Here is a 53,028-nt window from a genome sequence, read left to right as displayed (position 1 = left end):
GACCGCCCGGACGCGGTCAGGCGCATCGCCAGGTCGTTCGCGATGGGTGAGGACAGGCCGTTGGCGAGCACGAGCAGACGGCGAGCGGATGCCGCCAGACGCACGGCCTCGGCCACCGCATCCCCATCCAGCAGGCTGGCGAGTGCGGGCAGCGAGGCGGCCAGACGGTCGATCTCCCCCCGCATGCGTCCGAGCACGCCCGGACCGTGATCGACCGCCGCCTCCCCCGGCGCCCCGCCCAGCTCGGCCGCGAGCGCGACCCGCAGCTGCGGATACCCGCGGTAGCCGATGCCCTGACAGGTGCGCACGACCGTGGCACGACCGACCCCGGCACGGTCGGCGAGCTCCTGTGCCGTCCACTCCACGACCTCGTCGGCCGATTCGACGATCAGCTCGGCCACGCGGCGCTCGGCGGGCTGCAGTGTGTTGAGCACCGCCGCGATGCGCGCGGTGGGCGGGGCGCTAGACGAGAACACGGGCACGGGCTCCCTCCATGATCCGGCGGCGGATGGCGCCGGAGGCCGCATCGATCAGCATCGTCACCACGACGACCACGATGAGCAGGACACCCACCGTCGACCACTCACGGTACTGCGTGTAGGACGTGAGCATGTCGCCGATTCCCCCGACCCCGATGAGTCCGAGCACGGCCGAGGAGCGCACGTTGATCTCGAAGCGGTAGAGCCAGAACGACCAGAACGCCGGTTCAGCCTGTGGCCACACACCCCAGCGCAGCACCTGGAGGGTGCCGCCGCCCGCCGCACGCGCCGCCTCGATCGGACCGCGGGGCACGGCCTCGACGGCCTCGTACCCCCACTTGCCGAGGGTGCCGATGCCGTTGACGGCGAGGGCGAGCGCACCCGTGAACGGGGTGAGGCCGGTGACCGAGAGGATCACGATCGCGATGATGATCTCGGGCACCGCACGGATGAGCGAGAAGAGTCCGCGCAGGAGGGCACGCAGCCAGGCGGGGCCGAATCCCCGGGCGGCGAGCAGGCTCAGCGGAGTCGCGAGCACGATGCCGAGGATCGTGCCGACCCAGGCCATCTCGATGCTCCGCCACGTCTGCCACAGGGCTTCCGGCAGCTTCTCCCAGTTCGGGTGGGCGAACATCAGGAAGGTGTATCGGATGATCTCGGACGGCAGGTCGGCGAGACGGGACCAGTCGATGTCGATCGACCAGAACGCGAGCACGACGATGCCCGTGACGAGAGCCCAGCCTGCGATCAGCCAGGGCCGCCGGGGCTTGGCGGGGATGACGGTGAGCGCCGCGCTCATACGAGCCTCCGTCGGATGGCGTCCGAGACGAGGTCGATCACGACGACGACGATGAGGATCTCCAGGATGATGAGCGAGAGCTGGTCGTAGCGGTAGAAGGTGCGCACCGCATCGATGAGCAAGCCCATGCCGCCCGCGCCCACGAGCCCGAGCACCGTCGACGCCCGCACGTTCAGTTCGAACACGTAGAGGGTCTGGTTGGCGAAGGCGGGCCAGGCGTCGGGCAGGGCGAGCGTGCGATTGATCTTGGTCTGGGTGGCCCCCACCGCGCGTCCGGCCTCGAGGGGGCCGCGGTCGTTGGTGTCGATCGCCTCCGAGACGAGTTTGACGATGATGCCGACGTTGAACAGCAGCAGCGCGAGGATGCCGGGGAGTGCGCCGACCCCGACCATCGCGACGAGGATCGCCGCGTACAGCAGATCGGGCACGCTGCGGATGACGTTGAGGATGCCGCGCACGACGATGCGTACCGGAGTGTTCGGGTTGGTCGCCCTGGCGGCCCAGAAGCTGAGCGGCAGTGAGACGGCTGCGCCGATGGCGGTCGCGATCACAGCCATCTGCAACGTCTCGACGAGAGGTGCGACGGTGCGGGGGAAGAAGCTCCAATCGGGCACGAGCAGCCTGACGATCTTGTCGGCGCCGTTCTGCCAGTTGCGCGCGATGGCGGAGAAGTCGACCCCGATGCCGATCACCGGCAGGCACATCACGACGGTGACGACCACGACGGCGGCCACCACCGCCGGCCCCTTCCAGGCCCCGCGTGGCCGGGTGGGGATGTCGAGGACGGGAGGGGCGGAGGCGCTCATGCGTCCAACCGGTCGTCGGGGGTGAGGGAGCGCCCGTAGATGCTCTCGAAATCGGCATCCGTCGCACTGGTCGCCGGACCGTCGTAGACGATCTCGCCGGCGCGCATGCCGATCATCCGCGCCCCGTACTCGCGAGCGAGGTCGAGCAGGTGCAGGTTGACGAGCACCGTGATGCCCAGGTCGCGGTTGATGCGCCGCAGATCGTTCATCACCCCATGCGCGGTGGGCGGGTCGAGACTCGCGACCGGCTCGTCGGCGAGGACGATGCGGGGTTCCTGTGCCAGTGCGCGCGCGATCGCGACGCGTTGCTGCTGGCCACCGGAGAGCTCGGAGGCGCGGGAGTGGAGCTTGGGCAGGATGCCGACGCGATCGAGCGCGTGATACGCGAGCTGCTTGTCGGCTTCCGGGTAGACGCCCAGGAGTGTGCGCCAGAGCGGTGTGTGCGCGAGGCGCCCGACGAGCACGTTCTGCAGTACGCTCGCGCGGCCTGCGAGGTTGAACCCCTGGAAGACCATCCCGATGTCGCCGCGGAGGCGCCGGAGCGTGCGCGGCGAGGCCCCGCTCACGCGATGCTCGCCGACGTCGAGCATCCCGCTCGTGACGGGCACGAGCCCGTTGATCGCGCGGATGAGCGTGGATTTGCCCGACCCAGAGAGCCCGACGACCACGACCATCTCCCCTGCGTCGACTTCGAGGGACACCCGATTCAGGCCGAGCGTCCCGTTCGGGTAGCGCACCGTGACCTCGTCGAGACGGATGGACCACGGCGTGGACGCCGCAGCCGGAGCTGCGGCGTCCACGTGTTGGATCTGATCGGACAATTTACTGGAGCCCCAGAGCCTGCGCGGCGCGGGCCACGACGTCGAGCGAGTCGGGGTCGGCCGGCGCGAGCTTGGTGATCGAGTAGATGCTGGTGAGGATCTCAGAGCCCTCCGGGGTGTTCGAGAAGTCCTCGAGCGCCTTCGTGATGCGGTCCTGCAGCTCGGGCGAGAGGTCGGACGAGAGCGCGACGCCGTCGTTCGGGATCTCCTCGGTCATCGCGAACACGACGACCTTCTGTCCGACGTCGGGGGTGTCCTTCGCGACGATCGTGCGCGCGTCCCAGAAGCTGAAGCCGACCTCGGCGTCCCCGTTGTAGACGGCGAGCACGGAGGCGTCGTTCGCGGTGACGGGGATCTGCTGGATGTCGGTGTCGGTGTCCAGGCCCGCCTCCTGCAGCGCGACGATCGGGTAGATGTAGCCGGCGGGCGAACCGGGGCCGAGCACGGCGACCTTCGCACCCTTCACCTTGTCGATGCTGTCGAGGCCCGCAGGGCCCTTCATGGCGTCGGCACCGTTGCAGAACAGCATCCCGTCGCGCTCGACCGGCTCGTCGTCGCAGTACTTGTCGGGGTTGTTCGTCATGAACTGCGCGGGGTAGGTGATGTTGCCGTTGCGCTCGGTCTGCAGCACGACCTTCGCGTCGTACATGTCGTTCGCCTGCCACAGCTGCAGCGACGGCAGGAAGCCGATCTGCGCCTGGCCGGCACCCATCGCCTCGACGGCGGCCTGGTAGTCCTTCGACACGACGCCGGTGACGTCGATGCCGAGCTCCTTCGTGAGGTAGTCGGTGAGGGGCGCTGCGGTGTCGACGAGTCCGTCCTGATCCTGCGAGGGGACGAGGGCGAGCACGATCGAGTCGGGGTCGGCGGCGGGAGCGGCGGACGCGTCAGGGGCGCCGGTGCTGCTGGAGCAGCCGGCGAGCGCGACGGTCAGCAGCGCGCCGACGGCGATGACGCCCGCTGCGGAGGAGCGGAGGAGAGAGGTACGCATGGTCATCCTTCGGTGGGTGTGGGTGTGTGAGGGAGGGTGTGGCTTCAGCCGCGGAGCCAGGCCTCGAGCTGGGGTACCAGCGTCGAGAACTCGGCGGCACGGAAGGTCGGGGTGGCGTTCGGGTCGGAGAATCCGCCGATCAGCGCGGTTGCGTGGCCGCGGGCATGCGCGGGGGCGAGGTCGTTGTGCCAGATGTCGCCGATGCTCAGGACGCGGGCGTCGGCGGGGAGCGCGGCGAGCACGGCCTCGAGTCCCTTCGGCTTGCCGGCGCCGGTGACGATCCGGTCGAACAGCCCGTGGAGACCGAGCGCCTCGAGCGCTTCGACGATGCGGATCGCCGGCGCGTTCGTGACGAGGATCCGTTCGGCATCGACCGATTCGAGGAAATCGGCGAGGCCTTCGGGCGCGTCGATCGGCGCCTCCGCCGTGCCGAGCTGCGCGCGGCTGGCGAGGTATGCGGTGCTGAGGAGGGTCGCATCCGCGCCCCGGGTCTCGGCGACGCGGCGCACGGCGTCGTAGCCGTCGAGTGCATCGTCATCGGCGGAGGTGAGGACCGCGCGGATGACGTCGACGAAGGTGTCGTCACCACCGAGGGCGGCAGCGACCTGCTGCGCGTAGGCGAGGACCGGGCCATCACCGAGCGCGATGGTGCCGTCGAAATCGAAGAGGAGGATGGAGTTCACGGAGTTCTTTCTGTGGGGACGCTCCGTCCAGCATGGGGAACGATTGTGGACAGAAGGTCCCGAGCGTGTGAACGCCGTGTGAACAATCCGTCCACGCGAATCGCGTAAGTTGAGCGCCGTGTCCGAACTCGCCCAGCTCACGCGATCCGCGACCCTCGCCGCCGATGGAACCGCCGCGGGGGCGCACGCCGCCGTCGACGCCCTCCCCTGGCTCGCCTCCGCGATTCGCGTCGACCGCGGCGCCGACCGCTTCGCGATGTGGGGCCGATCGACGACCATCGACGAGAACACCGGCACGGCCGTCATCCCGCAGGCCCTGTTCGAGGAACTGCATCGGCGGGCCGGCATCACGGCGGACTGGCCGGTCGGCAATGCGGGCCTGCTGCACTGCTACGGCTACCTGCTCTCGCAGGAGGTCACGCCCTACGGGCTCAAGCGCGACCGCTGGACACAGCACGCGCTCGCGCGGGCGTGCGGCCTTCCGGACGATGCATTCCATCCCTGGCACGCGGGGCCCACCCTGCTCGAGCGGGCGACGTCCGCGGCATCCGCCCTTCTCTCCGCTCCGGCTGCAGGGGCCGAACAGAGCCTCGAAGGACGGATGGTTCGCGTGGCCCTCGGCGCCGCACGGGGACCCGCCGCGCTGGCCTACGCCGTCGCGCCGACTCCAGGGGCGGCACCCCTGCTGGTCACCTTGTTCCCCGTCGCCGACGCGACGACCCCGCTCGCCGCGTTCACCGCCGATCCGCGCCTGCGCTGGAACGCGGACTAGGAGGACTACTCCCTCCCGGCCAGGCCTCGGGATCGGCCATGATGAACCCATGACGACATCTCCCGTGCTCCCTCCCCTCCCGACGACCGTCTCGATCACCGAGGTCGCCGTCGCCGATGACGTGGCGCTGCGCGTGCTTCGGACGGGTACCGGCACGCCGATCGTGATGCTCCCCGGCTGGACCTGCTCGGCGGACTTCTTCGTGCATCAGCTGACCGGACTCGCCGACCGCTTCGACGTGATCGCCGTCGACCCTCGCGGGCAGGGCGGGTCGAGCCGGCCGCTCACGGGCAACACGTTCACGCAGCGCGGACACGACCTCGCCGCACTCGTCGATGCCCTCGACCTCGACCGCTTCGTGCTGCTGGGGTGGTCCTTCGGTGTGCTCGATGCCTTGAGCTACATCCGCTCCCACGGTACGGATCGGATCGAGCGCCTCGTGCTCGTCGACGAGACGCCGAAGGTGCCCGCCGACCCCGATGACGCGTCGGAATGGGGCGAGGCGCCGCTCACCCACGACGGGATCGTCGGACTGCAGCGGGCCGTGCTCGACGACCGTCTCGGCTTCTGGACCGCGTATGCCGGATACATGATCGGCGATGAGGACGCCTCCTCGCCGGACGTCGCCCGGGTGGTCGAGCTGGGGATGCAGACCCCGGAGCACGTGGCCGTCGCGACCGTGATGGACGGCGCGACCAGCGACTACTCGTCCGAGGCGACGGCCGCGAGCGCCGCGGTGCCGACACTCTTCCTCGCGCGAGAGGACTGGGCGTCAGATGCCGGCGCCTGGGTCGCAGCGAAGATGCCGGATGCCGAGTTCGACACGATCCCGCTGCACATGGGCTTCGCGACGCATCCGGATGCCTTCAACGCTCGCGTCGCCCGCTTCCTGGCGTGAGCCCGAACCGCCCCGGCGGAGCGCGGAGGAGCCTCGCCGCTCACGGGGCTTCTGCGGGGTACAGGTAGCGGCGCACGAACTCGTCGAAGAGGGGGACCATGTCGACCGACTCGTCCAGCAGCCACTGCAGCTGGATGCCGTCCATCACGGCGCTGATCAGACGTGCGGCGAGCACGGGGTCGATGTCGGCTCTGACCTCGCCCGCCTCCTGCCCCCGGCGGAGGATCTCCTCCGCCGCGTCGGCCCGCGTCCGGTAGCGCGCCGCGAAGTCGGCGTGCGAGGGATGCTCGGGGTCGGTCGCCTCAGCCGACACGATGGCGTACAGCGAAGTGAGGCCGCGCGAGGTCTGGTTGTGGGCGACGACTCTCTTCGCCTGCTCGAGGAGGGTGTGCTCGGCGGGGTCCCCCGCCGCCGCACGCACCTTCTCGTCGCGCTGGTGCAGCACCTCGGCGAACAGCTCCTCCTTGTCGGCGAAGTGGTGCAGGAGACCGGCCGGGGTCACACCGACGCGCTTGGCGATCTCGCGCAGGGACCCGCCGTGGAAACCGGTCCGGGAGAAGACCACGAGCGCCTCGTCGACGATCGCCTGCCGTCGCGCCTGCCCCGTGGCGTACGGGCCACGGGAACCACGCCCTGCCGCCGACTGACCGTCCGCTCCCACCGCCCACTCCCATCCCTCGGGGTGGGGAAGAAGCGGTTCAGCTCTTGTAGCCGTCGCCTCCTGCTCCCCACGACGAGCCGAATTCCTGCTGTCGCATCGCGGGACGCAGAAGCTTCTCCATCTGGCGATCCACGAAGTAGTCCTTGAGCTTATCCTTCGTGAGCTCGTTGCCGATCGCCGCCATGATCATCGACTGGTCGAGCGACAGGTAGCGCTCGGCGATCGTGCCGCTCTTCACCGCGACCGCGTCGTAGAACCCGCCGGGACCGTAGGCGCCGAGGTCGTTCTCGATTCCTTCGAGGTTGCTCAGCACGCCCTTGCGGTCGTAGGGCAGCGCGAGGAATGCCGCATGCGGCGTCACCACGCCGTCACCGAACTCGGGGGCGGGATTCTTGCCCACCGTGCATCCCGGTCGGTCGACGTCGACGTCGGTCTTCTCGGCGTCGGACGTGTAGCCGTCAGAGCGCATCCCCGCGATGTCGACGCCGTACTCCGCGTATCCGCCGAAGGGATTGCTCGCGGGCGAGAAGCCCCAGTATCCGTAGCCGGCCTCGTCGAGCCCATGCTGCTTCTGCACGGCGACTGTGATCGGATGATTGAGCTTCCACGATTTCGGCCCCCACTTCGTCTCAGGGACGAGCAGGTCGGGCATCAGCGACTCGAACATGCTGCCGCCCCAGCTCGGAACGAACGACATCCCGTCGGAGCTGTACGCCCCCTCCCAGACCTCGACGCCGCTGTAGGTGCGGTACTCGCCCTCGGGGAGCTGCTCCTGCCAGGCCCAGTCACAGCCCGGCGGCATCGTGCGGTGCGTGCCGTACAAGGCGGTCGCCGGGATCTGACCGTTGGCGATGCCGAGGTAGGTCGCGATGCGGCTCTCGCTCACGGTCGTGTCGTAGTGGTGGCACGTGTAGTACGCGGTCTCGCCCGATCCGTTGTACATCGGCGCAGCGACGCTGCACTCCGGCGGCACCTCGTCCCAGAAGCCGCCGCGGTTGGTGCCGGCGGGGAGGCCGGCGGCGCCGGCGGGGTCGAAGAACGAGGCGAAGTCCATCGAGTCATAGAGGGCGTCGGCCTGCACCGCGAGCGTGGGGTCGGCCTCGCGCACGATGCGCAGAGCCGCGGCGAGCCATCCGTTGTCCACCGTGCTGAGGAACGGATACACCGGATCACCGGAGTCGGGCCAGGTCGTCAGTTTCTCCCCCGTCGTCGGCGAGTACCAGTTGTAGAACATCCCGCTTGCGTCGTTGCGCTCGAGCCCCTCGAGGGTGTCGAGCGTGGCGGACATGCGGATGCGCGCCTCGTCGGCGCCGATGATGCCGAGGTCTCTCGCCGTGACGGTCGACCACAGGTATCCGCCGATGTTCGTCGGCGAGGTGTAGGCACTGGGGGTCTGCAGATCGCCGGTGACGTTGTCGGCGGGCAGGCCCGTCTCCTCGTCGGTCATGGCCACCAGGGAACCCCAGGTGTCCTGCGCCCAGCGCTTCAGTTCCGCGTTGCCCTGACGACCGTCTCCCGCCGCAGCCGGCCCGGCGAGGGCCAATCCCGAGACGACCAGCCCGACCGTCGCCAGTGTGCTCATCCACCGCTTCATCGTGTCTCCTCATCGAGAACGGGCGCCGCTGACCGGAGCCACTCAACACGCGAAAACCTAACACGTGTTCAGTGTTCGCTCAACCCCTGCTCCCGGTGCGACCGCGGCGGAGGGGTGGAAGAGGCAGAGGGGCCGCGGTCACCGCGGGGCGTGCGCCTCGAGGAACTCGTACACGTCGGTGGTGTCGACGCCGGGGAAAGCGCCGGTCGGGAGGGTCGCCAGCAACGTGCGCGGGGTCTTCACATTGGGCCAGGAGTTCTCGCGCCAGCGGTCCTCCAGATCGGCGGGCGCCCGGCGACAGCACACCTCGACCGAGTGCTTCGAGACGCCGCGGTGCGCCGTGTCGCGGCCCACGAACCATTTCGTGTCGTCGAAGCGCACTCCCACACTCACCGAGTGCAGCCCCTCGCTCGACGACTCGACCCGCGCCGTGCACCAGTAGGTGCCGTTGCCGGTGTCGGTGTACTGGTAGTACGGGTTGAAGCGGTCGTCCTCGTCGAACACCACGCGCGAGGTCCACCGGCGGCAGCACATCTGCCCCTCGATGGCCCCGAGGCGGTCGGTCGGGAAGTTCACGTCGTCGTTCTCGTACGCCTTCGTGATCGTGCCCGACTCGTGCACCTTCAGGAAGTGCACCGGGATGTCGAGATGCCTGGTCGCGAGGTTCGTGAAGCGGTGCGCCGCCGTCTCATACGACACCGAATAGGCGTCGCGCAGGTCTTCGATCGAGATCGCCCGCCGCTGCTTGGCGTCTTTCAACGAGGGGACGACGTGCGCCTCCGGGATGAGGAGCGCCCCGGTGAGGTAGTTGGTCTCCACGCGCTGCCGCAGGAACTCGGCGTAGCTGCGGGGTTCGGCGTGGCCGAGGATGCGGCTCGACAGCGCCTGCAGCACCGCGGTGCGGGCATCGCCCTTCGCGGGCACGCTGCTCGACAGGTAGAGCCGGCCGTTCGCGAGGTCGGCGACACTGCGGGTGGTCTGCGGCAGATCCGGCGCGTAGTGCAGGGTGAACCCCAGGTAGGCGGCGATCTCGGATGCCGTGCGCTGCGTGAGCGGACCTCCCGGATGACCGACGGCGGCGAGGATCTCGGCGGCCTTTCCCTCGAGATCGGCGAAGTGGTTGTCCTGTCGTCGCATGAGGTGCCGCAGCTCGACGTTCGCCCGCCGGGCCTCCTCCGGCGTCGCCGCCCGCTCGTCCTTGAGCCGGTCGATCTCGCCGTGCAGCGCGAGCAGGGCCTTGAGCGCATCCGTGGGCAGGCTCTTCGCGATGCGGAACGGCTCGATGCCCAGCGCCTGGAACGTCTGCCCCTTCATCGCCCGCTCGAGTGCGATCTCGACGGCGCTGCGCTCGTCGAGCGGCTCGCCCTCCAGCAGCGCATCGATCGTGACCCCGAGTGCCCGGGCGATCGTCTGCAGCTGCGTGAGCTTGGGTTCGCGCTTGCCGGTCTCGATCATCGACATCTGGCTCGGCGCCCGATCGACGGCGGAGGCGAGGTCGTCGAGGGTCATGCCCTTCGCCGTGCGGAGCTGGCGGATGCGGCGACCGATTGTGAGGGCGTCGGTCTCTTCTGCAGCGTCGATGGTGCTCATGCGGCCGATTCTGTCACAGAAACAGAATTTCGGCGGATCTTCTCCCCGGATTCGGTCGGTCATACCCCTGAACTTCACGCACAGTGGAACCACGCCACACCGGCACAGCCGCCGGATCCACCGAGGAGACACCATGACGAACACCGCCCACACCCCGACGCCCCGCCCCGCCGGTCTGCGAGCCGGCGACCAGGTTCAGACGGCCGCCGAGCTCCAGGAGATCTGGGACACCGATCCCCGCTGGGACGGCGTCGAGCGCACCTACTCGGCAGAAGACGTCATCCGCATCCGCGGCTCCGTTCGCGAAGAGGCGACTCTCGCCCACCGCGGCGCCGACAACCTCTGGAACCTCCTGCACACCGAGGACTACGTCCGGGCGCTCGGTGCCTACACCGGCGGCCAGGCCGTGCAGCAGGTGCGCGCAGGACTCAAGGCCATCTACCTCTCCGGGTGGCAGGTCGCCGCCGACGGCAACCTCGCCGGGCAGACCTACCCCGATCAGTCGCTGTACCCCGCGAACTCGGTGCCGGCGGTCGTGCGCCGCATCAACAATGCGCTCATCCGCCAGGACCAGCTCGAGCACGCTGAGGGACAGACCACGCAGGACTGGCTCGCGCCGATCGTGGCCGACGCCGAGGCCGGCTTCGGCGGACCGCTGAACGCGTACGAGCTCGCGCAGTCGCTCATCCAGTCCGGTGCCGCCGGCATCCACTGGGAGGACCAGCTGGCCAGTGAGAAGAAGTGCGGCCACCTCGGAGGCAAGGTGCTCGTGCCCACCCAGCAGCACATCCGCACCCTGAACGCGGCCCGCCTCGCGGCCGATGTCGCCGGAGTGCCGACCGTGATCATCGCCCGCACGGACGCCCTCGCCGCCGACCTGCTCACCAGCGACGTCGACGAACGGGACCAGGAGTTCACCACCGGCGAGCGCACCACCGAAGGGTTCTACCGGATCCGCCCCGGCCTGGAGTCGGTCATCAGCCGCGGACTCGCCTTCGCCCCCTACGCCGACCTGCTGTGGGTCGAGACGGGCGAGCCCGACATCGAGCTCGCGCGCAATTTCGCCGCAGCCATCCACGCGCAGTTCCCGGGTAAGCTCCTGGCCTACAACTGCTCTCCGAGTTTCAACTGGAAGAAGCACCTGTCCGACGCCGAGATCGCGACGTTCCAGCAGGAGCTGGCTGACCTGGGCTACAAGTTCCAGTTCATCACGCTGGCCGGCTTCCACGCCCTGAACTACTCGATGTTCGACCTCGCCCGCGGCTACGCCGATCGCGCCATGAGCGCGTACGTCGAGTTGCAGGAAGCCGAGTTCGCCGCCGAGGCCGACGGCTACACCGCCACCAAGCACCAGCGCGAGGCGGGCACCGGCTACTTCGACGTCATCTCCACCGCCCTCAACCCCGACAGCGCGACACTCGCCCTCGCCGGCTCCACCGAAGCCGCGCAGTTCCACTGACCCCACGCCCCCTCCGCGCGCGTGGCCCCTTTTGTCGCATCGTTCGACACCAACTGAAGGACTCACGATCATGACCACTCCCACCGCTCCCCCGACCACGGCTCCGATCCAGACGGCCCAGCAGGGCCCCGCGATCGAGGTCACCGGCCCCCTCCGCGACCGCTACGAGGAGATCCTCACCCCGTCGGCGATCGCCTTCCTCACCGAGCTGCACCACCGGTTCGCATCCCGTCGCCATGACCGGCTCGCCGACCGGATGCGTCGCCGCTTCGAGATCGGCAACGGGCACGACCCCCGGTTCCGCGACGACACGGCCCACATCCGTGAGGACCGCGACTGGCGGGTCGCGGGTGCCGGACCTGGGCTCGAAGACCGCCGCGTCGAGATCACCGGGCCCACGGACCCGAAGATGACGATCAACGCCCTCAACTCCGGCGCGCGGGTCTGGCTCGCCGACCAGGAGGATGCCACGAGCCCGACCTGGAAGAACGTGATCGAGGGGCAGCTGTCGCTCCGTGACGCGATCCGCGGCGAGCTGTCGTTCACCTCCCCTGCCTCTGATTCCGGCCCAGGCAAGGAGTACCGCGTCACGGCGGAGCGGACGCCCACGATCGTGATGCGTCCTCGCGGGTGGCACCTGCCCGAGAAGCACATCGCCTTCATCGATCGCGCCGGTCGTCGCACCTCGACATCCGGCTCCCTGGTCGACTTCGGCCTCTACTTCCTGCACAACGCGCAGGCACTGATCGACGGCGGTCGCGGACCGTACTTCTACATCGCCAAGATCGAGTCGAGCGAGGAGGCGAAGCTGTGGGACGACGTCTTCTCGTTCAGCGAGGAGTACATCGGCATCCCGCACGGTACGATCCGCGCGACCGTGCTGATCGAAACACTGCCTGCGGCCTTTGAGATGGACGAGATCCTCTACGAGCTGCGCGATCACTGCGCGGGCCTGAACGCCGGCCGCTGGGATTACATCTTCTCGATCATCAAGAACTACCGCGGCCGCGGGGCGCGCTTCGTGCTCCCCGACCGCAGCGAGGTCACGATGACGGTGCCGTTCATGCGGGCCTACACCGACCTGCTCGTGCAGACCTGCCACAAGCGCGGCGCCTTCGCGATCGGCGGCATGAGCGCGTTCATCCCGAACCGCCGCGACCCCGAGGTGACGGCGCGTGCGATCGAGAAGGTCACGGCCGACAAGAAGCGCGAGGCCGGCGACGGGTTCGACGGCACCTGGGTGGCGCACCCCGACCTGATCCCCACGGCGCAGGCGGAGTTCGACGCCGTGCTGGGCGACCGCCCCAACCAGATCGATCGCCAGCGCGACGACGTACACGTGGAGGCCCGCAATCTGCTCGACCTGCACATCGGCCGGCCGATCACGGCGCAGGGTGTGCGGGACAACGTCTCGGTCGCCATCCGGTACCTCGAGGCCTGGCTGCGCGGACTCGGCGCCGTGGCGATCGACAACCTGATGGAGGATGCCGCGACGGCGGAGATCAGCCGCTCGCAGGTGTGGCAGTGGATCCACCAGGACCGCACCACGCAGGACGGCACCCCGATCACCGCGGAGTACATCGAGGGATTGATCGCCCAAGTGCTCGCGCAGGCGACGCGCAGCCACGACGACCGCTACGACGACGCCGCGGAGATCTTCCGCGAAGTCGCCCTGCAGGAGGAGTTCCCCACCTTCCTCACGCTGGGCGCCTACAGCCGATTCCTGGTCGACGAGGACTGAGCGCACGCGAGGGCCCCGGACCGTGGCGGATGCCAGGTTCCGGGGTTTCTTGCGCGCCAGGGACCGGGGCCGCCACTCGTGCCCGGAGCCGGTGCCGGCAGGCAGGCGTAGCCTGATGGCATGACCGACGTCTGGGCGGACATCGCCTCCGAGTTCCTGCACTTCTACCCGCGTGGCCGGCGTCTGCTCGCGGTCGCCGGAGCGGATGCCGAGCGCTCGCGCCTCGCGGCCGATGCGCTCTCCGCGGCCCTGAGCGCCGTCGACCAGCAGGTCATCCGCGAACATTCGGCAGATGGCGACGAGACCGGGCTCCGCGCTCTGGTCACCGCGTTCCGCGAGGGCCCGAAGAGCGACGACGTCCTGCTCGTCTCCGGGCCCGCAGGCCTGCTCGGCGAGCGCTCCAGGGGCATGTGGAACTACGCGGTGTGGCAGCTGGCCGGCGACGAGCCGCCGCACACGGTCGCGGGCTCGATCGTGGATGTGACCGATCCCGAGAATCCGACGCGGCGGTTCGCCGACTACTGCGCGCTGCCCGCCTCCTACGGCGCCTGACCCGCGGAGCCTGAACTGCGGCGCCTCAGCGCGCGTCGACGGGCTCGGCGTCGAGGCGCTCGCGCACCTCGGCGTCCAGCACGAGGTCGGCGGCTCCCAGCGCCTCCTCCAACTGGGCGAGCGACGACACTCCCACGACGGGGATCACCGGGACCTCCGCGCCGAGAAGCCACGCGAGCGCGACCTGGTTCGGCGTCGCACCGATGTCCGCGGCCACCTCGTGCAGCAGAGCGCGACGTGCGTGGCTGCTCGGGTGGTCGACGCCTCCCCACAGGGCCTTGTCGAGTCGTGCGATCCCGCCCTGATGCAGCGGCGAGTACACGGTGATGGCGAGCGGTGGACGCTCGGGTGTGCCGGTGGATGCCGCGTAGTCGAGCAGGTCGGGGGTGACGAAGTTGTTCCGTCCGATGCGCGGCGCCGGGTACAGGTAGCTGTACTGCTGCTGCACCACGCCGTAGGGGGCGATGCCCTGCCGCTGCGCCTCCTCCCGCGCCTCCACGACGCGCCAGGTGGGGACGTTGGAGATGCCGGTGATGCCGACGAGGCCCTCGCGCTGCAGCTCCCCGAAGGCGCCGATCGTCTCGGTGAGAGCGACGTCGCGGTCGTCGACGTGGCCGTAGAGGACGTCGATGTGGTCGATGCCGAGGTGGCGGGCGCTCTCCGGGGCCTGCCGGCGGATGACCTCGGCCGAGAGTCCCTCGAAGTTCGTCGGCGGAGTGTTCGACAGCGGCTTGGACGGGTCCTTCTGCGCGGCGCCGAGCTTGGTGGCGATGCGGAGGGAGTCGCGGTTTCCGCGGTCGCTCATCCACCGCCCGAGGAGGTCTTCGCTGTCGCGGCCGTCCCCGCCCGCCCAGAGGCTGTAGTTGTTGGCCGTGTCGATGAAGGTGCCTCCGGCCTCGACGAAGCGGTCGAGGATCGCACGGGAGGTGGCCTCGTCGGTGCGGCTGCCGAAGTTCATCGCTCCCAGGCACAGCGTCGAGACGTCGAACGAGGTGCGGCCATCGGAGAGGGTGCGGTACTGCATGGTGTTCCTTTCTCGGGGGATGGTTTTCACGCTAGGGAGAGATCGGCATGGGGATACACTCCAATCACGATGCAGAAGACCAGACCGATTCTCGCCTGGGAGACGCTTCTCGATCTTGAGGCCGAGGGCACCGAGGCCCGACCGCCGCTCCGGGACCGGGTGGAGTCCGCACTGCGCCGCGCGATCGACGAAGGCCGCCTGGCCGCGGGGTCCGCCGTGCCGCCCAGCCGCACCCTCGCGGAGACGCTCGGAGTGTCCCGGTGGGTCGTGACCGAGGCATACGGGCAGCTGGTCGCCGAGGGCGTGCTCGACGCACGGATCGGTTCGGCGACGCGGGTCGCCGAACGGCAGGAGTTGCCGGAGCCCACCCGGGACATCGATCGCCCCCGGCCGCGCGACCCCGCGCCCGTCTCCGCACCACCCATCCGCTACGACCTGCGTCCGGGCATCCCCGACCTTCGCTCCACTCCCCGATCGCGCTGGGCGGCCGCGCTGCGCGCCGGTCTCGCCGACCTCCCCGATCGCGAGCTCGCCGCCGCGCATCCCTTCGGATACGCTCCCGCCCGCGCGGCCGTCGCCGCCTACCTCTCCCGATCGCGTCACGCCGACGCCGATCCCGACCGTGTCACGATCACCCACGGTGCCACCGATGGCATGGACATCCTCACGCGCGAACTGCACGGGCGCGGCCACCGGACGATCCTCGTGGAGGATCCGAGCTGGCCACGGCTGCGAGGCGTCGCCGAGAACAACGGACTGCGCCCGATCCGGGTGCCGGTCGACGACGACGGCGTCGACACCGAGATGCTCGCCGCCGTCGCCGCGCGCACGGGAGCACGTGCCGCGCTCGTGACGCCCGCGCATCAGTTCCCCCTCGGCGCCGCGCTTGCGCCGGCTCGACGAGAACAGCTGGTCCGCTGGGCGCGAGAGCACGCGGGGCTGGTCATCGAAGACGACTACGACGCCGAGTTCCGCTACGACCGGCGTCCGGTCCCCGCGCTGCAGCGCCTCGCTCCCGACTGCGTCGCGCTGATCGGATCGCTGTCGAAATCGGTGTCGCCCGCCCTGGGCCTCGGATGGATGCTGTTGCCGCCGGGCATCGCACCCGCGCCGTCTCCGAGCGCCCCGTCGCTGATCGATCAGGCCGCCCTCGCGCATTTCGTCACTCAGGGTGACTTCGAGCGGCACCTGCGCGCCTCGCGCACGCGCTTCCGTCGCCGGCGGCAGCGGCTGCTCGACGCCCTCACGACCGAGCTCCCCGACTCGTCGGTCGCGGGCATCGCCGCCGGCATGCACCTGGTGCTGACACTCCCGTCGCATGCCCCGGCTTCCGCCGTGGTCGACGCCGGTGCCGCCGAGGGGCTGGCTCTCACCGCGCTGCGCCGCTACACCGACGCCGCCGATCGCCCGGATGCGCTGGTCCTCGGATATGGAGATCTCGACGATGCCCTCGTCGAGGAGGCGGTCGCTCGCCTCGCCGCCCTCCTCCGATGAGGCTCGAGCCGCACACCCGCCACTCCGGGCGCAGTTCGTGTCGGCTGTCGTGCGTCCGGGCGACAGGAGGTGCGACCGGAGCGCCGGTCGAGGCCCCCGTTCAGCGGAACGACGCGGCCACCGAGTTGCGGTGGTAGTCGAACACGATGCTCGTGCGAGTGGAGGCGACGCTGCTCTGCGCCGAGAGATGTTCGAGCACGAACTCGCGCATCTCGGACGAGTCGGCAACCGCGATGTGCAGCAGGAAGTCGTCGTCGCCACCGAGGAAGAAGACCTGGATCACCGGCGCCAGCACGCGCACCCGATCCGCGAACTCGACGATGCTCTCCCGCCGCCCGCTCGGACGCAGCGTGACACCGATGATGGCCTGGAGCCCGGCACCGAGCATCCGCTCGTCCACACTCGCGTGGAAGCCCGTGATCACACCCCTGTCGACCAGGGCGCGCAACCGTGCGTGGGCGGTCGACGGCGCGACGCCGAGTCGTCCCGCGAGCTCGGCGTTCGTCATCCGCCCGTCCGCGGTGAGCAGCTGGACGATCCTGGCATCGATCGGATCGAGGGCCGGAGCCCGAACGGTGTTCGGCTCCCGGGCGTCTGAGGTCGTCTCCATACGAAGCATTATTCAGGAATTTCGGCTTCGGCGAATCATCTTCACCTTTTCTGTTGTTCTGTCGATGTTTCTGCGATCCTGGGTGCCGACCCGCGCGACAACTGGAGGATCAATGAAGATCGGCGTTCCCACCGAGGTCAAGAACAACGAGAACCGCGTCTCCCTCACCCCCGCCGGCGCCGACCGCCTGGTGCGCGAGGGGCATCGCGTGCTCGTGGAGTCCGGCGCAGGGCTGGGCTCGCGCATCACGGACGACGACTACCGCGCGGCCGGTGCCGAGATCGTGGCGACCGCCGCCGAAGCGTGGGGCGATGCCGACCTCGTCATCAAGGTCAAGGAGCCGATCGCCCAGGAGTACGGCTTCCTACGCGCCGACCTGACCCTCTTCACCTACCTGCACCTCGCGGCCGACCGTGCGCTGACGACGGCGCTCATGGATGCCGGGACCACCGCCGTCGCCTACGAGACGGTGCAACTCCCCGACCGCAGCCTGCCGCTGCTCGTGCCGATGAGTGAGATCGCCGGACGCCTCTCCGTCACCATGGGCTCGTACTCGCTGCTGCGCTCTCAGGGTGGTCGCGGGATGCTGCTCGGCGGCATCGCCGGCACCCCACGGGCCAAGACCGTCGTGATCGGCGGCGGTGTCGCGGGAGAGCACGCCGCGGCGAACGCGCTCGGGCTCGGCTCGAAGGTCACCGTGATCGACGTCTCGCTGCCACGCCTGCGCGAGCTCGAGCACCGCTACGGCGGAGCCCTCGAGACCCGGGCGTCCAGCCGCTACGACATCGCCGAGGAGCTCAAGACCGCCGACCTCGTGATCGGCTCCGTGCTGATCCCGGGCGCCGCAGCCCCCAAGCTCGTGACCGACGACATGGTCGCCACGATGAAGCCGGGCTCCGTGCTCGTCGACATCGCGATCGACCAGGGCGGATGCTTCGAGGGCTCGCGGCCGACCACACACGACGACCCCACGTTCGCGGTGCACGACTCGATCTACTACTGCGTCGCGAACATGCCGGGCGCGGTCCCCGAGACCGCGACCCGCGCGCTGACGAACGCGACCCTCCCCTACGTCTCGGCGATCGCCGGCAAGGGCTGGGAGCGCGCGGCCTCCGAGGACGCGGCACTGGCTGCGGGTCTGAACGTGCAGGGCGGACGCATCACCCTTCCGGCCGTCGCACAGGCGCACGGACTCGTCGCCGGCTGACCTTCCGAACCCGAAAGAACCTCGGATCTTGGCGGCATCCCACATCTCACCCGCCGCATCGACCCGAGTACGCTCGTAATCGTGACCGAACGCGCTCCTCTCTCCCGCAAACTGTCCGCCATCGCCGAGTCCGCGACCCTCAAAGTCGACGCCAAGGCCAAGGCTCTCAAAGCCGAAGGCAAGAACGTCATCTCGTACGCCGCCGGCGAGCCCGACTTCGCGACGCCGCAGTTCATCGTGGATGCCGCGGCCGAGGCTCTGGCCGACCCGGCGAGCTACCGGTACACGCCCGCCCCTGGCCTCCCGGCGCTGCGCGAGGCGATCGCCGCGAAGACCCTGCGCGACTCCGGCCTCGAGGTCTCCCCCAGCCAGGTGATCGTCACCAACGGCGGCAAGCAGTCCGTCTACCAGGCGTTCCAGACGGTGGTGAACCCCGGCGACGAGGTGCTGCTGCCCGCGCCGTACTGGACCACGTACCCCGAGGCCGTCCGCCTCGCCGACGGCACCCCGGTCGAGGTCTTCGCCGGCGCCGACCAGGAGTACAAGGTCACGGTCGAGCAGCTCGAGGCCGCCCGCACCGCCCGCACCACCGCTCTCGTCTTCGTCTCGCCGTCGAACCCCACCGGATCGGTCTACACCGCCGAGGAGACCAAGGCCATCGGCGAGTGGGCGCTCGAGCACGGCATCTGGATCATCAGCGACGAGATCTACCAGAACCTCACCTACGAGGGCGTCAAGGCCACCTCGATCGTCGAGGCCGTCCCCGAGGTCGCCGGTCAGACGATCCTCGTCAACGGCGTCGCGAAGACCTACGCCATGACCGGATGGCGCGTGGGCTGGATGGTCGGTCCGGCCGATGCCATCAAGGTCGCCGGCAACCTGCAGTCGCACCTCACCAGCAACGTGAACAACGTCGCCCAGAAGGCCGCGATCGCTGCCCTCACCGGTCCGCAGGACGAGGCCGAGCAGTTCCGTCAGGCATTCGACCGCCGCCGCCGGCTGATCGTGTCGGAGCTGTCGAAGATCGACGGCCTCGTGGTCCCGAACCCTCTCGGCGCCTTCTATGTCTACCCCGACGTGCAGGGCCTGCTCGGCCGCACCTGGGGCGGCGTGACGCCGACCACCTCACTCGAACTCGCCGATCTCATCCTCGACCAGGCCGAGGTCGCGGTCGTCCCCGGCGAAGCCTTCGGGCCTTCCGGCTACATCCGCATGTCGTACGCACTCGGCGACGAGCAGCTGCTCGAGGGCGTCCAGCGCCTGCAGCGCCTGTTCGCCTGACCCGCTGAACCGACGAAGACCCCGCCCCGTCTGCACGGGGCGGGGTCTTCGTCATCTATACGAGGGCGCCCTGGCTCACGACGCGAGTTCGCAGTTCAGCTCGACGACCCGGGTGCGGCCGGCAGGTTCTCCGCACGCTCGGCGATACTGGAGGTATGACGAACGACGCGCAGGAGGATGAGCGGATGCCGGTGACTCTGCGGGTGGCGTTCACCATCCTGATCACGGCGACCGTGCTGGTCTTCTTCCTCTCCCTCGTGGTCGCTCCCTTCCTCTGGTATTGGGGAGGAGAGTCGCGACAGTGGCTCAGTGTGCTCCCCTTCGTACCGGTGGTCGTCTACGCGACCATCACCGTGCTCGTGATACGACGAAAGTCGTGGGCCCGATACGCGACCCTGCTGTTCCCGCTCCCGCTCGCGCTCTACGTTCCGGCGGCAGCGGCCCCGATCTGGGAGTTCTGGGTCGCCCTCGCGGCCCTCGCCCTCACCACCGCGGCGGTCGTGTTGATCTTCCTGCCGTCGTCTCGTCCCTACTTCGGCAGCGGGACACCTCAGTCCTCGGGGTGGAAGCCGATCAGCCAGCGGATGCCGTAACGATCGACGAGCGTTCCGTCGAAGTCACCCCAGGGTCGCTTCTGCAGCGCGTCGATCACACGGCCGTCGGCGGCGAGCTTGTCGTACCATCCGGTGAGGGTCAGGGCGTCTGCCGTGCCGAGGAGCGACAGGAACATGCCGCCCATCTGCACCGCGTCGTCGTCGGCTCCGGCATCCGCTCCGGCGATCTCGACCGGCCCACTCAGCTGCCCGTGCGCGATCGCATCGCCCGGCCCGTCGTGCCGACCGGCGGTGGCGTAGTCGAGCAGCTGCAGGTCACCCCCGAACACGGACCGGTAGTGACGCAGCGCCTCTGCGGCGTTTCCGGGGAACAGCAGGTACGGGATCAGTCCGCTCATGCCGCGAGTGTAGCCCCGTGAACCGACGCGCCCCGCCGGCCGCCCCTACAGATCGACGCCGACGAGCACCGGCTCCGGCTGCAGCACGAGACCGAACTCGGCGTGCACCCTGCTCTGGATGAACCGTGCGAGCTCGGCGACCTCGCCGGCGGTCGCGCCGCCGCGGTTGGTCAACGCGAGCGCGTGCTTCGTCGACACCGAGGCGCGCGACCGCGGGAGCTTGAACCCCTTGCGGATGCCGGCCTGCTCGATCAGCCACGCCGCGCTCACCTTGACGTCGGAGACGGCAGAGGGCTTCGAGGGCGGCACCTGACCGTCGTAGGACGCGAGCGGGATCACGGTCACCGCATCGAGGTCGGGGGCGACCGGCCAGCGCGGACATTCCGCAGGCAGCGCCCTGGCCACCGCCGCCGTCACGATCGCGTTCTGGAAGAAGGAGCCGACACCGTGGGTGTCCGGGTCGTCCGCATCGAGCAGCATGCCCTTCGAGGCGCGGGTCGCGAGGATGCGCTCACGCACCCAGCTCAGCGGCACAGGCGCCTCATCGGTCAGCCCCAGCGCGCGACGCAGCTGCTCGCCGCGCACCACGCGCTCGCCCGCCACGAGCAGATCGACCGTCACGGAGAGGATCACCGCGCGACGCAGCGGCACGCTCCCGTGGTGGTGCTTGAGCACCGAGGTGCGGAAGCCGAGTCCGAGCTCGGCGGCGGGAACGGTCGAGATCTCGCCGGTCGACTCGTCGATCAGTTCGACCTCGACCAGCGTCTCCTGGATCTCCTGCCCGTACGCGCCGATGTTCTGCACGGGGGCCGCGCCGACCGTGCCCGGGATGCCGCTCATGGCCTCGAGGCCCGCATAGCCGTGGGCGACGGCGTAGGCGACCAGGTCGTCCCAGCCGTGTCCGGCCTGCGCACGCAGACGGATGCGACCGGCATGCGGGGAAGGGAGCTCCTCGATGCCCTCGGTGCGCACGCGGATGACCGTGCCTTCGAAGGGCTCGTCGCCGACGAAGAGGTTGGAGCCGCCGCCGAGCACGAACCACTCGTCGCCGCGCTCCCACGTCTCCCGCAGAGCCTCGACGAGCCCCGCGGTCGTCGTCGCCTCGAACATCCGCTCCGGTGCCGCGCCCGTGCGGAGCGTGGTCAGTTCTGCAAGTCGGATCGACTCGATCTCCCGCATCAGAGCGTCCTCATCGGACGGCGATGCGCAGCTGCGCCTTGACGAGCACGGTGGTCTCGCCGAACGTCACCTTGAGATCGATGCGCGCGACCTCGTCGTCGACCGCGCCGACCGTGGCGACGACCGTGATGTCGGCGCCGTCGACGGGGTCGACCACGACCGGCTTCGTGAAGCGCACGCCATAGTCGAGGATGCGGGTCGCGGGATCGAGCGCCGCGACGACGACCGACGAGGCGATGCCCATCGTGAGCATGCCGTGCGCGAGCACCCCGGGGAGGCCGACGGACGCGGCGACGTCATCGCGGTAGTGGATGGGGTTGAAGTCTCCGGACGCTCCCGCGTAGCGCACGAGCGACTCCCGGGTGAGGTGCACGGTGCGCTCGGCGATCACGTCTCCGACGGTGTAGCCCATCAGACGGCCTCTCCTTCATCCGCGGTCTCCTCGGCGCCGACGAGCAGCACGCTGGTCGCGGTCACGACGTGGGCTCCCGCAGGGTCGGTGATCTCGGCCTCGCTGGTGATCATCGCGTTGCCGCCCATCATCCGGATGCCGGTGACACGCAGCTGCGCGGTGAGCTCGTCGCCCGCGACGATCGGGCGCGTGTAGGCGAAACGCTGCTCGGCATGGATGGTGCGGGCGAGCACGATGCCGGAGTCCTCCTGCCCCAGCAGCTGCTGGAGCGTGAGGTCCTGGATGACCATCGCGAAGGTCGGCGGCGCCACGACGTCGGAGAAGCCCGCCGCGCGAGCCGCCTTCAGGTCGGTGTGCTGCGGGGCGTCGGCGAAGACGGCGCGAGCGAACTCGCGCACCTTCTCGCGGCCGACGAGGTACGGGGCCGTCGGCGGGAACTCCCGGCCGACCAGTTCTTGGTTCACTGCCACCCCTCGATCCTACCGAGGGGTGGCAGGGAAGCCGTCCGCGCGCCGGGTCTCGGAGGGTTCAGGCCGCCCGCGCGGACATCGCCGATCCGAGCAGGACCATCCTCATGCTGCGCTCCGCGGCATCGCGCAGCAGCGCATCGCCGTGTTCCACTGCCTGTTCGAGCGGCATCGGCACGGTGATGATCGAGGCGATCGCGTCGATCCCGATGTCGTGCACGGTCGGGGCTCCCACGCCGAGCGATCCGGCGATGCCGAGCACGGGGACGCCGGCGACCCGGGCGCGCATCGCGATCTCGGCCGGCACCTTGCCGCGCGGGGTCTGGAAGTCGATCGCGCCTTCCGCGGTGATGACGAGGTCGGCCACCGCCATCAGCTCATCGAGCGGTTCGGGCAGCAGGTCGCTGTCGAGCAGCACCTCGAACCGCGGGGCGAGTCGAGCGCCGAGCACCGCGGCGAGTCCCGCCCCGAGCCCACCCGAGGCTCCGGTGCCACCGCCGGTGCGCACATCCATCGCCGCCCCGAACGGGCTCTGCTCCTCGAGGAGGCCCGCCCACACGTCGAGGGCGGTCGCGAGCTCCTCCACCTGCTCGGGCGTCGCCCCCTTCTGCGGGCCGAACACCCTGGCCACCCCGCGAGGTCCGCACAGCACGTTGTGGATGTTGCAGGCGAGCACGATCTCCACCTCGCCGATACGGGGATGAAGACCCGCGAGATCGAGCTGCGCCGCTTCGCGCAAGTGCCGCCCTCCGCGGGCGATCGGCGCGCCGTCGCGATCCAGGATGCGTGCGCCGAGCGCTTCGAGCGCCCCGGCCCCGCCGTCGCTCGTGCCGGAGTCGCCGCAGCCGACCACGATCCGCTCCGCACCGGCGTCCAGAGCCGCGGCGATCAGCTCGCCCACCCCGCGCGTGGTGGTCTCGCCGGGGTCGCGGCGATCGCGCGGCACGAGTCGCAGACCCGCGGCCGATGCCATCTCGACCACGGCAGTGCCGGCGGCATGACCGCCGAGCCGGGCCCAGTGCGCCTCGACGGCGTCACCGACCGGACCGGTGACCCGCACGGGGATGAGGTCGCCACCGGTCGCTGCGGCGAGCGCGGCTGCCGTCCCCTCTCCGCCGTCCGGCACCGGGTACTCGTCGACCTGCACGCCGGGGATGACCCGGCGCACGCCGGCGGCGATCGCCTGGGCCACGGCCTCGGCGCTCAGGCTCTCCTTGAAGCCACTCGGTGCGACCAGGATGCGCTGCGGGGTGTGGATCGACATGATTCCTCCTTCTGCGCCCGAACGGGCGACGAACGCCCGTCTTGCGGGCACGACGAGCACCGGTGCACCGGCGGTGCACGCGGAACGGTTGAGAACGGGGCGGGGCGGCACCCGCCGATCAGAGCAGCAGCGGCAGTCCCATCAGGGGCCAGATCCACAGGGCGAACACGGCCACGAGCACGAACATCGCGGGGGCCAGCAGCACCGAGAGCCGACGCAGATCCTGCGGCGTGAAGCCGCCGCGGACGATGTCGGGGTCGGCGAACATGGCGACGGGCTTCGCGGAGCTCGGCAGCGTGTGGCAGAAGCCGGCTGCCGCGGTCGAGGCGAAGGCCGCAGCCATCGGGGAGACGCCGAGGGCGGGAGCGAGCGCGATCACGACGGGGATGATCGCGGCCGAGCGCGCCGAACGCGAGGGGATCAGCAGGTGCGCCGCGGTCGAGATCGCGATGACGACGAGCACGAAGGCCACGGCCCCCGCGGCGCCGAGACCACGCAGCGGCGCGAGCGCGGACGAGCTCAGCCATGCGGCCGCCCCCGTGGTGGTGAGAGCGGAGGCCAGCGCGAGTGTCGCGGCGAGGAACAGCAGCAGCGACCACGGCACGCGCTTGATCGCGGCGGGGAACGTCAGGCAGCCGATGCCGGGCGTGACGGCGGCGACGGCGCCGAGGAGTGCGACCAGGGCCGGCGAGAGATGGTGCAGCGGTTCGGTGCTCCAGAGCAGGATCACACCACTCAGCAGCAGGGCTGCCCGTCGCTCCATCGTGCTGAGCGGTCCGGTCACGGCGGTCGACGCGGACCTGCCGATCTCGGCGGCATCCATCCGCAACGCGATCGCGCGATCCGTCCTGCCGGTGAAGCGCCAGAGGATGATCTCGCAGGCCAGGTGCGATGACACCACCGCGAGGGGCAGCCCGAGCCAGAGCCAGCTCAGGAAGGTGAAGCCCTCCTCGCCCGAGGCGCGCAGCAGCTGGTCCGTGACGATGTGCGCTCCCGCGCCGAGCAGGGATCCGACGGCCGAGAGCAGCACCACGGTCGGCATCAGCAGTGCGAGGGCGCGGATCACCCGCTCGCGTCCGGGCAGGACGGCGGAGACCGCGGTGTACACGGGGACGGCGAGCGCTGCCCGCCCGGATGTCGCCGGCACGGCGAAGGCGGTAAGGGTGAGCGCCACCGTCGTGAGGTGGAACAGGCTCCGCGGTCCCCGCGCGAAGCGGAGCAAGTGCGAGGCGCCGCGCAGCGCGAGGCCCGAGGACGAGACGGCGGAGGCGATCACGAATGCTCCGATGAGCAGCCAGATCGTCTCGTCGCCGAGCGAGGCGAAGAAGTCGCTCGCGGGGAGCACGCCGGTGACGATCAGCGCGATGGCCGCGAGGAAGGCGACGAGCGTGTCGTCGAGGCGCGTCGAGGTCCAGGCCCACACCGCGAGCAGGAAGACGGTGAGGGTCACCGCGATCGGCAGGGTGATCGCGTCGGGACCTGCGGCCGGCGCCAGCGCCGACGACGCCATCGCGAGACCGGCCGACAGCACGAGGCCGAGGACGACGAGGCGGAGGACGTCCGCCCGCCGGAGCCGGCGCACGGTGAAGGGCCGGGCGGTGGGCGGAGTCGGGCGCTGCGGCGGCATCGTCGCGAAGCGCGCACGCTCTCCCCCCACGGGCTCCGCCCCGCGGCTCCTGGTCTCGGTGTGATCGCTCATCGGAATCGGTATCCCGCCCCGCGCACGGTCTCGATGCGGTCGACGCCGATCTTGCCGCGCAGTGCCCGCACGTACACGTCGACCACGTTGGAGGCCGGATCGAAATCCATCCCCCAGACGTGCCCGATCAGCTGGTCGCGCGACAGCACCTGGCCGGCGTTCTGGAGGAACACCTCGAGGAGCGCGAACTCGCGTGAGGTGAGCTCACGCATATCGCCGTCGACCGTGACGGTGCGTGCCCGCACGTCCACGCGCACGTCGCCGTGCGTGAGCACCGGCCCGGCCGCACGGCCCTCGCCGTCGCCGATGCGCAACCGCACGCGGGCGATGAGCTCGGCGAACTGGAAGGGCTTGGTGACGTAGTCGTTCGCGCCGCTCTCCAGACCCCGCACGGTGTCGATCACCGAGTCGCGGGCCGTGAGGATGATGACGGGAGTCGTGACGCCCTCGCCGCGGAGGTTCGCCAACACGTCGAAGCCGTCCATGCCGCCGAGCCCGATGTCGAGCAGGACCAGATCGAACATGCCGCTGCGAGCCATCAGCAGGGCGGTGTGTCCGTCGGCTGCTTCGGCGGTCTCGTAGCCGGCCGCCCGCAGGCCGCGGCGGACGAAGGAGGTGATGTGCGGATCGTCTTCGGCGATCAGGATGCTGCGCATCTCACTCGATCCTCTCTGCCACGGCGTCGTGCCGTGTGCGGGTGGGGGCCGGGAGGTCGACGCCGAAGGTGGCGCCGTCCCCGAGCACGCTGTCGACCCAGGCCGAGCCGCCGTGTCCGTCGGTGATCGCCCGCACGATCGCGAGCCCGAGTCCCGACCCCCGGCGCGCGCCGGAGCTGTCGCCGCGGGCGAAGCGCTCGAAGATGCGCTCGGCGTCGACGGCCGCGACCCCCGGGCCGGAGTCGCGCACCCACAGCCGCAGCCGGCGCTCGGCACCGTCGCCGTCGAAGCGCGAGCCGATGAGGATGCGGTCGCCCGGCTCTGTGACCTGCACCGCGTTCGCCGCGAGCTGGAGCACGGCTTGGGTGACCCGCTGCGGGTCGAGCGCCGCAGTCCCCTCCGCCACCTCCATGAGCTGCCACCGACGATCGCCGAGGTTCTGCGCCTTGGCCTCGATGTCGAGCGTGAGAGCGGCGATGTCGCAGTCCGCGACCCGCACGAAGTCGGGCTGCTCCGCCCTGGCGAGCACGAGCAGGTCGGTGACGATGCGGCTCATCCGGTCGAGCTCGTCGCTCACGAGGCGCAGGGTGGCCGCACGCTCCTCGGGGTCTTCGCTGAGCAGTTCCAGCTGCCCGCGCACGATCGTGATCGGGGTGCGCAGCTCGTGGCCCGCATCATCCACGAACCGCTGCTGCGTCGCATGCACGGCCTCGAGCCGGTCGAGCATCTGGTTGAAGGTGGTGGCCACGGCCGCGATGTCGTCGGTGCCCTCGACCGGGACTCGCGCCGAGAGGTCGTGCTCTCCGATGTCGCGGGCGACCCGGTACACCTCTCGCACGGGAGCCAGGATCTGTCCGGCGACGAGCCACGCGACACCGGAGCTGAGCAGGATGCCGATCAGAGCGACCCACGCGATCGTGGCGAACCCGGCGTCGACCTGCGACCTGGCCTCCTGCGTGTACTGCACGATCAGCACGGCACCGTCGCCGTCGCCGGTGGTGAAGTCCAGCCGACCCCACCGCAGCGGTCCCGCCTCGGGAGCGTCCATCGCCCCCGAGGTCGCGGTCTCGCCGAGCAGGCGGGTGACGAGCGACTCGCCTCCCGGCACCGCCGACACCGTCGACGGATCCGTCGCCTCCACCCGGCCGTTCGCGACCGCGATCACCGCCCCGTCGACCACGGCGACGACCACCTCGTCCTCGTGCACGGACTGGCGGGCGACGTACTCGGTCACCAGATCCTCCGCCGTGGTGTGGCCGCCGACCGCGGCATCCTCGGCGAACCGGGAGAACTCCGCGGCCTCCTGCTCGATCTCGGCGTTGGCCGACTGCTCGACCCCCGCGAGGAAGATGCTGCGGCCGATCATGCCGACCGCGAGGAGCGTGATCGCCGTGCTGAGGATGATCCACAGCGTGATCCTCCAGCGGGCGGGGAGGGTACGACGTCGCAGCGTGCGCAGCGGTGCGCCGGCGGGAGCCTGCGCCTGCGGTGCGGGCATCGTCTCCTGGCGCACCGACGCATCGTGCCCTCCGATGTCGAGGGGCAGGGTGGGAGCATCAGTCATCGTCGCCGCCGCCGTCATCGTCGTTGTCATCGTCGTTCGGTGCGGGTGCCGGTGCCGGTGCCGGTGCCGGTGCCGGAGCAGGCGCCGGAGCCGGGGCCGGGGCGGTGGTGTCGGGCGCGGCCGGGGGCTCGGGTGCCGGCTCCTCGGTCGGCACCGGCGGTGCCAACTGCACCGACATCGGCTCGGTCGGGATCTGCGGAGACGGGGGCATCTGCGCCAGCACGACGCTTCCGACCGCGAAGGCGACCGGGATCGCGATCAGCGCGCCGGTGATCAGGAGGCGTCGTGGGGAGGTCATGACCCCATGATGCCCGTCGATCATGATGCGCAGATGAGCCGTGGATGAAGATCCTTTCATCCGGGTGTCATCAGGCGCGCTTGCGTCCTCTGATCGCCTTGATCGCCATCTGCACCGCGATCACGACGAGGTATGCCGCGAAGAGCATGTTGCCCAGCGTCGGGTTCACGATCGTCGCCAGCCACGCGCCGAGCGCGGTCGTCGTGCAGGCGGAGACGCCGATGAGAGCCGCGGCCAGGAGATCCACGTTGCGGTTGCGGAGATTGCCGATCGTGCCGGAGATCGCGGTCGGGATCATCATGAGCAGCGAGGTGCCCTTGGCCACCAGGTCACTCGTGCCGAAGGCCAGCATCAGCACCGGGACGACGATCACTCCCCCTCCGACGCCGATCAGTCCGGCGAGGATGCCGGTGGCGACGCCCACGCCGACCAGGGCGATGCCGGTGAGCCAGGAGAGTTCGAACGCCGCATCTCGGGAGGGGATGACGAGGAAGAGGCTGACGATCACCACGACGAGGAATCCGACGAAGCCCCAGCGCAGGGCCGTCTGCGAGATGCGCGGGAGCAGACGGGTGCCGATCTGCGCGCCCACCACCGCGCCGGCCGCGAGGATGATCGCGGGGATCCACGCCACCGACCCGGTCGTGGCGTACGAGATGACGCCGACGCTGGCCGTGGGCACGATCGCCGCGAGCGAGGTCCCGGCGGCGAGGCGCTGGTCGAAGTGGAGCAGGAGAACCAGCAGCGGGACGATGACCGTGCCGCCGCCGACCCCGAAGAGCCCGGAGAGGAGACCGGCGAGAAGGCCGATCCCGATGAACGTCGTGTAGGCGCGCGGCCCTCGTGCCTTCGCCTGTACGTCACTCACCGGATCAGCCTACTCGCGGCCTCCTCCCGTCTCGAATTCAGACCTCGGAGTCCGCCTTGATCGGCACGGCGATCGACTCCGTGAGCGCCTGCTCGTACCGGCGCTGCCGACGGCGCAGCCACAGTCCGCCGACGATCAGCAGCGCGAGTACCCCGTACGCGATGGCCGCGAACGGCTGCATCACCAGCGTGCTCAGATCTCCCTGGCTCAGCTGCAGCGCCTTGCGCAGCTGCTCCTCGGCCATCGGCCCCAGGATCATCCCGACCACCAGTGGCGCCACCGGGTAGCCGTACCGCCGCATGAAGTACCCGAGGATGCCGACGATCAGGAGGATCACGATGTCCGACGGCGAGCTGTGCAGCGCATACGCCCCGAAGACCGCGAACAGGAGGATGCCGGCGTACAGGTACGGCCGCGGGATCTGCAGCAGCTTCACCCACATCCCCACGAGCGGCAGATTGAGCACGATCAGGATGACGTTGCCGATGTAGAGGCTCGCGATCAGCGCCCACACCAGATTCGACTGGCTCTCGAACAGCAGTGGCCCCGGCTGGATGCCGTACGACTGGAACGCCGTGAGGATGATCGCCGCGGTCGCAGTGGTCGGCAGGCCGAGCGTCAGCAGCGGCACGAGCACGCCGGCGGCCGCCGCGTTGTTCGCCGACTCCGGACCGGCGACGCCCTCGATCGCGCCACGACCGAACTCGTCGCGGTGCTTCGACAGCTTGCGCTCGGTCGCATACGACAGGAACGTCGCGACATCCGCGCCGCCGGCGGGGATCGTGCCGATCGGGAATCCGATCGCGGTTCCCCGCAACCACGGCTTCCACGACCTCCGCCAGTCGGCCTTCGTCATCCAGGAGCGCCATCCGCGCGTGACCGGGATGACATCGACGCCGCCATGCCGCATCCGGGCGGCGATGTAGAACGTCTCCCCGACGGCGAACAGGCCGACCGCGACCAGGACGATGTCGACGCCGTCGGACAGCGCAGGAAGCCCCAGCGTGTACCGCTGCTGCCCGGAGAGCCAGTCGGTGCCGACGAGCCCGAGGAACAGCCCGACGCCCAGCGAGAGCATTCCTCGTGAGATCGAGTTGCCGATCAGGGCGCCGACGGTGATGAAGGCGATGACGATGAGAGCGACGTAGTCCGCCGGCCCGAGGTTCACCGCGAACTGTGCGAGCAGCGGCGCCAGCAGCGTGAGCCCCAGCGTCGCCAAGGTGCCGGCGATGAACGATCCGATGGCCGCGGTGGCGAGCGCGGCTGCGCCACGCCCCATCCTCGCCATCTTGTTGCCCTCGATGGCCGTGACTATCGAGGCCGACTCGCCCGGTGTGTTGAGGAGGATGCTCGTCGTCGAACCGCCGTACATGCCGCCGTAGTAGATGCCGGCGAAGGTGATCAGCGCGGCGGCCGGATCGAGCGTGTAGGTGAGGGGAAGCAGCAGCGCCACAGTCATGGCGGGGCCGATGCCAGGGAGCACACCGACCGCGGTGCCGACGAAGACGCCGAGGAACGCGAACGCGAGGTACTGCGGCTGCAGCGCCGTGGCGAAGCCTTCCAGGAGCAGGGTCCAACTGTCCATCAGAACATCCTTCCGAGCCAGCCGAGAGCAGGGCCCCAGGGCAGCGACAGGCCGAGCAGCCCGCCGAAGACGACCTGGATCACGAGCGCGACGACGATCCCGATGAGGAACGCCATCCACCAGCGCTTGGCGGCGAGCGACCAGGCGACGCCGCCGAACAGCAGAGCGGCCGCGGGTGCCCACCCCAGGGGCTCGATCAGCAGCAGATGCGCGACGACGAGCCCCGCGAGCTTGGCGAGGGTGACCCAGTCGGTGGGGAGGCTCTCATCGATGTCCTCCGCCTCCTCCGCACCGCCGCGTTCGCCGCGCAGGACGCCGATCAGCACCGCGACGGCGGAGGCGAGCAGGATGACCGAGACGAAGATCGGGAAGACGGTCGGACCGGCCTTCATACCGACGGGGACATGGATCAGGAAGATGCCGACGACGGCGAAGACGCCGAGCGCGACCATGATGCCGGCGAACACGAGCTCGCCGATGGGGACGGAGGGAGCGCGGCGTGCGGGCCGACCGTCGTGGTCGACCCGCACCCTCTGCTCCTCGGTCCCCGATGAGGCGGGGACCGTCATGTCACTGCACCAGCCCGATGTTCTTCAGCGTCGCCGTGACTTCCTCGATGTTGCCGGTGAGGAAGTCGTCGAACTCCGCGCCGACCAGGAACGCGTCGGTCCAGCCCTTGGTCTCCAACTGCTCCGTCCAGGCCGCGGACTCGTGCAGCTCGGTGACCACGCGCACCAGCTCGTCCTTCTCGCCGTCGGAGATGCCGCCGGGGGCGATCACGCCGCGCCAGTTGGTGAGGACCACGTCGTAGCCCTCGTCGGTGATGGTCGGGACGTCGGGGAGCTGCGAGACCGGCTCCTCGCTCGAGACCGCCAGCGCCCGCAGCGCGCCGCTCTCGATGTGCTGGGCGAACTCGCCGACGCCCGAGATGCCCGCGGCCACCTTGCCGCCGATGAGCAGGGGAACGGCCTCTCCCCCGCCGGAGTTCGGAGTGTAGTTCAGCTTCTCCGCGATCTCCGCCCCGTCGAGGCCCGCTTCTTCGAGCATGAGGCCGGCGAGGATGTGGTCGGCGCCTCCGGCGGAGCCGCCCGTGATCGTGACGGACTGCCCGTTGTCGACGACATCCTCCACGAGGTCGTTCAGCGTCTCGTACTTCGAGTCGGCGGGCACCACCACCACGAGCGGTTCGTCGGTGAGACGGGCGATCGGGGTCGTGTCCTCGATCCGCACCGCCGAGGCGTTCGTCTCGACCGCTCCGACCATGACCAGCCCCATCACCATCAGCGTGTTCGGGTCCTTCTCGTTGGCGAGCTGGGCGAGCCCGACCGTACCGCCCGCACCGCCGACGTTCGTCACCGGCGCGGAGCTCACGATGTCGTCCTCTGTGAGCACCTGCGACAGTGCCCGTCCGGTCTGGTCCCATCCCCCGCCGGGATCCGCCGGGACGACGATCGAGACGTCGGTGATCGCGGCGACCTCCGCGTCCCCACCCCCGTCGTCGGTCGCCGCGCTGCCTCCGGCGCACGAGGTGAGTGTGAGTGCGGCCACCGCCGCCAACGCGGCGAGTGTTCCGATGCGTGCATTCTTCATGTGCGCTCCTCCTTGAGCGTTCGTGGTGCTGTGGCTCCACCCTGGAAGCTCGCGCACCCGCGCTCAAGCTTCGGAAACCATTGGTCGGAGTTTCGGAACTATTGGTCGCGAGCAGCTCTCGTCCCCGCTCGCACGGCACCCGCGAAGGGGCCAGAATGATCAGGTGGCCTCGAAGATGACGCTCCGCGTGCAGTTGCTCGTGCTGCAGGCGCTGATCGTGTTCCTGGTGACCCTGGCGACCGGCATCGTGGCCGGTGCATTCCAGGAGCAGGCCCTCCGCGAGGCGTACAAGGACCGGATGCAGGCCGTGGCCCAGTCGATCGCCGCGCTGCCGACCGTGCATGCGGCGTTCGATGACATGGAGCCGTCGACCGTGATCCAGCCCATCGCCGAGGTCATCCGCGAGGCGTCCGATCTCGCCTACGTCGTCGTGGCCAACGAAGACGGCATCCGCTATTCGCACCCGAATCCGGCGCGCATCGGCGAGAAGGTCTCCACCGACCCGTCGATCCCGCTCTCGGGTGGGATCTACGTCGGCACCCAGACCGGCACGCTCGGCACGTCCTGGCGCGTCAAGGTCCCTATCCGCGATGACGACGGCGACGTGATCGGCACCGCATCCGTCGGCATCCTCGAGTCCGACCTGAACGAGGAGTTCACCGCCAACCTCGTCTGGTTGATCTCGGCCATGCTCGCAGCGGCGGTGCTCGGCGTGTTCGGCTCCGCGTGGGTCACGTCGATCATCCGTCGTCGCATCTACCGACTCGAACCGCACCAGATCGCCGCGCTCGTGAAGAACCAGGAGACCACCCTGCACGGTCTCAGCGAAGGCGTGATCACCGTCGACGGTGCGGGCCGGATCACGCTCGTGAACGATGCCGCGGCGCGGTTCCTGGAGAAGGACGCTGCAGACCTCGACGGTGCGGCGGCGTCCGACGTGCTGGGAGACGAGCTGACGACCGTGCTCCGCGAGGGGGAATCGGCGGGGCGCCCGGTCATCGTCGGGTCGCATGTGCTCGTCGCGCGGAGCACGGGAAGTGCGGGGAATGCCGGCGACATCGGGGCGACGCTGCTGCTGCGTGATCACACCGAGCTCCACGACGTCGTCCGGCGGGTCGAGGCGGCGGATGCGATCATCGCGTTCCGCCAACGGCTCGGCCTCCCCAAGGGGCTCAGCGCGGAGACCCTCGATCGGGTGTCCACGGCACTCACAGCGCGTCCCGACGCCTCGGCTACCGAGATCGGCGGGGACCTGGACATCTCGCGGGTGAGTGCGCGTCGCTACCTCGAGCATCTCGCGGCGTCCGGGCGGGCGACGCGCGCACTCGACTACTCGACCAAGGGCCGCCCGAGCACCCGCTACCGCGCCAGCGACGCCGTCTGACCCGATCACACCCCTGGGACGCAGTGCCATTGTGTGCGACACTGGATCGCATTCGACGACGACGTCAGCCTGCCCGGATCGAAGGAGATCTCATGGTTCGCAGTACCTATCCCGATGTGGAGATCCCCGAGGTCTCCATCCACGAGTTCCTGTTCGGCGATCTCTCCGACGCCGAACTGGACACCATCGCCCTCATCGACGGGGTGAGCGGGGCGATCACCACGTATCGACAGCTGGTCGGACAGATCGATCTGTTCGCCGGCGCACTCGCCGCACGCGGGGTCGGCGTCGGCACGACGGTCGGCGTGCTGTGCCCGAACGTCCCGGCGTTCGCCACCGTGTTCCACGGCATCCTCCGCTCTGGGGCGACGGCCACCACCATCAACTCCCTCTACACCGCAGATGAGATCGCGAACCAGCTCACCGATGCCGGTGCGACCTGGCTCGTGACCGTCTCCCCGCTGCTCCCGGGTGCGCAGGCAGCTGCGGACCGGCTCGGCCTCGACGCCGACCACGTCATCGTCCTCGACGGCGTCGACGGCCACCCGTCGCTTCCCGCACTCCTCGGCGAAGGCCATCCGGCTCCGGACGTGTCCTTCGACCCCGCGACCCATCTCGCCGTCCTCCCCTACTCCTCGGGAACGACGGGGCGTCCGAAGGGCGTGATGCTCACCCACAGGAATCTGGTGGCCAACGTCTCCCAGTGCCGTCCCGTCCTCGGCGTCGATGCGAGTGACCGCGTGCTGGCCGTGCTGCCCTTCTTCCACATCTACGGCATGACCGTGCTGCTGAACTTCGCTCTGCGTCAGCGCGCCGGACTCGTCACGATGCCGAAGTTCGACCTCCCCGAGTTCCTGCGCATCATCGCGGAGCACCGCACCACCTGGGTGTTCGTCGCTCCCCCGATCGCCGTCGCCCTCGCGAAGCACCCGATCGTCGACCAGTACGACCTCTCGGCGATCAAGGTCATCTTCTCCGGTGCGGCCCCTCTCGACGGCGCACTCGCGTCAGCGGTCGCGAAGCGGCTCGACTGCATCGTCACGCAGGGATACGGCATGACCGAGACCAGCCCCGCCGTGAACCTCATCTCCGAGGCACGCACCGACATCGACCGCTCGACCATCGGCCCACTCGTGCCGAACACCGAGGCGCGACTCGTCGATCCCGACTCGGGTGCGGACGTGGCCGTGCCCGCGGAGGGCGCGAGTGAGCCCGGGGAGCTGTGGGTGCGCGGTCCCCAGGTGATGGTCGGATACCTCAACCGCCCGGATGCCACGGCCGAGATGCTCGACGCCGACGGCTGGCTGCACACCGGTGATGTCGCGACCGTCACCCACGACGGCATCTATCGCATCGTCGATCGACTCAAGGAGCTCATCAAGTACAAGGGCTATCAGGTCGCGCCCGCCGTACTGGAGGCGGTGCTCCTCGAGCATCCCGCCATCGCCGATGCGGCCGTGATCGGCGCCCTCGACGACGACGGGCAGGAGGTTCCGAAGGCCTTCGTCGTGCGTCAGCCCGGTGCCGAACTCGATGCGGACGCGGTGATGGCACATGTCGCCGCGCACGTCGCCCCGCACGAGAAGGTGCGACAGGTGGAGTTCATCGACGTGATCCCCAAGTCCAGCTCGGGGAAGATCCTCCGCAAGGATCTTCGGGCGCGCTGAGAATCGCGGCCGGCGCACGACGCAGACGAAGAAGCCCGCCACCCCGAAAGGGATGGCGGGCTTCTTCGTGAGCGAGGTCCTTACTCGGACTTCTTCTCGACAGCGTCCTCGGCGGCAGCCTCGGCTGCTTCGCCCTCGGCCTGCGACTCGGCGCCGGCGTCGGCGGCCTCCTCGACGGGAGCCTCCTCCGCAGGGGCCTCCTCGACGACCTCGGCCGGCTTCTCAGCCTTCTCAGCCTTCTCGGCCTTCGGCGCCGCAGCAGCCTTCTTGGTCGACTTCGCCTTCGGGGTGACGGGCTCGAGAACGAGCTCGATCACGGCCATCGGAGCGTTGTCGCCCTTGCGGTTGCCGACCTTCGTGATGCGGGTGTAGCCACCCTCGCGCTCGGCGACGAGCGGCGCGATCTCGGAGAACAGGATGTGCACGACTTCCTTGTCACCGATGACCGACAGCACGCGACGACGCGCGTGCAGGTCGCCACGCTTGGCGAAGGTGATCAGACGCTCGGCGAGCGGGCGAAGGCGCTTGGCCTTGGTCTCGGTCGTCTTGATCGACTTGTGGGTGTAGAGCGCCGCCGCGAGGTTGGCAAGCATGAGGCGCTCGTGTGCGGGGCCGCCTCCGAGGCGGGGACCCTTAGTGGGCTTGGGCATAATCGTCTAACTCCTGGTCAGAAAGGTCGGGTATCAGAAGGACTCGTCTTCGCTGCCGCCGTAGAAGTGGGCGCCGTCGAAACCGGGCACCGAATCCTTGAGCGACAGACCGAGCGAGATGAGCTTGTCGCGCACCTCGTCGACCGACTTCTGGCCGAAATTGCGGATGTTCATGAGCTGCGTCTCCGACAGGGCGACGAGCTCGGAAACGGTGTTGATGCCCTCACGCTTCAGGCAGTTGTACGAGCGGACCGACAGGTCGAGGTCTTCGATCGGCATCGACAGCTCGCTGGAGTTCACTGCCTCCACCGGCGCCGGGCCGATCTCGATGCCCTCGGCCTCGACGTTCAGCTCGCGGGCGAGACCGAACAGCTCGGTGAGCGTCTTGGCAGCCGAAGCGACGGCGTCGCGGGGGCTGATCGCCGACTTGGTCTCGACGTCGAGGACGAGCTTGTCGAAGTCGGTGCGCTCCCCGGCACGGGTCGCGTCGACGCGGTAGCTGACCTTCAGGACCGGCGAGTAGATCGAGTCGATCGGGATCTGACCGGCCTCGGCGTACTCATTGCGGTTCTGCGTCGCCGAGACGTAGCCACGGCCACGCTCGATCGTGAGCTCGAGCTCGAACTTCGCGGTGTCGTTCAGCGTCGCGATGACGAGCTCGGGGTTCTGCACCTCGACACCGGCCGGAGCCGAGATGTCGGCGGCGGTGACTTCGCCCGAACCGGTCTTGCGCAGGTACGCCGTGATGGGCTCATCGCGCTCGGACGAGACGACGAGCTGCTTGATGTTGAGGATGATCTCGGTGACATCCTCCTTCACGCCGGGGATGGTGCTGAACTCGTGCAGCACGCCGTCGATGCGAACGCTGGTGACAGCAGCACCGGGGATCGACGACAGCAGGCTGCGGCGCAGCGCGTTGCCGATCGTGTAACCGAAGCCGGGCTCCAGAGGCTCGATGATGAACCGGCTACGGTTCTCGACGATCTTTTCCTCGGTCAGTGTGGGACGCTGTGCAATAAGCACTCTGTGTTCCTTTCGATCACATGCCCGCTATATGACATGTGGTGGGGTGAGGTCTTGAGTTGTGGAAGTCGATGCCCGTACGCGGGCGTCGAGCCGCTCGGACCGCGAAGGGGCCGAGCGGCTCGAGGCGCGTATCAGACGCGGCGGCGCTTCGGCGGGCGGCAGCCGTTGTGCGCCTGCGGGGTGACGTCCTGGATCGAACCCACCTCGAGGCCGGCGGCCTGCAGCGAGCGGATCGCGGTCTCGCGGCCGGAGCCCGGACCCTTCACGAGGACGTCGACCTTCTTGACGCCGTGCTCCGCAGCCTGGCGGGCTGCGGACTCGGCAGCCATGCCGGCGGCGTACGGGGTCGACTTGCGCGAGCCCTTGAAGCCCACGCCACCCGACGAAGCCCAGGCGATGACGGCGCCGGACGGGTCGGTGATCGAGACGATCGTGTTGTTGAACGTCGACTTGATGTGGGCCTGGCCCAGCGCGATGTTCTTCTTTTCCTTGCGGCGCGGCTTGCGCGCGGCGGCCTTGGGTGCAGCCATGAAAGTGTTCTCCTAGTCCCTGGGGCCGCGCTTAGCGGGCCTTCTTCTTGCCTGCGACGGTGCGCTTCGGGCCCTTGCGGGTACGGGCGTTGGTCTTGGTGCGCTGACCACGGACCGGGAGACCACGACGGTGGCGGATGCCCTCGTACGAGCCGATCTCGACCTTGCGGCGGATGTCTGCGGCGACCTCGCGGCGCAGGTCACCCTCCACCTTGTAGTTGCCTTCGATGTGGTCGCGGAGGGCGATCAGCTGGTCGTCGCTGAGGTCCTTCACGCGGATGCTCTCGTCGATGTCCGTCGCCTTGAGGATCTCGACCGAGCGGGTACGGCCGACGCCGTAGATGTAGGTAAGGGCGATCACCACGCGCTTGTCGCGCGGGATGTCAACGCCGGCAAGACGTGCCATGCGGTTCTCCTGGGTGTTGTGGAGGTATGGAACAGGATCGGTGCCCGGGCCTCCGCCCGAGGTGTCCCCCGCTTCCGCGGGTTCTGATCCTGCCGTTGTGTGTGTTCAGTTGTGAGATGTGCGTGAGCGATGCCGCGCAGCTCGGGCCGCCGACCAGGTCGGCGAGCCCGCCGGGGCTCAGCCCTGGCGCTGCTTGTGACGCGGGTTGCTCTTGCAGATCACCATGACGCGGCCGTGACGGCGGATCACCTTGCAGTGATCGCAGATGGGCTTGACGCTGGGGTTGACCTTCATGATGTTTCCTGTTCGCTGTCTTCGTACCGCCCCGAGGTGGGGCAGGCCGTTACTTCTCGACCGATCAGCGGTAGCGGTAGACGATACGGCCGCGGGTCAGGTCGTAGGGGCTGAGCTCCACGACCACACGGTCCTCGGGGATGATGCGGATGTAGTTCTGCCGCATCTTGCCGGAGATCGTTGCAAGGACCTTGTGCCCGTTGCTGAGCTCAACGCGGAACATCGCGTTGGGCAGAGCCTCGGAGATCACGCCCTCGATCTCGATGACACCGTCTTTCTTAGCCATAGCCTCGCTGACGCTTCTGCAGATCGGTCGATCTGCGGTGGGTGATTGGGTTTGTGGTGCTGCGCCGCCGGACACGCCGAATCAAGGCACAAAGCACCAAAGATCTATGTTATCCGACGACACCGCATCCGGCAACTTGGCGACCTCCGGCGAGGGAGCGGCCCTCCCCCACAGGATGCGATGGCGATCGGCTCAACCGAAGAGCTTCGCGAACGATGCGGCGATGTCGGCGTTGTCGAGGCGCTCACCGTTGACCTCGACGGTCGGCGTGCCCTTGATCTCGTGCGCGACCGCCTGGTCGCGGGTGAACTTCTCGTACGTGCCGTCGGCGATGCAGCTGGTCGCCGCTTCCGCCCCCGCCTGTGTCGCGAGGTCGGACAGCTGGTCGTTCGTCAGACCGGTCGTCCCCTCGTCGGGCTGGTTCGTGAAGAGCAGGTTGAAGTAGTCGAGCGCCGCGTTCGGCTCTTCGGCGGCGACGCAGTACATGGCGCCCGCCGAGCGGGAGGAGTACTCTCCGCCGGCCGAGTAGCGGTCGAGGATCGAGATGGGGTGGATGTTCAGCGTGATGTCGCCATCGGCCGCCGCGTTCTGCAGCTGCTCGCCATAGGCGTCTTCGAAGTCACCGCAGATCGGGCACATGAAGTCGACGTACGTGTCGACCGTGTCCTCGCCGTCGCCGAAGGTGATGGCGCCCGTCTCCTCGTTGATGATGTCGCTCTGAGGCGCTGCTCCGGGAGCCGTGGCCTGACTGTTGAGGAACACCACGAGTCCACCGATCGCTACCAGCACCACGACCACGGCGATGGAGACGCCGATCGCGAACCAGTTGGTGTTGCTCTTCGCCGCTGCCATTACTTTCCGATCTCTCGAGGCTCGATCCCGAATGGGGCGAGTCCGGCTCTTCCGCCATCGGGCGCGGTGAGCACCCAGATACCACCATCATGCAGGGCGACGCTATGTTCCCAATGGGAGCCGTCCGTGCCGTCCACCGTCGTGACGGTCCAGTCATCCTCTTCGATGAACGTCGCCTCGCCGCCTGCGGTGACCATGGGCTCGATAGCGAGCACGAGACCGGGCTTCACATCCTCACCCCGGTCCGGAGTGCGGTAGTTGAAGACGCTGGGCGCCTCGTGCATCTTGCGACCGATGCCATGGCCGACATACTCACGGAGGATGCCGTAGGGCTCGCCGGAGACCGTGGACGGCCCCTGCGCCTCGATGTACGCCTGGATGGCCGCACCGATCTCGTCGATGGACGACACGGAGGCCATCGCAGCGATCCCCGCCCACATGGATCCTTCGGTGACGCGGGAGAGCTCCTCGCGACGGGCGACCAACTCGGGGCGCTCGGGGTCGGGGACGACGACGGTGATGGCGCTGTCGCCGTTCCATCCGCGGAACTGCGCACCGCAGTCGATCGAGACGATGTCACCGGGCTCGAGCACCCGCTCGCCGGGGATGCCGTGGACGACCTGCTCGTTCACCGAGATGCACGTCGTGTGGCTGTAGCCCCGCACCAGCTGGAAGTTCGACTCCGCTCCCCTGTCCAGGATCGTGCGGTTCGCCACCGCATCCAGCTCGAGAGTCGTGACGCCGGCGGCGATCAGCGGACGGACGGCGTCGAGCGCCGCGGCCGTGATGAGCCCTGGCTCCACCATCGCCCGCAGCTGCGTCGGGGTCTTGTAGATCGACCGGCGGAACATCTCAGGAAGCTGATGCCGCGAGACGCAGGCCTCGTGCGGCGAGAGCCTGCGAGATCCGCTCGGTGATCTCGTCGAGCGAGCCGACGCCGTCGATGCGGTCGACGATGCCCTTGGCGCCGTAGACCTCGAGGATCGGAGCGGTCTCCCGCTCGTAGATGTCGAGACGGTGGCCGATGGCCTCCGGCGTGTCATCCGAACGGCCCTGCTCGGTGGCGCGGAGTGTGAGACGCTCCAGGCTCTCCTCGCGCGGCACGTCGAGGAGGATGACGGCGTCGAGCGCCTCACCCCGCTCGGCGAGGAACGACTCGAGGTGCCCGACCTGCGCCGTGTTGCGCGGGTAGCCGTCGAGCAGGAAGCCCTGGGCCGCGTCGTCTTGCGACAGCCGGTCGCGCACGATCTCGCTCGTCAGCTCGTCCGGAACGAGGTCACCCTTGTCGAGGATCGCGGTGACCTGCTGGCCGAGGGGCGTCCCCTCCTTGATGTTCGCGCGGAAGATGTCGCCGGTCGAGACGACCGGGATGCCGTAGGACTCGGCGATGCGCACGCCCTGCGTGCCCTTGCCGGAGCCCTGCGGGCCGACGATGAGAAGACGTGCGGATGCTGTCATCGGAGGAGCCCTTCGTAGTGTCGCTGCTGCAGCTGCGCATCGATCTGCTTGACCGTCTCGAGACCCACACCCACGATGATGAGGATCGACGCGCCACCGAACGGGAAGTTCTGGTTGGCGCCGACGGTGGCCAGAGCGATGAGCGGGATGAGCGCGATCAGACCGAGGTACAGCGAGCCGGGAAGCGTGATGCGCGTGAGCACGTAGTCGAGGTACTCGGCGGTCGGGCGTCCTGCGCGGATGCCCGGGATGAACCCGCCGTACTTCTTCATGTTGTCTGCGACCTCGACCGGGTTGAACGTGATCGCCACGTAGAAGTAGGTGAAGCCGATGATGAGCAGGAAGTACGCGGCCATGTAGACCGGGCTGTTGCCCGTCGTGAAGTTCGCGCTGATCCAGGTGACCCAGGCGGCCGGCGTCGAGCCGTCCTGCGGGGTGTTGAACTGGGCGATGAGCGCCGGGATGTAGAGCAGCGACGACGCGAAGATCACGGGGATCACACCCGCCATGTTCACCTTGATCGGGATGTAGGTGTTGGTGCCGCCGTACGTGCGGCGTCCGACCATGCGCTTGGCGTACTGCACCGGGATGCGCCGCTGCGATTGCTCGACGAAGACGACGAGACCCATGACGACGATTCCGACGAGCAACACCAGCAGGAAGACCTCGAAGCCCTTCGTCTGCCAGATCAGGCTCATCGCGCCGGGGAACGTCGCGGCGATCGAGGTGAAGATGAGCAGCGACATGCCGTTGCCGATGCCGCGCTCGGTGACGAGCTCGGCGAACCACATGATGAGACCGGTTCCGGCCGTCATGGTCATGATGATGAGCAGCTGTGCCCACCAGACGTCGTTCGTGAGGAGCTGCTGGCAGGCCGCCAGATCGGTCGTGCCGAAGAGCTGCCCGGTGCGGGCCACGGTGACGAGCGTCGTCGACTGGAGCAGCGCGAGCGCGATGGTGAGGTAACGCGTGTACTGGGTCAGACGGGCCTGTCCGGCCTGTCCTTCCTTGTGCAGCGCCTCGAAGTGCGGGATGACGACGCGCAGGAGCTGCGTGATGATCGTCGCGGTGATGTACGGCATGACGCCGAGCGCGAAGATCGACAGCTGCAGCAGGGCGCCGCCGGAGAAGAGGTTGACCAGTCCGAGCAGGCCTTCGGTGCCCGCGTTCGCCGCGAGACACTCCTCGACGTTCGGGAAGTTCACGAACGGTGCCGGGACGTTGGAGCCGAGGCGGTAGATCGTGATGATGGCGAGGGTGAAACCGATCTTCCGACGCAGGTCGGGGGTGCGGAAGATCCGCGCGATGGCGCTAAACAAGGACGTTCCTCCTGAAAAGGTTGCCGATTCCCGAAGGACGGCTGAAAGACCAGGGTAACGCAAACCGGGGTTCCCGGAATTCGCCACCGATACCAGGCCCGCCGGATGCGGCCCCAGAGCGAGGTCTCGGAGTGTGCAACCACAAGAGGGGCCGGAGAATCTCCGGCCCCTCTCGTCTTGCGGCTACTTGACGGATCCGCCTGCCGCGACGATCTTCTGCTCGGCAGAACCCGAGACCTTGTCGACCGAAACGGTGAGCTTCACGGCGATGTCGCCGTTTCCGAGAACCTTGACCTTCTCGTTCTTGCGAACGGCACCCTTGGCGACGAGGTCGCCGATGGTGACGTCGCCACCCTTCGGGTACAGCTCCGCGAGCTTCTCCAGGTTCACGACCTGGTACTCCACGCGGAACGGGTTCTTGAACCCGCGCAGCTTCGGGGTGCGCATGTGCAGAGGCATCTGCCCACCCTCGAAACCGACGCGAACGGTGTTGCGGGCCTTTGTGCCCTTGGTGCCACGACCGGCGGTCTTGCCCTTCGAGCCCTCACCACGGCCGACGCGAGTCTTGGCGGTGTTGGATCCGGGGACCGGACGCAGGTGGTGCACCTTCAGCACGCCGGGGCGGGATGCCGGAGCATCCTTCTTCGGCGCCGCCTTCTTGGCAGCCGGCTTCTTGGCAGGAGCCTCAGCCTTGGCATCGGCGGCTGCGGCCTTGGCCGGAGCCTTCTTCGCAGCCGGCTTCTTCTCGGCGGCAGCCTTGGGGGCAGCGGCCTTCTTCGTGGCCTTCTCAGCCTCGACGGCTTCGTTCTTCTCAGCCATTAGTCGATCTCCTCAACCTTGACGAGGTGGGCGACGGTCTTGACGTAACCGCGCGTCTGCGCGTCGTCGGGGCGGACGGTGGTGTCACCGATCCGCTTGAGACCGAGGCTGCGCAGCGTGTCGCGCTGGTTCTGCTTCTCGCTCACCTTGGACTTGATCTGCGTGACCTTCAGTCGCGCGGCCATCAGGCACCTACCTTCTGTGCGGCGATGGCCTCGGCCTCGGCGCGCACGAGACGCGCAGGGGCGACCTGGTCGAACTCGAGGCCACGACGCGCGGCGACCGCACGAGGCTCCTCGAGCTGCTTCAGGGCGGTGACCGTCGCGTGCACGATGTTGATCGTGTTCGACGAGCCGAGCGACTTCGACAGCACGTCGTGGATTCCGGCGCACTCGAGCACGGCGCGGACCGGACCACCGGCGATGACACCGGTACCGGCGGCTGCCGGACGGAGCAGGACCACACCAGCGGCGGCCTCACCCTGCACGGGGTGCGGGATGGTGCTGCCGACGCGCGGAACGCGGAAGAAGTTGCGCTTGGCCTCTTCGACACCCTTCGAGATCGCCAGAGGGACCTCACGGGCCTTGCCGTAGCCGACGCCCACCAGACCGTTGCCGTCACCGACGACCACGAGAGCGGTGAAGCTGAAGCGACGACCACCCTTCACGACCTTCGAGACGCGGTTGATGGTGACGACGCGCTCCAGGAACTGGTTGTCGCCACGGTCGCGCGAGTTGCGGTCGCGGCCACCCTGGTTGCGGTCGCCACGGCCACCGCGGCGGCCGTCGCGCTGATCGCGAGCCGGCTCTGCCTGCGTGGTGCCGGCAGCCGTCTCGGAAGTGGCAGCAGCCGCTTCGGTCACTTCGTTCTCCTTGTTGTCACTCACAGTGCCAGACCCCCCTCGCGGGCGCCGTCGGCGATGGCGGCGACACGACCGGCGTAGCGGTTGCCGCCACGGTCGAACACTGCCTCGGAAACGCCGGCAGCCTTCGCACGCTCGGCGAGGAGCTCGCCGACCTTGCGGGCCTTGGCGGTCTTGTCACCCTCGAGCGAGCGAAGGTCGGTCTCGAGCGTCGATGCCGACGCCACGGTGTGACCCTTGCTGTCGTCGACCAGCTGCACGAAGACGTGGCGGGCCGAGCGGTTGACGACGAGGCGCGGACGCACCTCGGTGCCGACGACCTTCTTGCGAAGGCGGGCGTGACGACGCGCGCGGGCGTCAGACTTTGACTTGAGAGCCATGGTTACTTACCACTCTTTCCGGCCTTGCGACGCACGTTCTCGCCGGCGTAGCGCACACCCTTGCCCTTGTACGGCTCGGGCTTGCGGATCTTGCGGATGTTCGCAGCTGCCTCGCCGACAGCCTGCTTGTCGATCCCGCTGACGGTGAGCTTGGTGGTGCCCTCGACCGTGAGCGTGATGCCGGCGGGCGGGTCGATCAGGACCGGGTGCGAGAAGCCGAGCGCGAACTCGACCGAGCTGCCCTTCTGCTGCACGCGGTAACCGGTGCCGACGACCTCGAGACCCTTGGTGTAGCCCTGGGTCACGCCGATGATGTTGTTGTTGATGAGCGTGCGGGTCAGGCCGTGAAGCGACCGCGACTCGCGCTCGTCGTCGGGACGGGAGACCAGAACCTGGTTCTCCTCGACCGCGACCTCGATGGGGCTGGCCACCGTGAGGGTGAGCTCACCCTTGGGGCCCTTCACCGCGACCTCACGGCCGTCGACCGAAACGGTCACGCCCGCGGGAACGTCGATGGGAAGTCGTCCAATACGCGACATTTCGAATTACCACACGTAGGCGAGAACTTCTCCGCCCACGCCCTTCTGCTCAGCCTGACGGTCGGTGAGGAGACCGGAGGAGGTGGACAGGATGGCCACGCCGAGGCCGCCGAGGACCGTGGGGAGCTCGGTCGACTTCGCGTACACGCGGAGACCGGGCTTCGACACGCGCTTGATGCCTGCGATCGAGCGCTCGCGGTTCGGGCCGTACTTCAGCGTCAGGGTGAGGTTCTTCCCGACGCGAGCGTCAGAGGTCTCCCAGCCGGCGATGTAGCCCTCCTGCTGGAGGATCTGGGCGATGTGCGTCTTGAGCTTGCTCGACGGCAGGGTCACGGAATCGTGGTGCGCCGAGTTCGCGTTGCGCAGACGGGTCAGCAGATCTGCGACCGGGTCTGTCATTGTCATTGTTGTTTTCCTTTGTTCATGAGGTTCCGGCTGCCGTTACACGACAGACGGCCTGCGATGACACGCAATCTTCAATTGTAGGTGCATGTCGGCGAGTGCTTCGACAGGCTCAGCGACCCGAGGGTCCCTGAGCCTGTCGAAGAGTCACGCCTGGGCGTCTTCCGAGCGGAACGGGAAGCCGAGGTGGCGGAGCAGTGCCCGGCCCTCGTCATCCGTCTTCGCGGTGGTGACGACGGTGATGTCGAAACCGCGAACCCGGTCGATCTTGTCCTGATCGATCTCGTGGAACACGCTCTGCTCCTGGAGACCGAAGGTGTAGTTGCCGTTGCCGTCGAACTGCTTGGCCGAGAGACCGCGGAAGTCGCGGATACGGGGCAGTGCGAGCGAGACGAGGCGATCCACGAACTCCCACGCGCGGTCACCGCGGAGGGTGACGTGCGCGCCGATGGCCTGGCCCTCACGCAGCTTGAACTGCGCGATGGACTTGCGAGCCTTCGTGACGATCGGCTTCTGGCCGGTGATCTTGGTGAGGTCGTCGACCGCGCCATCGATCACCTTGCTGTCGCGAGCTGCCTCGCCGACACCGGTGTTCACGACGACCTTGACCAGTCCGGGGATCTGCATGACGTTCGCGTAGCCGAACTCTTCCTGCAGCGCCTTCTTGATCTCGGAATTGTACTTCTGCTTCAGGCGCGGCTGGATCTTGCCAGCCGGCGCGGCAGTATCGGTGCTCATCAGAGGTCCTTACCGCTCTTCTTCGCGTAGCGCACGCGGACGGTGCGCTTGACGCCGTCCTTGGTCTGCTCCTCGACCCGGTGGCCGACCTTGGTCGGCTTCTTGGTCGAGGGGTCGACGAGTGCGACGTTCGAGATGTGGATGGAGGCTTCGACGGTCTCGATGCCTCCGGTCTTGGTGCCACGCTGCGTCTGTCCGACGCGGGTGTGCTTGGTGACGTAGTTCACGCCTTCGACGATGACGCGGTTCTTCTCGGCGAGGACGTCGAGGACCTTGCCCTGCTTGCCGCGGTCGCCGCCACGCTCCTGCGTGGCACCGGTGATGACCTGAACCAGGTCACCCTTCTTGATCTTCGCCATGATTAGATGACCTCCGGCGCCAGCGAGACGATCTTCATGAACTTCTTGTCGCGAAGCTCACGACCGACCGGCCCGAAGATACGGGTGCCACGGGGCTCCCCGTCGTTCTTCAGGATCACTGCGGCGTTCTCGTCGAACTTGATGTAGGAGCCGTCCGGACGACGGACCTCCTTCTTGGTGCGGACGATGACCGCCTTGACGACGTCGCCCTTCTTGACGTTGCCACCGGGGATCGCGTCCTTGACGGTCGCGACGATGGTGTCGCCGAGGCCCGCGTAACGGCGCTTCGAGCCACCGAGAACACGGATGGTGAGCAGCTCCTTGGCGCCGGTGTTGTCGGCGACCTTGAGTCGGGATTCCTGCTGAATCACTTGGCCTTCTCCAGAATCTCCACCAGACGCCAGCGCTTCGTGGCGCTCAGCGGGCGGGTCTCGTTGATCAGGACCAGGTCGCCGATGCCGGCGGAGTTCGCCTCATCGTGCGCCTTGACCTTCGAGGTGCGGCGGATGACCTTGCCGTAAAGCGGGTGCTTCACGCGGTCCTCGACCTCGACCACGATGGTCTTGTCCATCTTGTCGCTGACGACGTAGCCGCGACGGGCCTTGCGGTACCCGCGGGCAGCGGAGTCGCGGACGTCGTGCTCGGACGACTCGTGTCCAGCGGCCTGCGTCTCCACAGTCGCTTCCTTCTTGGTGGCCATCACTCAGCCTCTTCCTTCACGGCGTCGTCGGCGGAGTCCGCCTTCTTCGCCTTCGACTTGGTCGCCTTCTTGGCCGGAGCCTCGACCGGAGCGGGCGTCGCACGGATGCCCAGCTCGCGTTCGCGGATCACGGTGTAGAGACGCGCGATGTCGCGCTTGACGGCGCGGATGCGGCCGTGGCTCTCCAGCTGGCCGGTGGCCGACTGGAAACGGAGGTTGAACAGCTCCTCCTTGGCCTTGCGCAGCTCCTCGACGAGGCGCTGGTCTTCGAATGTGTCGAGCTCTGCCGGAGCGAGCTCCTTGGTGCCGATCGCCATTACGCGTCGCCCTCCTCGCGCTTGATGATGCGTGCCTTGAGCGGCAGCTTGTGAATTGCACGGGTCAGGGCCTCGCGAGCGAGCTCCTCGTCGACACCCGCGACCTCGAAGAGGACGCGGCCCGGCTTGACGTTGGCGACCCACCACTCGGGGGAACCCTTACCGGAACCCATGCGGGTCTCGGCAGGCTTCTTCGTGAGCGGACGGTCGGGGTAGATGTTGATCCACACCTTTCCACCACGCTTGATGTGACGGGTCATCGCGATACGAGCGGACTCGATCTGACGGTTCGTCACGTAAGCGGGCGTGAGGGCCTGGATGCCGAACTCGCCGAAGGAGACCTTCGTGCCGCCGGTGGCCTGACCCGAGCGACCCGGGTGGTGCTGCTTGCGGAACTTGACCTTACGGGGGATGAGCATTATGCCGACGCTCCTTCTGCAACAGGTGCCTCGTTGCGCGGGGCACGGCGGCGGTCGCCACCACGGTCGTCACGACGAGCCTTGGGTGCGTTGGCCTGCTCGCGAGCGAGCTCCTTCGCGGTCAGGTCGCCCTTGTAGATCCAGACCTTCACGCCGATGCGGCCGAAGGTGGTCTTCGCCTCGTAGAAGCCGTAGTCGATGTTCGCGCGCAGGGTGTGCAGCGGCACACGACCTTCGCGGTAGAACTCCGAGCGGCTCATCTCGGCGCCGCCGAGGCGGCCGGAGACCTGGATGCGGATGCCCTTGGCGCCGGCGCGCTGAGCGCCCTGCAGACCCTTGCGCATCGCACGGCGGAACGCCACACGAGCAGAGAGCTGCTCGGCGATGCCCTGTGCGACGAGCTGAGCGTCGGCCTCGGGGTTCTTGACCTCGAGGATGTTCAGCTGGATCTGCTTGCCCGAGAGCTTCTCGAGGTCGCCGCGGATGCGCTCGGCCTCGGCTCCACGACGACCGATCACGATGCCCGGACGGGCGGTGTGGATGTCGACGCGGACGCGGTCACGGGTGCGCTCGATCTCGATGTTCGAGACACCGGCGCGGTCGAGCTGCGTCTTGAGCAGGTTGCGGATCTTGATGTCCTCGGCGACGTAGTCGGCGTAACGCTGACCCGGCTTCGTCGAGTCAGAGAACCAACGCGAGACGTGGTCCGTCGTGATGCCGAGACGGAAGCCGTACGGGTTTACCTTCTGTCCCATTACTTGCTCGCCTTCTTGTTGCTGTCGCCCGTGGCGGCCGGAGCTGCCTCAGGCGTCGAGAGCACGACCGTGATGTGGCTCGTGCGCTTCTTGATCTGGAAAGCGCGACCCTGTGCACGGGGCTGGAAACGCTTGAGCGTCGTGCCCTCGTCGACGTAGGCGTTAGCCACGTACAGGTCCTGCTCGTCGAGGTACTCGCCGTCACGATCCGCCTTGACCTGCGCGTTGGCCATGGCCGACGCGACAAGCTTGTAGATCGGCTCGCTGGCGCTCTGCTGTGCGAACTTCAGGATCGCCAGAGCCTCCTGGGCCTGCTTGCCCTTGATGAGCGCGACGACACGACGAGCCTTCTGAGGGGTCACGCGGATGTGTCGCACGCGTGCGATCGATTCGACCATTAGCGGCGCCGCCCCTTCTTGTCGTCCTTCTCGTGGCCGCGGAAGGTGCGGGTGGGCGCGAACTCGCCCAGCTTGTGACCGACCATGGTCTCGGACACGAACACAGGGATGTGCTTGCGTCCGTCGTGGACCGCGATCGTGTGACCCAGCATGGCCGGGATGATCATGGACCGACGGGACCAGGTCTTGATGACGTTCTTGGTGCCGGCTTCGTTCTGCACGACCACCTTGCGAAGCAGGTGATCGTCGACGAAGGGGCCCTTCTTAAGACTGCGAGGCATCTTCTCTTACTCCTACTTACGCTTCTTGCCGGCGTTACGACGACGCACGATGTACTTGTCGCTTTCCTTGTTGGCGTGACGGGTACGACCCTCAGCCTGGCCCCACGGGGAGACGGGGTGACGACCACCAGAGGTCTTACCCTCACCACCACCGTGCGGGTGGTCGACCGGGTTCATCGCGACACCACGCACGGTCGGGCGGACGCCCTTCCAGCGCATGCGGCCGGCCTTGCCCCAGTTGATGTTCGACTGCTCGGCGTTGCCGACCTCGCCGATGGTCGCGCGGCAGCGCGCATCGACGTTGCGGATCTCGCCCGAGGGGAGACGCAGCTGAGCGTAGGGGCCGTCCTTGGCGACGAGACGGACGGATGCACCGGCCGAACGTGCCATCTTCGCGCCGCCGCCGGGGCGGAGCTCGATCGCGTGGATGACGGTACCCGTGGGGATGTTCTTCAGCGGGAGGTTGTTGCCCGGCTTGATGTCAGCCCCGGCACCCGACTCGACGACGTCGCCCTGCTTCAGCTTCGCCGGTGCGAGGATGTAGCGCTTCTCACCGTCGAAGTAGTGCAGCAGCGCGATGCGCGCGGTGCGGTTGGGGTCGTACTCGATGTGAGCGACCTTGGCGTTGACGCCGTCCTTGTCGTTACGACGGAAGTCGATGACGCGGTACTGGCGCTTGTGGCCACCACCGATGTGACGGGTCGTGATGCGGCCCTGGTTGTTACGACCACCGGTCTTCGAGAGCGGGCGCAGCAGCGACTTCTCCGGCGTCGATCGAGTGATCTCGGCGAAGTCAGCCACCGACGAGCCGCGACGGCCCGGGGTCGTGGGCTTGTACTTGCGAATAGCCATTATTGTCCTTATCCCCCGGATCAGCCGATTGCCGTGAAGATGTCGATGGTGCCCGACTTCAGGGTGACGATGGCGCGCTTGGTGTCCTTGCGCTTGCCGGTGCCGAAGCGGGTGCGACGAGCCTTGCCGACGCGGTTGAGGGTGTTGACCCCAGCGACCTTGACGCCGAAGATCTTCTCGATGGCGAGCTTGATCTCGGTCTTCGAAGCGCGCGGGTCGACGAGGAAGGTGTACTTACCCTCATCGATGAGCCCGTAGCTCTTCTCGGACACGACCGGCTTCAGGATGATGTCGCGCGGGTCCTTGTTCAGGGCCGTCTGGAGAACAGATGCCTGCTCGCTCATGCGGAGACCTCCTGGTTGGCGCCGGACTTGGAGGCGATGAAGCCCTCGAGCGCGGCCTGGGTGAAGACGATGTCGTCGGAGACGAGCACGTCGTATGCGTTGAGCTGGTCGAACGTCAGCACGTGCAGGTTCGACAGGTTGCGGATGCTCTTCAGCGTCACGTCGTCGTTGCGCTCGATCACGACGAGCACGTTCTTCGACGAGACGACGTTGGTGAGGAAGTTCACCGCGGTCTTGGTCGAAGGCGTGCCGTCGATGCCGAAGGACTCGATGGCGTGGATGCGGTCACCGCGGAAGCGGTCGCTGAGCGCGCCCAGCAGGGCGGCCGCGATCATCTTCTTGGGGGTGCGCTGCGAGTAGTCGCGCGGCTTCGGGCCGTGGACGATGCCACCACCGGTCATGTGCGGCGCGCGGATGGAACCCTGACGGGCGTTACCCGTGCCCTTCTGCTTGAAGGGCTTGCGGCCGGCACCGGAGACCTCGCCACGACGCTTGGTCGAGTGCGTGCCCTGGCGAGCCGCCGCGAGCTGCGCGACGACGACCTGGTGGATGAGCGGGATGTTCGTCTTGGCGTCGAACAGCGCGGCGGGAAGCTCGATCGAGCCTGCCTTCTTGCCGTCTGCCTTGAGGACGTCGAGCGCGAGAGTGGAGTCAGCCATGATCAGGCACCCTTCACTGCGTTGCGGACATAGACGATGCGACCACGAGCACCGGGGACGGCGCCCTTGACGAGCAGCAGACCCTTCTCGATGTCGATGGCGTGCACCGTGAGGTTGAGGACGGTCACGCGCTCGCCACCCATACGGCCGGCCATGCGCATGCCCTTGAAGACGCGGCTCGGGGTCGACGATGCGCCGATGGAGCCGGGCTTGCGGTGGTTGCGGTGCGAACCGTGCGAAGCCGAGACGCCCTTGAAGTTGTGACGCTTCATGACACCGGCGAAGCCCTTGCCCTTGCTCGTGCCGACGACGTCGACGAGCTGGCCCGCCTCGAAGGTGCCGTCGACCGTGAGCTCCTGGCCCAGGTTGTAGTCGCCGGCGTCCGCGGTGCGGATCTCGGTGACGTGACGACGCGGCGTGACGCCGGCTGCCTCGAAGTGAGCGGTGAGGGGCTTGTTCACCTTGCGGGGGTCGATCTGGCCGTACGCGATCTGCACGGCGTTGTAGCCGTCCTTCTCGGGCGTGCGGACCTGGGTGACCACGTTGGGTGCCAGCTCGATGACGGTGACGGGAACGAGCTTGCCGCTCTCGTTCCACACCTGGGTCATGCCGAGCTTCGTGCCCAGCATGCCCTTGGAAATCTTGGAGTTGATGTCAGCCATGTCGAACCTCAGAGCTTGATCTCGATGTTGACATCGGCCGGCAGGTCGAGACGCATCAGCGAGTCGACGGCCTTGGGCGTCGGGTCGACGATGTCGATCAGACGCTTGTGGGTGCGCATCTCGAAGTGCTCGCGGCTGTCCTTGTACTTGTGCGGCGACCGGATGACGCACACGACGTTCTTCTCGGTCGGAAGGGGCACGGGGCCGACGACGGTTGCGCCCGCACGGGTCACGGTGTCGACGATCTTGCGTGCGGACGTGTCGATGACCTCGTGGTCATACGACTTCAGGCGAATGCGGATCTTCTGTCCCGCCATTGTCTGCTCTCTCTCTTTAGGCGTCTTACCGTCCGGGACCGGGTGGCCCTGGGGCATTGGACGCACGTCGGCGCTGTTCGCGCCTCGGCACGAGAACGGCTCTTGCGAGTCGATCTGCTGCACCACTGTTCTTCTGTCAGCCGGTCGCGGTGAGGCGAACGGATGCCGACCTCCGCGCATGGCGGAACCCTCCGTGAAGAGGGGTGTCGGGGTGTGTGTCCTGCTACCCGCGGCCTAGAACCCTGCACCGTCCCGGAGGAGGCGCCGTCTATGCACTGCCCTGGCAGTGATCCGGCGCACGCACAGCGGCGACGGAATATCGAACCTGTCTATTCTGCCATGGCTGATTTCACTTGCGCAAACCCGGGCGTGTCGCGCCCCGGGAAGCTCATTCCGCCGCGGCCGGGAACATGCCCTCGCAGCCCGGATCGATGGTCACCGGAGTCTGGGTGACCGTCGGCGTATGGCGGACCGAGAGGGGCGCCGTCGCGTCGTCGGGCACGGTCGACGTGAACGACACCGTGCGCGACTCCCCCATCGGGATCGCGATGAACAGGCTCCTGCCCTCGCGACCGTTGTAGACACCGGTGCGGTCCCACTGGTCGTCACGGTCGCCCTCCGCAGGGTCCGTCGCGACGAGCGTGCCGCCGGGGAGCGCGAAGGAGAGGACATCGAACAGCATCGTCGTCCGGGGGTAGCCGAGGCTCTGGTTCCGCCAGGCGAGCGTCCACCCGTTCAGGTCGGGGGTCGGCACGGCGTTGTTCATGGTGATCGACGTGGTGACCGTACGGTCCTCCGCATTGCAGGTGACCGCCATGGACGTGGACAGGAAGTACTCCAACTTCGAATACGAGGCGTTGTTGAGGTAGATCCCGAGCTGCGTCATCTCGTCGTTCGAGGCGGTGACGGTTCCCTCGAGACCGAACTCCACCGCCATTGCCTGCTGATTCTCGTCGGCGAACCAGAGGTACAGGCGCTGTTCGTCCATCCCCTTGCGGACCTGGTCGATCATCGCCATCGGGTCCCAGCCGCCCCCCATGATCCGGGCGAAGATGCCGGCGGTCGCCTTGGCGAAGTACGCGTCCGATGCCACGGCGTCGGTCCCGAACCGCTCGTACGTGTCGAACAGCAGCAGCGAGACGGCGTTCTCCGCCGTGATCGGCTCGGTCTCGCCGGCGAGCGTGACCGGGCCCGCGACGGAGAGCATGTAGGACAGGATGACCGGGTCGAGTGAGAAGACACCGTCGAGCGTCCCCCCGGTCGTGTCGTTCCAGAGCCCGGACACCATCGCCGCGGTGTCGCTGAAGTCGGGGGTGCGCGTGAAGTTCTGCGTGTAGCGCCAGGTGTCCTTCTCGAA

Annotated in this window: 66 protein-coding genes (1 of these 66 only partly in view); 11 read left to right on the top strand and 55 right to left on the bottom strand. The window is 68.4% G+C overall.

Annotated features, from left to right (window positions below; all coding sequences use genetic code 11):
• The 6 genes in view from CQ042_RS12935 to CQ042_RS12910 are tightly spaced (at most 44 nt apart) and all read right to left on the bottom strand, a layout consistent with a single transcriptional unit that may run on beyond the window.
• Positions 1–482, bottom strand: the 5' portion of a protein-coding gene (locus CQ042_RS12935) for a MurR/RpiR family transcriptional regulator (RefSeq protein WP_258132247.1). It extends 391 nt beyond the left edge of the window; the window shows 482 of its 873 coding nt (coding positions 1–482); it begins with the start codon at positions 480–482; the stop codon falls past the left edge of the window.
• Positions 463–1,278 carry a phosphonate ABC transporter, permease protein PhnE gene (gene phnE, locus CQ042_RS12930; protein WP_105670868.1) on the bottom strand — a complete coding sequence of 272 codons (816 nt, stop codon included), beginning with the start codon at positions 1,276–1,278 and terminating at the stop codon, positions 463–465. The genes CQ042_RS12935 and phnE (CQ042_RS12930) overlap by 20 nt, the downstream gene beginning before the upstream one ends.
• A complete protein-coding gene (phnE, locus tag CQ042_RS12925) occupies positions 1,275–2,084 on the bottom strand; it encodes a phosphonate ABC transporter, permease protein PhnE (protein ID WP_105670867.1) in 810 nt (269 codons plus the stop codon). Before phnE (CQ042_RS12925) ends, phnE (CQ042_RS12930) begins: the two co-directional genes overlap by 4 nt.
• Entirely contained in the window at positions 2,081–2,884 is an 804-nt protein-coding gene (phnC, locus tag CQ042_RS12920; protein ID WP_181157560.1) for a phosphonate ABC transporter ATP-binding protein, read from the bottom strand. Before phnC ends, phnE (CQ042_RS12925) begins: the two co-directional genes overlap by 4 nt.
• 22 nt (positions 2,885–2,906) lie before the next feature.
• Positions 2,907–3,896 (bottom strand): phosphate/phosphite/phosphonate ABC transporter substrate-binding protein, encoded by a 990-nt coding sequence (locus CQ042_RS12915; RefSeq protein WP_105670866.1) that lies wholly within the window; start codon positions 3,894–3,896, stop codon positions 2,907–2,909.
• Between the two features lie 44 nt (positions 3,897–3,940).
• Positions 3,941–4,579 carry an HAD family hydrolase gene (locus CQ042_RS12910; RefSeq protein WP_105670865.1) on the bottom strand — a complete coding sequence of 213 codons (639 nt, stop codon included), beginning with the start codon at positions 4,577–4,579 and terminating at the stop codon, positions 3,941–3,943.
• 118 nt (positions 4,580–4,697) lie between these two features.
• Here CQ042_RS12910 and CQ042_RS12905 point away from each other — a divergent pair, with 118 nt between their 5' ends.
• Positions 4,698–5,351 (top strand): amino acid deaminase, encoded by a 654-nt coding sequence (locus CQ042_RS12905; RefSeq protein ID WP_181157559.1) that lies wholly within the window; start codon positions 4,698–4,700, stop codon positions 5,349–5,351.
• A 49-nt stretch (positions 5,352–5,400) separates the two neighbouring features.
• Entirely contained in the window at positions 5,401–6,249 is an 849-nt protein-coding gene (locus CQ042_RS12900) for an alpha/beta fold hydrolase (RefSeq protein WP_105670864.1), read from the top strand.
• 40 nt (positions 6,250–6,289) lie between these two features.
• Here CQ042_RS12900 and CQ042_RS12895 read toward each other — a convergent pair whose 3' ends face one another.
• The 3 genes from CQ042_RS12895 to CQ042_RS12885 all read right to left on the bottom strand — a co-directional run bounded on the left by CQ042_RS12895 (position 6,290) and on the right by CQ042_RS12885 (position 10,094).
• Positions 6,290–6,910: a TetR/AcrR family transcriptional regulator gene (locus tag CQ042_RS12895; RefSeq protein ID WP_105670863.1), complete on the bottom strand. Its 621-nt coding sequence runs from the start codon at positions 6,908–6,910 to the stop codon at positions 6,290–6,292.
• A 37-nt stretch (positions 6,911–6,947) separates the two neighbouring features.
• Entirely contained in the window at positions 6,948–8,504 is a 1,557-nt protein-coding gene (locus CQ042_RS12890) for a glucoamylase family protein (protein WP_105670862.1), read from the bottom strand.
• A gap of 138 nt (positions 8,505–8,642) precedes the next feature.
• Positions 8,643–10,094, bottom strand: coding sequence for a helix-turn-helix domain-containing protein (locus tag CQ042_RS12885; RefSeq protein ID WP_105670861.1), 1,452 nt, complete (start codon positions 10,092–10,094; stop codon positions 8,643–8,645).
• A gap of 133 nt (positions 10,095–10,227) precedes the next feature.
• On the opposite strand from CQ042_RS12885, the gene aceA reads away from it, so the two are divergent.
• From aceA to CQ042_RS12870, 3 genes are all read left to right on the top strand, one after another.
• Complete coding sequence (aceA, locus tag CQ042_RS12880; protein ID WP_105670860.1) at positions 10,228–11,553, top strand: isocitrate lyase; 1,326 nt, start codon at positions 10,228–10,230, stop codon at positions 11,551–11,553.
• A gap of 70 nt (positions 11,554–11,623) precedes the next feature.
• A complete protein-coding gene (gene aceB, locus CQ042_RS12875; protein ID WP_105670859.1) occupies positions 11,624–13,294 on the top strand; it encodes a malate synthase A in 1,671 nt (556 codons plus the stop codon).
• A 120-nt stretch (positions 13,295–13,414) separates the two neighbouring features.
• Entirely contained in the window at positions 13,415–13,846 is a 432-nt protein-coding gene (locus CQ042_RS12870; RefSeq protein WP_105670858.1) for a hypothetical protein, read from the top strand.
• A gap of 25 nt (positions 13,847–13,871) precedes the next feature.
• On the opposite strand, the gene CQ042_RS12865 is transcribed toward CQ042_RS12870, so the two are convergent.
• Positions 13,872–14,870, bottom strand: coding sequence for an aldo/keto reductase (locus tag CQ042_RS12865; RefSeq protein ID WP_105670857.1), 999 nt, complete (start codon positions 14,868–14,870; stop codon positions 13,872–13,874).
• Between the two features lie 69 nt (positions 14,871–14,939).
• Between CQ042_RS12865 and CQ042_RS12860 the strand changes: the two genes are divergently transcribed.
• Entirely contained in the window at positions 14,940–16,364 is a 1,425-nt protein-coding gene (locus CQ042_RS12860) for a PLP-dependent aminotransferase family protein (protein WP_105670856.1), read from the top strand.
• Between the two features lie 100 nt (positions 16,365–16,464).
• Here the strand turns inward: CQ042_RS12860 and CQ042_RS12855 are convergent, their stop codons facing one another.
• Positions 16,465–16,983, bottom strand: a complete 519-nt coding sequence (locus tag CQ042_RS12855; protein WP_105670855.1) for an Lrp/AsnC family transcriptional regulator — start codon at positions 16,981–16,983, stop codon at positions 16,465–16,467.
• Positions 16,984–17,086: 103 nt separating this feature from the next.
• Between CQ042_RS12855 and ald the strand changes: the two genes are divergently transcribed.
• The 3 genes from ald (at position 17,087) to CQ042_RS12840 (ending at position 20,055) form a co-directional block, all read left to right on the top strand.
• Positions 17,087–18,181, top strand: coding sequence for an alanine dehydrogenase (ald, locus tag CQ042_RS12850; protein WP_105670854.1), 1,095 nt, complete (start codon positions 17,087–17,089; stop codon positions 18,179–18,181).
• An 81-nt stretch (positions 18,182–18,262) separates the two neighbouring features.
• Complete coding sequence (locus tag CQ042_RS12845; RefSeq protein ID WP_105670853.1) at positions 18,263–19,462, top strand: pyridoxal phosphate-dependent aminotransferase; 1,200 nt, start codon at positions 18,263–18,265, stop codon at positions 19,460–19,462.
• Between the two features lie 155 nt (positions 19,463–19,617).
• On the top strand, positions 19,618–20,055 hold the full coding sequence (locus CQ042_RS12840) for a hypothetical protein (RefSeq protein WP_105670852.1): 438 nt from the start codon (positions 19,618–19,620) through the stop codon (positions 20,053–20,055).
• Here the strand turns inward: CQ042_RS12840 and CQ042_RS12835 are convergent.
• The 13 genes from CQ042_RS12835 to CQ042_RS12775 form a co-directional block, all read right to left on the bottom strand.
• Positions 20,013–20,414 (bottom strand): VOC family protein, encoded by a 402-nt coding sequence (locus tag CQ042_RS12835; protein ID WP_105670851.1) that lies wholly within the window; start codon positions 20,412–20,414, stop codon positions 20,013–20,015. The two genes, CQ042_RS12840 and CQ042_RS12835, sit on opposite strands and share 43 nt — an antisense overlap.
• Before the next feature lie 45 nt (positions 20,415–20,459).
• The gene (locus CQ042_RS12830; RefSeq protein ID WP_105670850.1) at positions 20,460–21,593 is read right to left on the bottom strand and encodes a UDP-N-acetylmuramate dehydrogenase; all 1,134 of its coding nucleotides are present in this window, start codon (positions 21,591–21,593) and stop codon (positions 20,460–20,462) included.
• 10 nt (positions 21,594–21,603) lie between these two features.
• Positions 21,604–22,005 (bottom strand): MaoC/PaaZ C-terminal domain-containing protein, encoded by a 402-nt coding sequence (locus CQ042_RS12825; protein WP_105670849.1) that lies wholly within the window; start codon positions 22,003–22,005, stop codon positions 21,604–21,606.
• Positions 22,005–22,475 carry a MaoC family dehydratase N-terminal domain-containing protein gene (locus CQ042_RS12820; protein ID WP_105670848.1) on the bottom strand — a complete coding sequence of 157 codons (471 nt, stop codon included), beginning with the start codon at positions 22,473–22,475 and terminating at the stop codon, positions 22,005–22,007. Before CQ042_RS12820 ends, CQ042_RS12825 begins: the two co-directional genes overlap by 1 nt.
• 58 nt (positions 22,476–22,533) lie before the next feature.
• On the bottom strand, positions 22,534–23,736 hold the full coding sequence (locus tag CQ042_RS12815) for a glycerate kinase (protein ID WP_105670847.1): 1,203 nt from the start codon (positions 23,734–23,736) through the stop codon (positions 22,534–22,536).
• 118 nt (positions 23,737–23,854) lie between these two features.
• The gene (locus CQ042_RS12810) at positions 23,855–25,435 is read right to left on the bottom strand and encodes an SLC13 family permease (protein ID WP_105670846.1); all 1,581 of its coding nucleotides are present in this window, start codon (positions 25,433–25,435) and stop codon (positions 23,855–23,857) included.
• A complete protein-coding gene (locus tag CQ042_RS12805) occupies positions 25,432–26,091 on the bottom strand; it encodes a response regulator transcription factor (protein ID WP_105670845.1) in 660 nt (219 codons plus the stop codon). Before CQ042_RS12805 ends, CQ042_RS12810 begins: the two co-directional genes overlap by 4 nt.
• A gap of 1 nt (position 26,092) precedes the next feature.
• Positions 26,093–27,655, bottom strand: coding sequence for an ATP-binding protein (locus tag CQ042_RS12800; RefSeq protein WP_219844856.1), 1,563 nt, complete (start codon positions 27,653–27,655; stop codon positions 26,093–26,095).
• Positions 27,648–27,953: a hypothetical protein gene (locus tag CQ042_RS12795; protein WP_105670917.1), complete on the bottom strand. Its 306-nt coding sequence runs from the start codon at positions 27,951–27,953 to the stop codon at positions 27,648–27,650. Before CQ042_RS12795 ends, CQ042_RS12800 begins: the two co-directional genes overlap by 8 nt.
• Positions 27,954–28,023: 70 nt before the next feature.
• The gene (locus tag CQ042_RS12790; RefSeq protein WP_105670844.1) at positions 28,024–28,821 is read right to left on the bottom strand and encodes a sulfite exporter TauE/SafE family protein; all 798 of its coding nucleotides are present in this window, start codon (positions 28,819–28,821) and stop codon (positions 28,024–28,026) included.
• 37 nt (positions 28,822–28,858) lie between these two features.
• The gene (locus tag CQ042_RS12785; RefSeq protein ID WP_105670843.1) at positions 28,859–30,406 is read right to left on the bottom strand and encodes a tripartite tricarboxylate transporter permease; all 1,548 of its coding nucleotides are present in this window, start codon (positions 30,404–30,406) and stop codon (positions 28,859–28,861) included.
• The gene (locus tag CQ042_RS12780; RefSeq protein ID WP_258132246.1) at positions 30,406–30,975 is read right to left on the bottom strand and encodes a tripartite tricarboxylate transporter TctB family protein; all 570 of its coding nucleotides are present in this window, start codon (positions 30,973–30,975) and stop codon (positions 30,406–30,408) included. Before CQ042_RS12780 ends, CQ042_RS12785 begins: the two co-directional genes overlap by 1 nt.
• Before the next feature lies 1 nt (position 30,976).
• Positions 30,977–31,996 (bottom strand): tripartite tricarboxylate transporter substrate binding protein, encoded by a 1,020-nt coding sequence (locus CQ042_RS12775; protein WP_105670842.1) that lies wholly within the window; start codon positions 31,994–31,996, stop codon positions 30,977–30,979.
• Positions 31,997–32,159: 163 nt separating this feature from the next.
• On the opposite strand from CQ042_RS12775, the gene CQ042_RS12770 reads away from it, so the two are divergent.
• Positions 32,160–33,380, top strand: a complete 1,221-nt coding sequence (locus tag CQ042_RS12770) for a PAS domain-containing protein (RefSeq protein ID WP_105670841.1) — start codon at positions 32,160–32,162, stop codon at positions 33,378–33,380.
• Between the two features lie 92 nt (positions 33,381–33,472).
• Positions 33,473–35,047, top strand: a complete 1,575-nt coding sequence (locus CQ042_RS12765; RefSeq protein ID WP_105670840.1) for an AMP-binding protein — start codon at positions 33,473–33,475, stop codon at positions 35,045–35,047.
• A gap of 80 nt (positions 35,048–35,127) precedes the next feature.
• Here CQ042_RS12765 and rplQ read toward each other — a convergent pair whose 3' ends face one another.
• The 31 genes from rplQ to CQ042_RS12610 all read right to left on the bottom strand — a co-directional run.
• Positions 35,128–35,697: a 50S ribosomal protein L17 gene (gene rplQ / locus CQ042_RS12760; RefSeq protein ID WP_105670839.1), complete on the bottom strand. Its 570-nt coding sequence runs from the start codon at positions 35,695–35,697 to the stop codon at positions 35,128–35,130.
• 33 nt (positions 35,698–35,730) lie between these two features.
• Complete coding sequence (locus CQ042_RS12755; protein WP_105670838.1) at positions 35,731–36,720, bottom strand: DNA-directed RNA polymerase subunit alpha; 990 nt, start codon at positions 36,718–36,720, stop codon at positions 35,731–35,733.
• A 134-nt stretch (positions 36,721–36,854) separates the two neighbouring features.
• Positions 36,855–37,253, bottom strand: a complete 399-nt coding sequence (gene rpsK, locus CQ042_RS12750) for a 30S ribosomal protein S11 (protein WP_017829189.1) — start codon at positions 37,251–37,253, stop codon at positions 36,855–36,857.
• Positions 37,254–37,284: 31 nt separating this feature from the next.
• Positions 37,285–37,659 (bottom strand): 30S ribosomal protein S13, encoded by a 375-nt coding sequence (gene rpsM, locus CQ042_RS12745; protein ID WP_017201568.1) that lies wholly within the window; start codon positions 37,657–37,659, stop codon positions 37,285–37,287.
• Between the two features lie 177 nt (positions 37,660–37,836).
• Positions 37,837–37,953, bottom strand: a complete 117-nt coding sequence (rpmJ, locus tag CQ042_RS12740) for a 50S ribosomal protein L36 (RefSeq protein WP_005050492.1) — start codon at positions 37,951–37,953, stop codon at positions 37,837–37,839.
• Positions 37,954–38,017: 64 nt separating this feature from the next.
• The gene (gene infA, locus CQ042_RS12735) at positions 38,018–38,239 is read right to left on the bottom strand and encodes a translation initiation factor IF-1 (RefSeq protein ID WP_017201569.1); all 222 of its coding nucleotides are present in this window, start codon (positions 38,237–38,239) and stop codon (positions 38,018–38,020) included.
• A gap of 192 nt (positions 38,240–38,431) precedes the next feature.
• Positions 38,432–39,091, bottom strand: a complete 660-nt coding sequence (locus CQ042_RS12730; RefSeq protein WP_105670837.1) for a thioredoxin domain-containing protein — start codon at positions 39,089–39,091, stop codon at positions 38,432–38,434.
• Positions 39,091–39,942 carry a type I methionyl aminopeptidase gene (gene map, locus CQ042_RS12725; RefSeq protein WP_105670836.1) on the bottom strand — a complete coding sequence of 284 codons (852 nt, stop codon included), beginning with the start codon at positions 39,940–39,942 and terminating at the stop codon, positions 39,091–39,093. The genes CQ042_RS12730 and map overlap by 1 nt, the downstream gene beginning before the upstream one ends.
• Before the next feature lies 1 nt (position 39,943).
• Positions 39,944–40,549 carry an adenylate kinase gene (locus CQ042_RS12720; protein ID WP_105670835.1) on the bottom strand — a complete coding sequence of 202 codons (606 nt, stop codon included), beginning with the start codon at positions 40,547–40,549 and terminating at the stop codon, positions 39,944–39,946.
• A complete protein-coding gene (secY, locus tag CQ042_RS12715; RefSeq protein ID WP_105670834.1) occupies positions 40,546–41,868 on the bottom strand; it encodes a preprotein translocase subunit SecY in 1,323 nt (440 codons plus the stop codon). Before secY ends, CQ042_RS12720 begins: the two co-directional genes overlap by 4 nt.
• Positions 41,869–42,051: 183 nt before the next feature.
• Entirely contained in the window at positions 42,052–42,687 is a 636-nt protein-coding gene (gene rplO / locus CQ042_RS12710; RefSeq protein ID WP_105670833.1) for a 50S ribosomal protein L15, read from the bottom strand.
• Positions 42,687–42,872 (bottom strand): 50S ribosomal protein L30, encoded by a 186-nt coding sequence (rpmD, locus tag CQ042_RS12705; RefSeq protein ID WP_017201575.1) that lies wholly within the window; start codon positions 42,870–42,872, stop codon positions 42,687–42,689. The genes rplO and rpmD overlap by 1 nt, the downstream gene beginning before the upstream one ends.
• Positions 42,872–43,573 (bottom strand): 30S ribosomal protein S5, encoded by a 702-nt coding sequence (gene rpsE / locus CQ042_RS12700; protein WP_029260927.1) that lies wholly within the window; start codon positions 43,571–43,573, stop codon positions 42,872–42,874. Before rpsE ends, rpmD begins: the two co-directional genes overlap by 1 nt.
• Positions 43,570–43,929: a 50S ribosomal protein L18 gene (gene rplR / locus CQ042_RS12695; RefSeq protein WP_029260926.1), complete on the bottom strand. Its 360-nt coding sequence runs from the start codon at positions 43,927–43,929 to the stop codon at positions 43,570–43,572. Before rplR ends, rpsE begins: the two co-directional genes overlap by 4 nt.
• Positions 43,930–43,931: 2 nt before the next feature.
• Entirely contained in the window at positions 43,932–44,468 is a 537-nt protein-coding gene (gene rplF / locus CQ042_RS12690) for a 50S ribosomal protein L6 (RefSeq protein ID WP_017829197.1), read from the bottom strand.
• Between the two features lie 6 nt (positions 44,469–44,474).
• Positions 44,475–44,873, bottom strand: a complete 399-nt coding sequence (gene rpsH / locus CQ042_RS12685; RefSeq protein ID WP_017829198.1) for a 30S ribosomal protein S8 — start codon at positions 44,871–44,873, stop codon at positions 44,475–44,477.
• A gap of 144 nt (positions 44,874–45,017) precedes the next feature.
• Complete coding sequence (gene rplE, locus CQ042_RS12680) at positions 45,018–45,608, bottom strand: 50S ribosomal protein L5 (protein WP_105670832.1); 591 nt, start codon at positions 45,606–45,608, stop codon at positions 45,018–45,020.
• The gene (gene rplX, locus CQ042_RS12675; RefSeq protein ID WP_017829200.1) at positions 45,608–45,967 is read right to left on the bottom strand and encodes a 50S ribosomal protein L24; all 360 of its coding nucleotides are present in this window, start codon (positions 45,965–45,967) and stop codon (positions 45,608–45,610) included. The genes rplE and rplX overlap by 1 nt, the downstream gene beginning before the upstream one ends.
• A gap of 2 nt (positions 45,968–45,969) precedes the next feature.
• Positions 45,970–46,338, bottom strand: coding sequence for a 50S ribosomal protein L14 (gene rplN, locus CQ042_RS12670; protein WP_017201583.1), 369 nt, complete (start codon positions 46,336–46,338; stop codon positions 45,970–45,972).
• Positions 46,335–46,667 carry a 30S ribosomal protein S17 gene (gene rpsQ, locus CQ042_RS12665; protein ID WP_021201120.1) on the bottom strand — a complete coding sequence of 111 codons (333 nt, stop codon included), beginning with the start codon at positions 46,665–46,667 and terminating at the stop codon, positions 46,335–46,337. Before rpsQ ends, rplN begins: the two co-directional genes overlap by 4 nt.
• Entirely contained in the window at positions 46,667–46,984 is a 318-nt protein-coding gene (gene rpmC, locus CQ042_RS12660; protein ID WP_017829202.1) for a 50S ribosomal protein L29, read from the bottom strand. The genes rpsQ and rpmC overlap by 1 nt, the downstream gene beginning before the upstream one ends.
• Entirely contained in the window at positions 46,984–47,403 is a 420-nt protein-coding gene (gene rplP, locus CQ042_RS12655; RefSeq protein ID WP_045264642.1) for a 50S ribosomal protein L16, read from the bottom strand. The genes rpmC and rplP overlap by 1 nt, the downstream gene beginning before the upstream one ends.
• On the bottom strand, positions 47,403–48,158 hold the full coding sequence (gene rpsC / locus CQ042_RS12650) for a 30S ribosomal protein S3 (RefSeq protein WP_017201587.1): 756 nt from the start codon (positions 48,156–48,158) through the stop codon (positions 47,403–47,405). Before rpsC ends, rplP begins: the two co-directional genes overlap by 1 nt.
• The gene (gene rplV / locus CQ042_RS12645) at positions 48,158–48,556 is read right to left on the bottom strand and encodes a 50S ribosomal protein L22 (RefSeq protein ID WP_045278749.1); all 399 of its coding nucleotides are present in this window, start codon (positions 48,554–48,556) and stop codon (positions 48,158–48,160) included. The genes rpsC and rplV overlap by 1 nt, the downstream gene beginning before the upstream one ends.
• On the bottom strand, positions 48,556–48,837 hold the full coding sequence (rpsS, locus tag CQ042_RS12640) for a 30S ribosomal protein S19 (RefSeq protein ID WP_017829205.1): 282 nt from the start codon (positions 48,835–48,837) through the stop codon (positions 48,556–48,558). Before rpsS ends, rplV begins: the two co-directional genes overlap by 1 nt.
• 12 nt (positions 48,838–48,849) lie before the next feature.
• A complete protein-coding gene (gene rplB / locus CQ042_RS12635; RefSeq protein ID WP_105670831.1) occupies positions 48,850–49,689 on the bottom strand; it encodes a 50S ribosomal protein L2 in 840 nt (279 codons plus the stop codon).
• A 20-nt stretch (positions 49,690–49,709) separates the two neighbouring features.
• Positions 49,710–50,033 (bottom strand): 50S ribosomal protein L23, encoded by a 324-nt coding sequence (rplW, locus tag CQ042_RS12630; RefSeq protein ID WP_017829206.1) that lies wholly within the window; start codon positions 50,031–50,033, stop codon positions 49,710–49,712.
• A complete protein-coding gene (gene rplD, locus CQ042_RS12625) occupies positions 50,030–50,692 on the bottom strand; it encodes a 50S ribosomal protein L4 (RefSeq protein ID WP_021201122.1) in 663 nt (220 codons plus the stop codon). Before rplD ends, rplW begins: the two co-directional genes overlap by 4 nt.
• A gap of 2 nt (positions 50,693–50,694) precedes the next feature.
• Entirely contained in the window at positions 50,695–51,354 is a 660-nt protein-coding gene (gene rplC, locus CQ042_RS12620) for a 50S ribosomal protein L3 (protein ID WP_105670830.1), read from the bottom strand.
• A gap of 8 nt (positions 51,355–51,362) precedes the next feature.
• Positions 51,363–51,671, bottom strand: coding sequence for a 30S ribosomal protein S10 (gene rpsJ, locus CQ042_RS12615; RefSeq protein ID WP_017201594.1), 309 nt, complete (start codon positions 51,669–51,671; stop codon positions 51,363–51,365).
• Between the two features lie 388 nt (positions 51,672–52,059).
• A partial coding sequence (locus tag CQ042_RS12610) for a DUF4012 domain-containing protein (protein WP_146115396.1) occupies positions 52,060–53,028 on the bottom strand: 969 nt, incomplete at its 5' end.

It is taken from the genome of Microbacterium sp. MYb62, from assembly GCF_002979475.1.
In the GTDB taxonomy this organism is placed as follows: Bacteria; Actinomycetota; Actinomycetes; order Actinomycetales; family Microbacteriaceae; genus Microbacterium.
Note: the sequence above shows the minus strand (reverse complement) of the source record. Positions and strands in the feature narration are given on the sequence as shown.

What these genes read in the sequence shown, in the direction of transcription:
- CQ042_RS12890 (WP_105670862.1), bottom strand. Translation starts at nt 8,504, where the DNA reads ATGAAGCGGTGGATGAGCACACTGGCGACGGTCGGGCTGGTCGTCTCG.
- phnE (WP_105670868.1), bottom strand. Translation starts at nt 1,278, where the DNA reads ATGAGCGCGGCGCTCACCGTCATCCCCGCCAAGCCCCGGCGGCCCTGG.
- rpsS (WP_017829205.1), bottom strand. Translation starts at nt 48,837, where the DNA reads ATGCCTCGCAGTCTTAAGAAGGGCCCCTTCGTCGACGATCACCTGCTT.
- aceA (WP_105670860.1), top strand. Translation starts at nt 10,228, where the DNA reads ATGACGAACACCGCCCACACCCCGACGCCCCGCCCCGCCGGTCTGCGA.
- CQ042_RS12805 (WP_105670845.1), bottom strand. Translation starts at nt 26,091, where the DNA reads ATGCGCAGCATCCTGATCGCCGAAGACGATCCGCACATCACCTCCTTC.
- rpsK (WP_017829189.1), bottom strand. Translation starts at nt 37,253, where the DNA reads ATGGCTGCACCCAAGGCCGCCGCGCGCAAGCCGCGCCGCAAGGAAAAG.
- rpmD (WP_017201575.1), bottom strand. Translation starts at nt 42,872, where the DNA reads ATGGCCGCGCGACTGAAGGTCACGCAGATCAAGTCCAAGGTGAGCGAG.
- rplO (WP_105670833.1), bottom strand. Translation starts at nt 42,687, where the DNA reads ATGGCTGAGAAGAACGAAGCCGTCGAGGCTGAGAAGGCCACGAAGAAG.
- rpsM (WP_017201568.1), bottom strand. Translation starts at nt 37,659, where the DNA reads ATGGCACGTCTTGCCGGCGTTGACATCCCGCGCGACAAGCGCGTGGTG.
- rplC (WP_105670830.1), bottom strand. Translation starts at nt 51,354, where the DNA reads ATGGCTGACATCAACTCCAAGATTTCCAAGGGCATGCTGGGCACGAAG.
- ald (WP_105670854.1), top strand. Translation starts at nt 17,087, where the DNA reads ATGAAGATCGGCGTTCCCACCGAGGTCAAGAACAACGAGAACCGCGTC.
- rpsC (WP_017201587.1), bottom strand. Translation starts at nt 48,158, where the DNA reads ATGGGACAGAAGGTAAACCCGTACGGCTTCCGTCTCGGCATCACGACG.
- phnE (WP_105670867.1), bottom strand. Translation starts at nt 2,084, where the DNA reads ATGAGCGCCTCCGCCCCTCCCGTCCTCGACATCCCCACCCGGCCACGC.
- rplR (WP_029260926.1), bottom strand. Translation starts at nt 43,929, where the DNA reads ATGGCTCTCAAGTCAAAGTCTGACGCCCGCGCGCGTCGTCACGCCCGC.
- CQ042_RS12795 (WP_105670917.1), bottom strand. Translation starts at nt 27,953, where the DNA reads ATGACCTCCCCACGACGCCTCCTGATCACCGGCGCGCTGATCGCGATC.
- CQ042_RS12860 (WP_105670856.1), top strand. Translation starts at nt 14,940, where the DNA reads ATGCAGAAGACCAGACCGATTCTCGCCTGGGAGACGCTTCTCGATCTT.
- rplE (WP_105670832.1), bottom strand. Translation starts at nt 45,608, where the DNA reads ATGAGCACCGATACTGCCGCGCCGGCTGGCAAGATCCAGCCGCGCCTG.
- rpsJ (WP_017201594.1), bottom strand. Translation starts at nt 51,671, where the DNA reads ATGGCGGGACAGAAGATCCGCATTCGCCTGAAGTCGTATGACCACGAG.
- CQ042_RS12865 (WP_105670857.1), bottom strand. Translation starts at nt 14,870, where the DNA reads ATGCAGTACCGCACCCTCTCCGATGGCCGCACCTCGTTCGACGTCTCG.
- CQ042_RS12855 (WP_105670855.1), bottom strand. Translation starts at nt 16,983, where the DNA reads ATGCTTCGTATGGAGACGACCTCAGACGCCCGGGAGCCGAACACCGTT.
- CQ042_RS12825 (WP_105670849.1), bottom strand. Translation starts at nt 22,005, where the DNA reads ATGGGCTACACCGTCGGAGACGTGATCGCCGAGCGCACCGTGCACCTC.
- rplQ (WP_105670839.1), bottom strand. Translation starts at nt 35,697, where the DNA reads ATGCCCAAGCCCACTAAGGGTCCCCGCCTCGGAGGCGGCCCCGCACAC.
- CQ042_RS12730 (WP_105670837.1), bottom strand. Translation starts at nt 39,091, where the DNA reads ATGGCAGCGGCGAAGAGCAACACCAACTGGTTCGCGATCGGCGTCTCC.
- rpsQ (WP_021201120.1), bottom strand. Translation starts at nt 46,667, where the DNA reads ATGGCCACCAAGAAGGAAGCGACTGTGGAGACGCAGGCCGCTGGACAC.
- CQ042_RS12815 (WP_105670847.1), bottom strand. Translation starts at nt 23,736, where the DNA reads ATGTCGATCCACACCCCGCAGCGCATCCTGGTCGCACCGAGTGGCTTC.
- rplB (WP_105670831.1), bottom strand. Translation starts at nt 49,689, where the DNA reads ATGGCTATTCGCAAGTACAAGCCCACGACCCCGGGCCGTCGCGGCTCG.
- rplX (WP_017829200.1), bottom strand. Translation starts at nt 45,967, where the DNA reads ATGGCGAAGATCAAGAAGGGTGACCTGGTTCAGGTCATCACCGGTGCC.
- rplV (WP_045278749.1), bottom strand. Translation starts at nt 48,556, where the DNA reads ATGGTCGAATCGATCGCACGCGTGCGACACATCCGCGTGACCCCTCAG.
- CQ042_RS12720 (WP_105670835.1), bottom strand. Translation starts at nt 40,549, where the DNA reads ATGACAGCATCCGCACGTCTTCTCATCGTCGGCCCGCAGGGCTCCGGC.
- aceB (WP_105670859.1), top strand. Translation starts at nt 11,624, where the DNA reads ATGACCACTCCCACCGCTCCCCCGACCACGGCTCCGATCCAGACGGCC.
- CQ042_RS12785 (WP_105670843.1), bottom strand. Translation starts at nt 30,406, where the DNA reads ATGGACAGTTGGACCCTGCTCCTGGAAGGCTTCGCCACGGCGCTGCAG.
- CQ042_RS12765 (WP_105670840.1), top strand. Translation starts at nt 33,473, where the DNA reads ATGGTTCGCAGTACCTATCCCGATGTGGAGATCCCCGAGGTCTCCATC.
- CQ042_RS12810 (WP_105670846.1), bottom strand. Translation starts at nt 25,435, where the DNA reads ATGAGCGATCACACCGAGACCAGGAGCCGCGGGGCGGAGCCCGTGGGG.
- CQ042_RS12870 (WP_105670858.1), top strand. Translation starts at nt 13,415, where the DNA reads ATGACCGACGTCTGGGCGGACATCGCCTCCGAGTTCCTGCACTTCTAC.
- rplP (WP_045264642.1), bottom strand. Translation starts at nt 47,403, where the DNA reads ATGCTCATCCCCCGTAAGGTCAAGTTCCGCAAGCAGCACCACCCGGGT.
- rplD (WP_021201122.1), bottom strand. Translation starts at nt 50,692, where the DNA reads ATGGCTGACTCCACTCTCGCGCTCGACGTCCTCAAGGCAGACGGCAAG.
- CQ042_RS12830 (WP_105670850.1), bottom strand. Translation starts at nt 21,593, where the DNA reads ATGCGGGAGATCGAGTCGATCCGACTTGCAGAACTGACCACGCTCCGC.
- CQ042_RS12915 (WP_105670866.1), bottom strand. Translation starts at nt 3,896, where the DNA reads ATGCGTACCTCTCTCCTCCGCTCCTCCGCAGCGGGCGTCATCGCCGTC.
- map (WP_105670836.1), bottom strand. Translation starts at nt 39,942, where the DNA reads ATGTTCCGCCGGTCGATCTACAAGACCCCGACGCAGCTGCGGGCGATG.
- CQ042_RS12900 (WP_105670864.1), top strand. Translation starts at nt 5,401, where the DNA reads ATGACGACATCTCCCGTGCTCCCTCCCCTCCCGACGACCGTCTCGATC.
- rpmJ (WP_005050492.1), bottom strand. Translation starts at nt 37,953, where the DNA reads ATGAAGGTCAACCCCAGCGTCAAGCCCATCTGCGATCACTGCAAGGTG.
- rpmC (WP_017829202.1), bottom strand. Translation starts at nt 46,984, where the DNA reads ATGGCGATCGGCACCAAGGAGCTCGCTCCGGCAGAGCTCGACACATTC.
- CQ042_RS12885 (WP_105670861.1), bottom strand. Translation starts at nt 10,094, where the DNA reads ATGAGCACCATCGACGCTGCAGAAGAGACCGACGCCCTCACAATCGGT.
- rplF (WP_017829197.1), bottom strand. Translation starts at nt 44,468, where the DNA reads ATGTCGCGTATTGGACGACTTCCCATCGACGTTCCCGCGGGCGTGACC.
- rpsH (WP_017829198.1), bottom strand. Translation starts at nt 44,873, where the DNA reads ATGACAATGACAGACCCGGTCGCAGATCTGCTGACCCGTCTGCGCAAC.
- rplW (WP_017829206.1), bottom strand. Translation starts at nt 50,033, where the DNA reads ATGAGCGAGCAGGCATCTGTTCTCCAGACGGCCCTGAACAAGGACCCG.
- infA (WP_017201569.1), bottom strand. Translation starts at nt 38,239, where the DNA reads ATGGCTAAGAAAGACGGTGTCATCGAGATCGAGGGCGTGATCTCCGAG.
- CQ042_RS12775 (WP_105670842.1), bottom strand. Translation starts at nt 31,996, where the DNA reads ATGAAGAATGCACGCATCGGAACACTCGCCGCGTTGGCGGCGGTGGCC.
- CQ042_RS12840 (WP_105670852.1), top strand. Translation starts at nt 19,618, where the DNA reads ATGACGAACGACGCGCAGGAGGATGAGCGGATGCCGGTGACTCTGCGG.
- CQ042_RS12800 (WP_219844856.1), bottom strand. Translation starts at nt 27,655, where the DNA reads ATGACTGATGCTCCCACCCTGCCCCTCGACATCGGAGGGCACGATGCG.
- CQ042_RS12835 (WP_105670851.1), bottom strand. Translation starts at nt 20,414, where the DNA reads ATGAGCGGACTGATCCCGTACCTGCTGTTCCCCGGAAACGCCGCAGAG.
- CQ042_RS12780 (WP_258132246.1), bottom strand. Translation starts at nt 30,975, where the DNA reads ATGACGGTCCCCGCCTCATCGGGGACCGAGGAGCAGAGGGTGCGGGTC.